General features: G+C 46.4%; 49 protein-coding genes. 18 read left to right on the top strand and 31 right to left on the bottom strand.

Annotation, left to right across the window (positions count from 1 at the left end):
- The coding region (locus tag Q369_RS27845) for a transposase (protein ID WP_035333703.1) at positions 1 to 255 on the bottom strand (255 nt) is incomplete at its 3' end.
- 364 nt (positions 256 to 619) lie between these two features.
- Here Q369_RS27845 and Q369_RS0119240 point away from each other — a divergent pair.
- Positions 620 to 1,015 carry a hypothetical protein gene (locus Q369_RS0119240; RefSeq protein WP_031529411.1) on the top strand — a complete coding sequence of 132 codons (396 nt, stop codon included), beginning with the start codon at positions 620 to 622 and terminating at the stop codon, positions 1,013 to 1,015.
- Positions 1,016 to 1,073: 58 nt separating this feature from the next.
- Here Q369_RS0119240 and Q369_RS0119245 read toward each other — a convergent pair whose 3' ends face one another.
- The 6 genes from Q369_RS0119245 to Q369_RS0119270 form a co-directional block, all read right to left on the bottom strand.
- Positions 1,074 to 1,910 (bottom strand): fumarylacetoacetate hydrolase family protein, encoded by an 837-nt coding sequence (locus Q369_RS0119245; RefSeq protein ID WP_031529412.1) that lies wholly within the window; start codon positions 1,908 to 1,910, stop codon positions 1,074 to 1,076.
- 99 nt (positions 1,911 to 2,009) lie between these two features.
- Positions 2,010 to 2,474, bottom strand: coding sequence for an RES family NAD+ phosphorylase (locus Q369_RS0119250; protein ID WP_031529413.1), 465 nt, complete (start codon positions 2,472 to 2,474; stop codon positions 2,010 to 2,012).
- Positions 2,475 to 2,484: 10 nt separating this feature from the next.
- Positions 2,485 to 2,916 carry an Xre family toxin-antitoxin system antitoxin gene (locus tag Q369_RS0119255; RefSeq protein ID WP_229206895.1) on the bottom strand — a complete coding sequence of 144 codons (432 nt, stop codon included), beginning with the start codon at positions 2,914 to 2,916 and terminating at the stop codon, positions 2,485 to 2,487.
- A gap of 53 nt (positions 2,917 to 2,969) precedes the next feature.
- On the bottom strand, positions 2,970 to 5,834 hold the full coding sequence (uvrA, locus tag Q369_RS0119260; RefSeq protein ID WP_031529415.1) for an excinuclease ABC subunit UvrA: 2,865 nt from the start codon (positions 5,832 to 5,834) through the stop codon (positions 2,970 to 2,972).
- 109 nt (positions 5,835 to 5,943) lie between these two features.
- Positions 5,944 to 6,732 (bottom strand): cysteine hydrolase family protein, encoded by a 789-nt coding sequence (locus Q369_RS0119265; protein ID WP_031529416.1) that lies wholly within the window; start codon positions 6,730 to 6,732, stop codon positions 5,944 to 5,946.
- Positions 6,733 to 6,753: 21 nt separating this feature from the next.
- Complete coding sequence (locus Q369_RS0119270; RefSeq protein WP_031529417.1) at positions 6,754 to 7,317, bottom strand: hypothetical protein; 564 nt, start codon at positions 7,315 to 7,317, stop codon at positions 6,754 to 6,756.
- 96 nt (positions 7,318 to 7,413) lie between these two features.
- On the opposite strand from Q369_RS0119270, the gene Q369_RS0119275 reads away from it, so the two are divergent.
- From Q369_RS0119275 to Q369_RS0119290, 4 genes are all read left to right on the top strand, one after another.
- Entirely contained in the window at positions 7,414 to 8,685 is a 1,272-nt protein-coding gene (locus Q369_RS0119275; protein WP_031529418.1) for a hypothetical protein, read from the top strand.
- A 99-nt stretch (positions 8,686 to 8,784) separates the two neighbouring features.
- Complete coding sequence (locus Q369_RS0119280) at positions 8,785 to 9,762, top strand: glycosyltransferase family 2 protein (protein ID WP_031529419.1); 978 nt, start codon at positions 8,785 to 8,787, stop codon at positions 9,760 to 9,762.
- 15 nt (positions 9,763 to 9,777) lie between these two features.
- On the top strand, positions 9,778 to 10,536 hold the full coding sequence (locus tag Q369_RS0119285; protein ID WP_031529420.1) for a DUF5672 family protein: 759 nt from the start codon (positions 9,778 to 9,780) through the stop codon (positions 10,534 to 10,536).
- An 81-nt stretch (positions 10,537 to 10,617) separates the two neighbouring features.
- Positions 10,618 to 11,847, top strand: coding sequence for an OmpA family protein (locus Q369_RS0119290; protein ID WP_031529421.1), 1,230 nt, complete (start codon positions 10,618 to 10,620; stop codon positions 11,845 to 11,847).
- Positions 11,848 to 12,065: 218 nt separating this feature from the next.
- Here the strand turns inward: Q369_RS0119290 and tpiA are convergent, their stop codons facing one another.
- A complete protein-coding gene (tpiA, locus tag Q369_RS0119295) occupies positions 12,066 to 12,827 on the bottom strand; it encodes a triose-phosphate isomerase (RefSeq protein WP_031529422.1) in 762 nt (253 codons plus the stop codon).
- A 297-nt stretch (positions 12,828 to 13,124) separates the two neighbouring features.
- Here tpiA and Q369_RS0119300 point away from each other — a divergent pair, with 297 nt between their 5' ends.
- The 5 genes from Q369_RS0119300 to Q369_RS0119320 all read left to right on the top strand — a co-directional run bounded on the left by Q369_RS0119300 (position 13,125) and on the right by Q369_RS0119320 (position 20,091).
- Complete coding sequence (locus Q369_RS0119300) at positions 13,125 to 14,393, top strand: aspartyl protease family protein (protein WP_031529423.1); 1,269 nt, start codon at positions 13,125 to 13,127, stop codon at positions 14,391 to 14,393.
- Positions 14,394 to 14,431: 38 nt separating this feature from the next.
- Positions 14,432 to 15,088, top strand: a complete 657-nt coding sequence (gene mnmC2, locus Q369_RS0119305; RefSeq protein WP_031529424.1) for a tRNA (5-methylaminomethyl-2-thiouridine)(34)-methyltransferase MnmC2 — start codon at positions 14,432 to 14,434, stop codon at positions 15,086 to 15,088.
- A 62-nt stretch (positions 15,089 to 15,150) separates the two neighbouring features.
- Complete coding sequence (gene lpcA, locus Q369_RS0119310) at positions 15,151 to 15,735, top strand: D-sedoheptulose 7-phosphate isomerase (protein WP_031529425.1); 585 nt, start codon at positions 15,151 to 15,153, stop codon at positions 15,733 to 15,735.
- A gap of 53 nt (positions 15,736 to 15,788) precedes the next feature.
- A complete protein-coding gene (locus Q369_RS0119315; protein WP_031529426.1) occupies positions 15,789 to 16,229 on the top strand; it encodes an NUDIX domain-containing protein in 441 nt (146 codons plus the stop codon).
- An 85-nt stretch (positions 16,230 to 16,314) separates the two neighbouring features.
- Positions 16,315 to 20,091 (top strand): SNF2-related protein, encoded by a 3,777-nt coding sequence (locus tag Q369_RS0119320; protein ID WP_031529427.1) that lies wholly within the window; start codon positions 16,315 to 16,317, stop codon positions 20,089 to 20,091.
- A gap of 5 nt (positions 20,092 to 20,096) precedes the next feature.
- On the opposite strand, the gene Q369_RS0119325 is transcribed toward Q369_RS0119320, so the two are convergent.
- The 5 genes from Q369_RS0119325 to Q369_RS0119345 all read right to left on the bottom strand — a co-directional run bounded on the left by Q369_RS0119325 (position 20,097) and on the right by Q369_RS0119345 (position 27,512).
- A complete protein-coding gene (locus Q369_RS0119325) occupies positions 20,097 to 20,411 on the bottom strand; it encodes a hypothetical protein (protein ID WP_031529428.1) in 315 nt (104 codons plus the stop codon).
- A gap of 145 nt (positions 20,412 to 20,556) precedes the next feature.
- Positions 20,557 to 22,713 carry a DNA helicase RecQ gene (recQ, locus tag Q369_RS0119330; protein WP_031529429.1) on the bottom strand — a complete coding sequence of 719 codons (2,157 nt, stop codon included), beginning with the start codon at positions 22,711 to 22,713 and terminating at the stop codon, positions 20,557 to 20,559.
- 26 nt (positions 22,714 to 22,739) lie between these two features.
- The gene (locus Q369_RS0119335) at positions 22,740 to 24,857 is read right to left on the bottom strand and encodes a ComEA family DNA-binding protein (protein ID WP_031529430.1); all 2,118 of its coding nucleotides are present in this window, start codon (positions 24,855 to 24,857) and stop codon (positions 22,740 to 22,742) included.
- Between the two features lie 24 nt (positions 24,858 to 24,881).
- Positions 24,882 to 25,745, bottom strand: a complete 864-nt coding sequence (gene nadC, locus Q369_RS0119340; RefSeq protein WP_031529431.1) for a carboxylating nicotinate-nucleotide diphosphorylase — start codon at positions 25,743 to 25,745, stop codon at positions 24,882 to 24,884.
- Positions 25,746 to 25,757: 12 nt separating this feature from the next.
- Positions 25,758 to 27,512 (bottom strand): capsule assembly Wzi family protein, encoded by a 1,755-nt coding sequence (locus Q369_RS0119345; RefSeq protein ID WP_031529432.1) that lies wholly within the window; start codon positions 27,510 to 27,512, stop codon positions 25,758 to 25,760.
- Positions 27,513 to 27,637: 125 nt separating this feature from the next.
- On the opposite strand from Q369_RS0119345, the gene upp reads away from it, so the two are divergent.
- Positions 27,638 to 28,282, top strand: a complete 645-nt coding sequence (upp, locus tag Q369_RS0119350; RefSeq protein ID WP_031529433.1) for a uracil phosphoribosyltransferase — start codon at positions 27,638 to 27,640, stop codon at positions 28,280 to 28,282.
- On the opposite strand, the gene Q369_RS0119355 is transcribed toward upp, so the two are convergent.
- On the bottom strand, positions 28,283 to 31,357 hold the full coding sequence (locus Q369_RS0119355; RefSeq protein ID WP_031529434.1) for a carboxypeptidase-like regulatory domain-containing protein: 3,075 nt from the start codon (positions 31,355 to 31,357) through the stop codon (positions 28,283 to 28,285).
- A 258-nt stretch (positions 31,358 to 31,615) separates the two neighbouring features.
- Between Q369_RS0119355 and Q369_RS0119360 the strand changes: the two genes are divergently transcribed.
- The 3 genes from Q369_RS0119360 to Q369_RS29915 all read left to right on the top strand — a co-directional run bounded on the left by Q369_RS0119360 (position 31,616) and on the right by Q369_RS29915 (position 33,287).
- Entirely contained in the window at positions 31,616 to 32,683 is a 1,068-nt protein-coding gene (locus Q369_RS0119360; RefSeq protein ID WP_031529435.1) for a mannose-1-phosphate guanylyltransferase, read from the top strand.
- 95 nt (positions 32,684 to 32,778) lie between these two features.
- Positions 32,779 to 33,060 (top strand): hypothetical protein, encoded by a 282-nt coding sequence (locus Q369_RS29065; RefSeq protein ID WP_031529436.1) that lies wholly within the window; start codon positions 32,779 to 32,781, stop codon positions 33,058 to 33,060.
- Complete coding sequence (locus Q369_RS29915) at positions 33,006 to 33,287, top strand: type II toxin-antitoxin system RelE/ParE family toxin (RefSeq protein ID WP_084165787.1); 282 nt, start codon at positions 33,006 to 33,008, stop codon at positions 33,285 to 33,287. The genes Q369_RS29065 and Q369_RS29915 overlap by 55 nt, the downstream gene beginning before the upstream one ends.
- On the opposite strand, the gene recF is transcribed toward Q369_RS29915, so the two are convergent.
- Positions 33,288 to 34,385, bottom strand: coding sequence for a DNA replication/repair protein RecF (recF, locus tag Q369_RS0119375; protein WP_031529437.1), 1,098 nt, complete (start codon positions 34,383 to 34,385; stop codon positions 33,288 to 33,290).
- A gap of 126 nt (positions 34,386 to 34,511) precedes the next feature.
- Here recF and pdhA point away from each other — a divergent pair, with 126 nt between their 5' ends.
- Both pdhA and tatC read left to right on the top strand, forming a co-directional pair.
- A complete protein-coding gene (gene pdhA / locus Q369_RS0119380) occupies positions 34,512 to 35,543 on the top strand; it encodes a pyruvate dehydrogenase (acetyl-transferring) E1 component subunit alpha (RefSeq protein ID WP_031529438.1) in 1,032 nt (343 codons plus the stop codon).
- Between the two features lie 139 nt (positions 35,544 to 35,682).
- The gene (gene tatC, locus Q369_RS0119385) at positions 35,683 to 36,552 is read left to right on the top strand and encodes a twin-arginine translocase subunit TatC (protein ID WP_031529439.1); all 870 of its coding nucleotides are present in this window, start codon (positions 35,683 to 35,685) and stop codon (positions 36,550 to 36,552) included.
- Here the strand turns inward: tatC and Q369_RS0119390 are convergent, their stop codons facing one another.
- The 5 genes from Q369_RS0119390 to Q369_RS0119415 form a co-directional block, all read right to left on the bottom strand.
- The gene (locus tag Q369_RS0119390; protein ID WP_031529440.1) at positions 36,553 to 37,650 is read right to left on the bottom strand and encodes a pyridoxal phosphate-dependent aminotransferase family protein; all 1,098 of its coding nucleotides are present in this window, start codon (positions 37,648 to 37,650) and stop codon (positions 36,553 to 36,555) included.
- Positions 37,651 to 37,653: 3 nt separating this feature from the next.
- Positions 37,654 to 38,676 carry a dipeptide epimerase gene (locus tag Q369_RS0119395; RefSeq protein WP_031529441.1) on the bottom strand — a complete coding sequence of 341 codons (1,023 nt, stop codon included), beginning with the start codon at positions 38,674 to 38,676 and terminating at the stop codon, positions 37,654 to 37,656.
- 11 nt (positions 38,677 to 38,687) lie between these two features.
- The gene (locus Q369_RS0119400) at positions 38,688 to 39,563 is read right to left on the bottom strand and encodes an NAD kinase (protein ID WP_031529442.1); all 876 of its coding nucleotides are present in this window, start codon (positions 39,561 to 39,563) and stop codon (positions 38,688 to 38,690) included.
- A gap of 92 nt (positions 39,564 to 39,655) precedes the next feature.
- Positions 39,656 to 40,327 carry a CBS domain-containing protein gene (locus Q369_RS0119410; RefSeq protein ID WP_031529443.1) on the bottom strand — a complete coding sequence of 224 codons (672 nt, stop codon included), beginning with the start codon at positions 40,325 to 40,327 and terminating at the stop codon, positions 39,656 to 39,658.
- 87 nt (positions 40,328 to 40,414) lie between these two features.
- Entirely contained in the window at positions 40,415 to 41,188 is a 774-nt protein-coding gene (locus Q369_RS0119415; RefSeq protein WP_031529444.1) for an alpha/beta fold hydrolase, read from the bottom strand.
- 426 nt (positions 41,189 to 41,614) lie between these two features.
- On the opposite strand from Q369_RS0119415, the gene Q369_RS0119420 reads away from it, so the two are divergent.
- On the top strand, positions 41,615 to 42,535 hold the full coding sequence (locus Q369_RS0119420; protein WP_031529445.1) for an alpha/beta hydrolase: 921 nt from the start codon (positions 41,615 to 41,617) through the stop codon (positions 42,533 to 42,535).
- On the opposite strand, the gene Q369_RS0119425 is transcribed toward Q369_RS0119420, so the two are convergent.
- The 7 genes from Q369_RS0119425 to glpK form a co-directional block, all read right to left on the bottom strand.
- Positions 42,526 to 43,677 carry a UDP-N-acetylglucosamine 4,6-dehydratase gene (locus tag Q369_RS0119425; protein WP_051664152.1) on the bottom strand — a complete coding sequence of 384 codons (1,152 nt, stop codon included), beginning with the start codon at positions 43,675 to 43,677 and terminating at the stop codon, positions 42,526 to 42,528. The two genes, Q369_RS0119420 and Q369_RS0119425, sit on opposite strands and share 10 nt — an antisense overlap.
- A 111-nt stretch (positions 43,678 to 43,788) precedes the next feature.
- A complete protein-coding gene (locus tag Q369_RS0119430; protein WP_031529447.1) occupies positions 43,789 to 45,186 on the bottom strand; it encodes an NADH-quinone oxidoreductase subunit N in 1,398 nt (465 codons plus the stop codon).
- 8 nt (positions 45,187 to 45,194) lie between these two features.
- On the bottom strand, positions 45,195 to 46,643 hold the full coding sequence (locus Q369_RS0119435; protein ID WP_031529448.1) for a complex I subunit 4 family protein: 1,449 nt from the start codon (positions 46,641 to 46,643) through the stop codon (positions 45,195 to 45,197).
- 50 nt (positions 46,644 to 46,693) lie between these two features.
- Positions 46,694 to 48,610 carry an NADH-quinone oxidoreductase subunit L gene (gene nuoL / locus Q369_RS0119440; RefSeq protein ID WP_031529449.1) on the bottom strand — a complete coding sequence of 639 codons (1,917 nt, stop codon included), beginning with the start codon at positions 48,608 to 48,610 and terminating at the stop codon, positions 46,694 to 46,696.
- 57 nt (positions 48,611 to 48,667) lie between these two features.
- On the bottom strand, positions 48,668 to 49,021 hold the full coding sequence (gene nuoK, locus Q369_RS0119445) for an NADH-quinone oxidoreductase subunit NuoK (protein ID WP_031529450.1): 354 nt from the start codon (positions 49,019 to 49,021) through the stop codon (positions 48,668 to 48,670).
- 81 nt (positions 49,022 to 49,102) lie between these two features.
- Positions 49,103 to 49,912, bottom strand: coding sequence for a 3'-5' exonuclease (locus tag Q369_RS0119450; protein WP_031529451.1), 810 nt, complete (start codon positions 49,910 to 49,912; stop codon positions 49,103 to 49,105).
- A gap of 128 nt (positions 49,913 to 50,040) precedes the next feature.
- The gene (glpK, locus tag Q369_RS0119455; protein ID WP_031529452.1) at positions 50,041 to 51,543 is read right to left on the bottom strand and encodes a glycerol kinase GlpK; all 1,503 of its coding nucleotides are present in this window, start codon (positions 51,541 to 51,543) and stop codon (positions 50,041 to 50,043) included.
- Between the two features lie 121 nt (positions 51,544 to 51,664).
- Between glpK and pbpC the strand changes: the two genes are divergently transcribed.
- On the top strand, positions 51,665 to 53,962 hold the full coding sequence (gene pbpC, locus Q369_RS0119460) for a penicillin-binding protein 1C (RefSeq protein WP_157488248.1): 2,298 nt from the start codon (positions 51,665 to 51,667) through the stop codon (positions 53,960 to 53,962).
- Positions 53,963 to 54,106: 144 nt separating this feature from the next.
- Here the strand turns inward: pbpC and Q369_RS0119465 are convergent, their stop codons facing one another.
- The 4 genes from Q369_RS0119465 to Q369_RS0119480 are packed head-to-tail and all read right to left on the bottom strand — an operon-like array spanning position 54,107 to position 57,558.
- A complete protein-coding gene (locus tag Q369_RS0119465; RefSeq protein WP_031529454.1) occupies positions 54,107 to 55,138 on the bottom strand; it encodes a M28 family peptidase in 1,032 nt (343 codons plus the stop codon).
- Positions 55,122 to 55,634 carry a DUF192 domain-containing protein gene (locus Q369_RS0119470; protein WP_031529455.1) on the bottom strand — a complete coding sequence of 171 codons (513 nt, stop codon included), beginning with the start codon at positions 55,632 to 55,634 and terminating at the stop codon, positions 55,122 to 55,124. Before Q369_RS0119470 ends, Q369_RS0119465 begins: the two co-directional genes overlap by 17 nt.
- A gap of 2 nt (positions 55,635 to 55,636) precedes the next feature.
- Positions 55,637 to 57,139 (bottom strand): cysteine--tRNA ligase, encoded by a 1,503-nt coding sequence (cysS, locus tag Q369_RS0119475; RefSeq protein ID WP_031529456.1) that lies wholly within the window; start codon positions 57,137 to 57,139, stop codon positions 55,637 to 55,639.
- Between the two features lie 32 nt (positions 57,140 to 57,171).
- A complete protein-coding gene (locus Q369_RS0119480) occupies positions 57,172 to 57,558 on the bottom strand; it encodes a DUF5618 family protein (protein WP_031529457.1) in 387 nt (128 codons plus the stop codon).
- Between the last annotated feature and the right edge of the window lie 113 nt (positions 57,559 to 57,671).

The following is a 57,671-nucleotide window of genomic DNA, read 5'->3' on the forward strand; positions in this document are numbered from 1 at the left end:
CGCTTCCAGCTTTCTACTTGAATAAATATTGCTCATATAGCCAAATACGAGCACTTTTAACAGCATCTGGGGATGGTAACTTGCCGGACCGGTCAGGTAGTAGGCGGCATTGAGCGGCTCTAAATTGATCTTATTGATCACATCGTTGACCACCCGGACAACGTGCCCTTTGGGGACAAGATCTTCTAAACTTGGAGGAAGCAGCATCAACTGATGCTGGTGATAAGGCTTGAAATTAGGCTGTCGGCGACCCATTTTTCTTTGGTTTGCTTATAACTAAAGATAATCAATCCAGAAAAATTACCCAAACCTCTAAAATGAAAAAAGACTGCCTCATTTGAGACAGCCTCTTCTGTTTTATCCGCTAGGCGCTACGGTTCAACCACTTAAATCTGCATTTCATCTTTTTTATCTAGGCTTGTGCAACCTTTCAAATTACCTTTACATCTGTTAAGCATCGCAGCTCATTTTTAGTGGTACCCAAAAATTTTTCAAAAAATTTGTTAAAAACAAGGTACTATGTATTGCAAGATACCTAATGAAACCTATATATTTGTAAGGTCAATTAGTTACAATGAATTCTGTTCGGATTTTTTGAATGACTGAAAACAAAAACGCCATGAAAACGATCAAATTACTGCTCATATTCTTAGTACTGTTCAGCTTCAGGGCCGGAGCTACGGGTTATGTACATAATATGTTTGTAGCCCATAAAAAGCTGCAGGCAGGAAAAGAGGTGGTAATTGAGAAAGCGGTCGTGAAAAAGCATAAATCCATTGCCAGAACTACAAAGCCGGCTGTTCAGGCAAAAAGCGCTGCATTGTTTAACACAAGTCTGGCTGGCAGCAATGCATCCGTAACATTAAACGAGCGGATTTTAGAAGAAGGCCCCAGTTCTTTCTTTAAAAATGAAAAGAGTGAAAACGCAGATGATTCAATTGTAACTAAAATAATCGGAGCTTTTCGGTGCATGGTTTATGCATTCGTAGGTTCTACTCCACTGGGAAATTCGTAGACAATCATACTTCTATCATTAATGCAGAAGAGCGACCATTTGGCCGCTCTTCGTTTTTTTATCCAACCACATTGGTCAATGTTCCAATCGGTTCAATGGTAATGTGTACCACGTCCTCTTTTTGAAGTGTGAAATCAGAAGGTGGAATAATGCCGGTACCGGTCATCAGGTAAGCGCCGTGCGGGAAAGACATTTCCAGGTAAAGATATTTCAGCAGCTCTTCCGGCTTCCGCTTCATTTGAGCCAAAGTAACTTCCCCATTGAAAACCTCCTCTCCATTCCTTACAATAGACAAATCAATTACCGTATCGTCAGTTAAAGGATACTCGGGTACATACAGGCAGGGGCCCAGTGCGGCGCTGCCTGTGTAAGACTTCGCCTGCGGAAGGTACAATGGGTTTTCACCCTCGATACTTCTTGAACTCATATCATTCCCGATCGTGTAACCCACGAGTGTACCCGAAGAGGAAGCAAAAAGTGTGAGTTCAGGCTCGGGAACATCCCAGGAGGAATCACGGCGAATGCGCACGGTCCCGTGATTTCCTATTACACGCCAGGCCGTTGATTTAAAGAAAAGCTCCGGCCTTTCAGCTTCATACACACGATCGTAAAAACTTCCGCCACCTGCTTTTTCCGACTCTTCCATGCGGGCTGTGCGACTTCTGAAATAAGTTACACCCGAAGCCCATACTTCCTGCGAGCCAATCGGCGCCAGCACTTCAGGCATCGGCAGATCGTCGGTGAATATGATCGGAATTAATTGCTCGGTTTGAATTTCAAGCCACTCGTACAGATCGTCGCGGTTAACAGCCAGATCCCAATCCGTTTCGTGCAAGCGATAAAATGTATCATCCTTTTCGAGAATAATGCCGTTTTGTGTTTTGTATAATTTCATCGGTTACAGCTGTTTTTTGGTTCAATAAGGCTTTCGGGTTTTTTCTATACTGTTAATTACACCTGTTGAAAAGGATCGGGCCATTCTCGAAATCATTAATCAGGCTTTCCAAAGCCGCCTGTCAATAGGTATCCTTTCCTGTGAAATGAGCGAAACTCCTTCGAAATCAGGATGCTGAGGATGAATGATAATGTTAAAAGAAAAGGGAACAATGACGGAAGGAAGCCCTACTGCCAGTATATCGGGACTGATTAACCAGTCTTTGAGCCAGTATTGTGTACGATCATAATTCCGGTCCTGCCAAAAACCCGGCATTTCATTTCTAGCGTAATACCTGATCTGATCTGGGATTTGAATGGAGGAGAGCCAGTACATCGGAAGATCTTCATAGCGAACTCCCGGTGCGTGGGCAAGGGTTTCTACCAAACCCAGCTCGGGCGTAGATGTTGTATATAAGACGCCGATTCCTTTAGGATTCCAGCGTGCTCCAAAGAGCCGGCTGCCCTCAGCTGAAAGTGCACTGTCTTTAAATTTTTCCCGAATAATCCTGTAAACAACAGCCATAAAACTGCGATCAGGCAGGTAGACCGTAATCCAGGCGCCCCAGGACATCGTCCACCAGCCCGAAGCCGGTAATTGTGTCCATCAATTGAAGCGGCGATTGGTCGTCTAATTCAGAAAGTGGTGTACGCAGCCAGTTCCTGACAGTACCCGCTTTACCTTCGAAAGTATCCAGCGCATGGAGCAGCACATTCCGCAGCAGCAGTAATCTTTCAGAAGCATCGGTACCGAGTCTCTTATCAGCCTGAATGCGGTGCAGGTTGCGCGGTGTCATTCCCAGCACAAATGCAATCTCGTTGTCTGTTAGCCCAACCAGATCAGCAACTTCGTCAGCTTCCGACCGCAATACTCCCTCCCGGGAAATGCGGATCAGGCTGAAATCAGAGGAATGCTTTGATCCGTAGGGAACAAAATCTTCCTGAAACATGCGAAGCGGCGCTGACATACTATCCTTTTAAGGTGACCTATGTCCTAAATATAAGTGACTTTTGTCGATTCTCAAAGTTTGTCTTTCAGAAAATCAGCAGTGTAGTTGCCTTCCAGCTTAATCATCTCCTCTGGGGTTCCTGTAAAAGTTAGCTGCCCGCCATCGTCGCCACCTTCCGGGCCGAGGTCGATAATCCAGTCTGCGCTTTTGATGATCTCCATATTATGCTCGATAATAATAACAGTATCCCCCTGCTCCACCAGCGCATTGATTGCTTTCAGTAATTTTTTAATATCATGAAAATGAAGTCCGGTAGTAGGTTCGTCAAAGATAAAAAGCATCTTACCCTTGTTGGAAGAGCCTTTTCCAAGGAACGAAGCCAGTTTGACGCGCTGCGCTTCTCCGCCCGATAATGTGTTAGAAGACTGTCCCAGACCCACGTAACCCAGCCCAACTTCCTGCAAAGGCATTAACCGCTCTACCAGCTTAGGTTCACTGCCGCGGAAGAATTCAATGGCCTCATCGACTGTCATATCCAGGATCTCTGATACATCTTTTTCATTGTACCTGACCTCCTGTATCTCCTGTTTAAACCGCTTTCCATTGCAGCCTTCGCAGGTCAGATAAATGTCGGCCATAAACTGCATTTCTACTTTCACCTGACCCTCGCCCTGGCAAATTTCGCACCGGCCGCCGTCGACATTAAATGAGAAATGGGAAGGTTTATAGCCTCTCGCTTTTGAAAGAGGTAAGTCCGCCATCATCTGGCGAATGTGATCGTAAGCTTTAATGTAAGTAACCGGGTTAGAGCGCGACGATTTTCCGATCGGATTCTGGTCGATCATTTCCACTGCATCAATGCGGTCAACACTACCGATCAGCTCGTCAAACCTTCCAACTTCTTCGCTGAATTCCCCTTTCAGGCGCATTAATGCAGGGTAAAGCAGCTTTCGGATCAGCGTGGATTTTCCCGAGCCACTTACGCCGGTAACTACTGTGAGCACATTGAGCGGGATTTTTACATCAAGTTCTTTGAGGTTATTCTCCCTTGCGCCTTTGATTTCGAGAAAATGCAATGCTTTTCTGCGTACGGAAGGTACCGGAATGGAATCGTGGCCGAGCAAGAAATCAATGGTATGTGACCTCGTTTCAGGATCGGTATTATATTCTTCGCCGCTCGCTTTCAATGCAGCGATATCTTCCTGGTTACCCTGGAAAACGACGTGACCACCGCCAGTACCCGCTTCCGGACCGATATCGATGATCTGATCTGCTGCGTGCATTACCTCTTCTTCATGCTCCACCACGATCAATGTATTTCCAAGGTCGCGCAACGATTCGAGTACTCCTACCAATCGCTGGGTATCTCTCGGGTGCAATCCGATACTAGGCTCATCGAGAATGTACATAGAGCCCACCAATGCACTTCCGAGCGAAGTGGCAAGCTTAATGCGCTGGAATTCACCGCCTGACAAGGTACTTGTAAGCCGGTTCAAGGTCAGGTAACCCAGTCCGACGCGGTTCATATAGTCCAGTCGCGTTTCGATCTCCGTCAATACGCGTTTCGCCACCTGGCGATCATGTTCACCAATTTCAAGATTTTGGAAAAAGACGGAAACATCTTTAATCGGCATTAAAACCAGATCGGTAATGGAAGCGCCGCCTACTTTTACAAACGATGCATCCTTTCTCAGGCGCGAGCCGCGACAGTCGGGGCAAGTAGTACGGCCCCGGAAACGCGAGAGCATTACGCGGTACTGGATCTTGTGCGTCTGCGATTCCAGATCCGCCACAAAATCATTGATACCCTGAAAATATTGATTACCGGTCCAAAGCAGGTCTTTCTGCTGCTGCGTCAAATCTTTGTAGGGCCGGTGAATGGGATAATCAAATTTGATTCCGTTGCGCACAAGCGGCACCAGCCACTCACTCATTTTTTCAGTGCGCCAGGGTGCAATCGCACCTTCGTATACGGACAGGTTTTTATCAGGAATAACCAGATCGGGATCTATTCCCAATACTTTACCAAAACCTTCACACCGCTTGCACGCCCCGAATGGATTATTAAAGCTGAAAAGATTGACACTCGGCTCTTCAAATGTCATTCCGTCCAATTCAAACTTATCCGAAAAAACCCGGCGTTCCCCATTGACTACCTGGGTAATGCAAACTCCTTCCCCTTCAAAAAAGGCAGTTTGGACCGAATCCGAAAGGCGGTACTGCGTGTCTTCATCGTCGGCTTTTACTGCAGCGCGGTCGATGAGGATAAAAATCTGGTTTCCGGCTTGGGGGAAATTGTCGGGGTTCTCTATAATATCTTCAATGGAAAGCACTTCCTCATTCAGTACAATCCTGTTGTAACCTTTGGAAAGCAGAATAGTCAGCTCTTCGGCCTGTGTGCGGCCTTCGCGTATCAGTAACGGCGCAAGTACCATTACCCGGGTACCTTCCGGATGTGCCAGCAAATAGTTGACTACATCAGTAACCGAATCTTTTTTCACCATTTCCCCTGAAATCGGAGAATAAGTGCGCCCAATGCGCGCGAAAAGCAGTTTCAGGTAATCGTAGATTTCAGTAGAAGTACCTACCGTGGAGCGCGGGTTGCGGGTATTTACTTTTTGTTCAATGGCGATCGCAGGCGAGATACCTTTAATGTACTCTACCTCGGGCTTTTCCATTCTTCCCAAAAACTGCCGCGCGTAGCTGCTCAGGCTTTCGACGTACATGCGCTGGCCCTCCGCAAAAAGCGTATCGAATGCAAGTGAAGATTTGCCTGAACCAGACAGGCCGGTGATTACGACCAGCTTATTGCGTGGAATTGCGACATCCACATTTTTTAAATTATTAACTCGTGCACCTTTGATCAGAATGTATTCTCTCGGGTCAAGTTCATCAAATTGGGAAGCTTCGATCCGAGCAAAAGGTAAATGCATCATAAAAGGATTTAATGGAATTCAGGTTCAAGTTTGTTAATGACGTATCTAAATGCAAACCAAAACCAGGCTTATTTAGTTTGGCTTGCAAAAGGGGAAAACAAGGGGTATATCAGAAAGATGCGGAGCCCGCCAATTGGAAAGACATTCCTTTTTGAGCAGCATCTTCGAAGATCGGATCCGCCAAATGCCCCCAGTTGGTCACGTCGGACATACAGTCTGACAGCACGGTTACTTTCGGGATCAATTCAGGCGCATAGCGGATGATCTGGGCAATGCTTGTAGCTACGCAATGCGACCTCGCTTCGCCGGCAATAAGGATTCGGTCAAATGCATTCAACTTGTCCAGAAATGCAGTGTCAAGCTCAGTTTCAGCGGCACCTGCAACAGGTACCTGCGCTTTAAAGACTCCAAAATGCTCGGTAAGCGGGTTGATACCTTTTTGAACTGCAACATAATCCCGCCCGGTACGGTGGGTCCACGCCAGAATAGCTTCCAGCAGCGCATCATCAAGCGCAGCACCTTTGGAGCCGATTAAACAATGCTCGGGCCAGATGAAATGCTTGAATTCTCCCTGCCGCTCCAAAGCTTCCAGGTACTCGGTTACATATTCCTGATGGTACCTGGGCGTCCATTTGCCAGCTTTCACAGCAGCCGGAGTAATCAATGTAAATGGCGCAACTGTATTTCCATTCTGGTCTTCCCAAAAAAGCGGGTGTGCAATATCCAGGACTTTGTGCGTATCGAGGGTTACGAAAATGCTGCCAATCTTGTCTCCTTCAAGGGCGATCAGTCTGGTCAGCCGCGCGATATCTTCCTGCGCGCCGGGCACGAAAAGTGTTCCCAGCGGATTACAAAAATCATATTGTGCATCTATAATCAGCAGCGCAGTCTTTTTCATGATAGCAGTTTGTAAAAGAAACTATTCGATCTGAGTGGGAAGTTCCAGCTGTCGCGCATACATTTTGGAACACAAATTATAAACCAGTTGCAGCATCCGGTTGGCATCTTTGAGGTAATCTACCCGGTAGTCTTCGTCCAGCTTGTTCAAACCATTTAATATCGTTTGGGCCTTTTTGGCTATGTACAATGCGCATGTATCTGCGCGCGACGAGTACGTTTTCAGGATAGACGGATAGGCTTCCAAAAAGGTATTCATCAGGAAAAGATTCAGTTCCAAACCGCCGATTTTGTCTTTGGTCACCTTCACGTGGTAAGCGATGTCGCCGCTCAGGTTCCGCATATCCATTAAAATCCAGCCGGGTGTATTCTGGTTGAATTTCGATGTACGTATATTCGATGTACGTATAATGGTAGCCATGATATCTTCCCGTCGTTCAGGTATGGTCGAGCTATCTTCAATCAGTTCAAAATGAAGCCTGTCGGAGAGTGTTTTATCTTTGGTAATGAGCCGGAGGAGCAGTTTATCCTTCTCCTTGGCAGGCATCTGGATAATTGCCTTTTTAAGCTGATCTGGTAATGCCATTCAAATGAGATTGATAACTTTATTTAGAATCCCGGATTCCTCCGCTTAACTTTATCCGCCATTAAAGCATGAGGTTTTTTGACAAAAATATCAGATATGTCTAAATATCTATCCATCTCTCTGAGCGGCGCTATCTTTTTAATCTTCCTTTTTACGCTCTTTGTAAATGCGATCAATGTACCTTCATTTGACGATTACGATACAACGCTGAACTTCATCCGGCGGTTTTTTTTTGACACCGATTCTTTCAGTATGCGGGCGGATATTCTGCTCAGCCGCCATAACGAACACCGCATTCTGTTTTCCAAATCCTGCGCGGCGATCTACTATTCTTTATTCGATCAGCTTAGTTTCCGTAACCTGGTTTTAATCCAGAATATTTTCTTGCTGGGCTTTTTTGCCTTGTTGCTCCGCATTGTCAGCTACAGCAAGCTGCTAAGTCCCGAATTGGTACTTATATCCTGCATTTTCCTTTTCAGTCTGGCTTTTTGGCAGGTTACATTCTACTACTGGGGAGGAATTCAGCATTATACCGTTTTTTTCTTCTCATTCCTCAGTTTGTACACAGTCAGCAAAGCGGATAAGCTGGTGAGCGGATACTTTTTTTTGAGTCTTATTGCTGCAACACTGTCCGTACTTTCGTTCGGAAACGGATTTATCGCATTGTTCCTGGGCGGCTTTATCTTGCTGATACAAAGGAAGTGGCCGCTGCTCGCGCTGTGGGCTGTACTTTCAATGGTCATGCTCACAGTTACATTCCTGCATTTGCCAACGATGAATGCGGGCAGCAAAGCGCCCTTTAATATTGAATGGATGGCGCGTTTGTTGTTTACATTCCTGGGAAGCTTTGTTTATCTCAATCCCAGTTCAGGGCAGGTGGCGAACATCGTGGTTTGTATGGGCGTAGGTTTAATCGTAATGCTGACGTGGCTGTGGCTTTTTTTTCGCGGATATGCATTTAAAAATCCATTGCTTTACAGCTTACTGTCGCTGCCTATTCTCACTGGTATTATTGTTGCTATTTCACGTTTCGACGCGAAGGCGGGTGGCGGAGTAGCGCCGAGATATATGTTTTTTACGGCAACTATCCCGATTATACTGGTGCTTATTTTGCTGGATTTAAGGATAATTAAGCCGGTTTTGTTAAAGTATATAGCCGGTATCGGCCTGGTGCTCTGGGTTTTTGGTTATTTCAACAACCTGCGCGAGCTCAAAAAAACAAACAACGAAGTGGTAACAACAATCGCGCAATGGCAGCACGATCATAGTACGCCATTGATCTATTACCGGGAAGCAAAAGCGTACTCTGAAATTATGTCGTGGGCCATCAACGAAAAAGTAATTAAGATCCCTCAAAATTCAAGATGATTTACGAATGACGATTAGCAAAAATGGCAAAGGAATTTGCGGGAAGGAGCCTCTAAGTATTAAATTGCGACATTTGTCGGTCAAATCTATATACACATTATGATATCAGTGGCAATGTGTACTTACAACGGCTCGAAATTCATTTCAGGGCAGTTAAAGAGTATTGCTGACCAGACTTTGTCCATTGACGAGTTGGTAGTGTGTGACGACGGTTCGAAGGACAATACAATTGAGATCATCAGGAATTTTGCAGAAACAAGCGGGTTTCCCGTCAGGATTTATGTAAATGAGCAGAACCTCGGTTCAACCAAAAACTTTGAGAAATGCCTCACGTTGTGTGAAGGAGAAATTATATTTCTCTGTGACCAGGACGATCTCTGGCGGGAAGACAAGGTTGAAAAACAGGTTGCTTACCTGAATCAGCACCCCGACATCGACGCGGTTTTCAGCGACGCGATCATGATTGATGGCGATTCAAAACCAATCGGCAGAAATATCTGGGAAGAAATTGAATTCAATGCGGGGGGGCAGTCTAAATGGAAAAAAGGGAAACCACACGAGATCCTGTTCCACGGATTTGTAGTGACAGGCGCTACCCTCACGATCCGCAAATCCTGCCTGCAGCGACTTACCCCATTCCCAACCCACGTACCCGACCTGATCCACGACGCCTGGATCGCCATGGTACTGAGCCTGGAAAACAAAATAGACTTTATCGCAGAGCCGCTGATCTCCTATCGGATCCATTCAAGTCAGCAGGTAGGTTTTGGTGGGAAAACCGAGAAAGTACACCTGAAAGACAGGTTTGTAAGAGATCGGAAGAAAAAACTGGGACCACTTGCAGAGAAAGCGAGCAAGCTGAACGAGATGTACCTGCTCCTCCGATCCCTGCCCTTTGTGCCGCGCGAGAAGCTGATCAAGCTATATTTGTCGCAACGTCACTTTTCGAGCCGGGCCTCATTGCCGGACAACCGTGTAAAAAGGGTGACGCCCATTATAAATCAGGTGCTAAGGGGATATTACCGGTTCAGCAGCAAAGATTGGTGGTTGCCCGCGATCGGGGATTTGTTGGAATAAATACTATTATCTAGAGTGAAATCAGATCAGGAAAAAGCCCCCGCAGCCGTTGTAATCCCAGTTTACCAAACCGGTTTGACTGACGGAGAGGCGATTTCCCTGAGGCAATGCGCGAAGGTACTGTCCGCATATCCGATCATTGTCGTAAAGCCGGAAAGTCTGGTCCTCGGCCCGGAGTTCGACGCAGTACCTTCTATTCAGCAGATTTCTTTTAACGACGAATGCTTCAATGGGATTGCTGCGTACAACCGCCTGCTCACTTCCATTGATTTTTACAAAAAATTTACTGCCTACCAGTACATCCTGATCTACCAGCTGGACGCTTTTGTGTTCCGGGATGAACTTTCGGCGTGGTGTGCCAAAGGTTACGATTACATTGGCGCGCCATCTTTGCACCAGCCTGCATTCGACTCGCTGGGTACGCAGCAGGCCCAGCAATTTGCTGATGCACTGACCCAGAATCGCATTGTTTTAAATGGCGGATTGTCACTCCGCAGGGTGGATACATTTATCCGCTATCTGAAAATATACAATACTTTTTATCCCGAATGGAAGGGAAATGAGGATATGCTGTTTTCCCAGGAAGCAACGCGGTTGATCCCCATGAAACTGTTTATGAAGCAGCCTTCGTGGCGAGAGGCTTTGGAGTTTGCATTCGAAAAGAGCCCGGCAGCGACTTATGAGCTCACAAACCACCGCCTGCCATTTGCATGTCACGCCTGGGAACGTTATGATCCGGCATTCTGGCATAGCTTTATTCCTGTAAATCAGTAAGTCAGCACTTTAACAATTTTTAACAAACTATCAGCTGCTTGCGGGCGTTGTTTCAGTTGTTTAATTTAATAGTTAAAAGTCATGAATTTCAGAACGTTTCTGGCATTTGCATTCGCCATTACACTTTCATTGAATGATAGCTTCGGACAAGTTACCGAAAACCCGAAAGTCGATGAACAGTCGGCTCAGTACGTCAAAATCAAGCGCGTAGAATTAACGGAGCAGTACACGATCATCCATCTGCAGTTTGTAGATAAGGTATCAGGCATCCCCAAGCAGCAACAACAGGTGATCCCTTTTCCATTCAATCCAAAACAAGGGATGGCATCCAGCCAGATCTGGCTCGATCCGGAGACGAGACTGTACAAGCCCGGGGAAACTGACAAAAAGTTTAAGTTTATCAAAGCCGAAAATATCCCTACTGCGGGTAAGAAGAACGTAACGCCGGGCGATACAGTCAACTTCGTTGCCTATTTCGAGCGGCTGAGCCCAGGTATTGAGGAATTTGATTTTTATGAAGGCCGGAGCTCGCAGGGAACGCAATCGTGGAATTTTTACGGAGTTCACATCAAAAATCCACTGAAAAAGCAGCCGCAGAAAAATGAGCAAGCCAGTGCGAAAGCAAAGGCACCTGCAAAAAAGCCTGCTGTTGAGCCAGCTGCACCTAAACCTGAATCCAAAGCAGAAGAACCTGCGAATGAAAGCGGAGTGGCTGTTTTCAGGGGAACGGTTTATAATGCAAAGACCAAGCAGCCCATTGCCGCCGAGATCAGGTATGTAGAAAATGGTGATTCCCTGCAAATCAAATCGTCTTCCGGTAAATACAAAATCGGTCTTGACCCTGCTGAAAAATACGATTTCCGGGTAACAGCGAAAGGCTTTTACGGTACAAGCTACAATGTAAGTCCGGCCGACTCAGCTGGGAAAGGCACATTCAGCCACGATTTCTACCTCAATCCGTTAGCAGTCGGCGAAACGATCACAATGCCGAATATCTATTTCGAAACTTCCAAATTCACATTGTTGCCGGAGTCTTACGGAGAGCTGGACAGACTAGTGGACATGATGAAGGAGAACAAAAGCATCAGGATCCGCATTGAAGGCCACACAGACAATGTAGGTGATTTTGACAAAAACCTGGAATTATCAAGAAAAAGGGCTGAGTCGGTACAGACTTACCTCGTCGAAAAAGGCATTGAGTCCAGCCGCATCGAAGCCAAAGGTTACGGAGCAACCCGCCCACTAAGCCAAGGCAGCGCCGAAGAACGCCGTAAGAACCGGAGAGTGGAATTTGTGATTACGGAAGCGTAAGAGGTATTTGTCATCCTGAGCGGAATCCTTTGTCACACTGAGCGCAGTCCCTTTGTCACACTGAGCGCAGTCGAAGTGGAGTGGCATAGTGCCTTTCCTTCGACTGCGCTCAGGATGACAAACAGTCTGCGCTCAGGATGACAAGCAGTCTGCGCTCAGGATGACAAGCAGTCTGCGCTCAGGATGACAAATTTGAACGCTTATGTATTTGCGAGGTGCTACCTAGCCTTAATAATATTCGTAAACTCCCGCGATTTCAGGGAAGCTCCTCCTACCAGGCCGCCGTCGATATCTGGCGATGCGAAAAGTTCTGGTGCGCTGGCTGCTGTTACGCTGCCTCCGTACAAAATCGAAATTTCTTCTGCAACTGACTCGCCGTATTTGGAAGCAATGTGCTGACGCAATGCAGCATGCATTTCCTGAGCTTGCAAGGCGCTGGCCGTCAGCCCCGTGCCTATTGCCCAGATTGGCTCATAAGCAATAACTACTTTCAGCAATTCAGCCTCTGTGAGGTGGAAAAGACTTTCTGTAAGCTGGTTTTTCACAAAGCTGATATAATCCTCATTTTGTCTTTGCTGCAAAGATTCGCCGCAGCAGAAGATCGGCGATACACCGTTTGCCAGCGCTACATTTACCTTCTCAGCAAGTACTGCATTGGATTCGTTGAAATACTGCCTGCGCTCGCTGTGCCCGATCAGCACATATTCCACACCGATAGACTGCAGCATCTGCGCAGAGATCTCGCCAGTGAATGCCCCCGAAACTTTATCTGAACAGTTTTGGGCCGCCAGTGAAAAGTTAGGTGCATTCTCAATATATTTTTTAATAGTGGTCAGATAAATGGCAGGCGGGCAAAGGATGATCTGCGCGTCATTCTGCACTTCATCATTGGCCATATTTACTAATTCGGAAGTAAGCGCAACTGCCTCATCCAGAACCTTGTTCATCTTCCAGTTACCGGCAACAATTTTTTTTCGCATGAGAAAATTTTAATTGTGAAAAACTTCATTTTACGCAACAAAATTATCATAATTCTGTCATTTACCCGATTAAACAGCATTGTTAAATAAAAACACAGAAAGTTTTTAAATACAAAGATTTTTTTGTGTTTAAATGAGATAAAATACCTTAATTTTACTTGCTTTAAATAGCCGTGGAGTTTGATACTTTGTGTACACAGAAGAGAATAAAAGACAGAGTTAAGCCATTTATGATCAGAGTGTTTTTAGCGCTAACAGAAGACTTAACAATCCAGATTTAAAAGAAAGGAGGCCACGATGAAAACGTCTAAGTGGTTATTACTGGCGATCATACTTTTTACTAGCACCGTTTCTCTTGCACATACCGAAGACGTTCCCCCCGTTTCAGAGGAAAAATATGGTTATTTCCTAGACAAAAACCATAAGTCAACGCGCATTCCGTTCGAGCTGCATTCCAACCTGATCCTGTTGTATGCGAAGATAAATGACCGTGATTCCCTGCGGTTTATCCTCGACACGGGAGTCAGCTCCATTATCATCACCGACCCTTACGTGCTCAAACCTGACAAGCTGCGTTTAACCCGGAAGGTTAACCTGACCGGCGCGGGTGAAGGTAAATCAATCTCGGCGCACGTGGCAATTGACAACCGTTTTGCAATGGGCCGGCTCAAAGCAAATCACCAGAACATAGTTGTCCTGGAAGAAGACTTTCTGCGCCTCTCGGAGTACGTAGGTGTGCCGGTTCATGGGATTTTCGGGTACGAGATCTTCAACAACTTCGTGGTCACCATTGATTTCTCGAAAAAAGAACTGGTACTGATGCGGCCCGATAAGTACAAGTATAAGTCGAGAAAAGGCGACAAACATCCCCTTATTATTGAAGATACCAAGCCTTTTACCGACGCAGTAACCCTGTTTGCCGACGGAAGAGAACATCCGATCCGGGTATTGATCGATACCGGCGCAGGTCACGCATTACTGTTAAACAACACACGCAAAGAAACTTTCAGATTGCCGGAGAAAGTGATTAGAGCACAGCTGGGTCGCGGGCTCAATGGAGTAATCAATGGAAATCTCGGCCGCATCGACAAGCTTCGGCTGGGCAGGTTTCAAATGGACAATATCGTTGCCTCATTTCCTGACAGCATAGCTTTCGGGGCCAAATTGAAAGCAGGTACCGAGCGGCAGGGAAATATCGGTTGCGAATTATTGCGCCGGTTTAAAGTGACTATGAACTACCAGCAGCAGTACATGGTATTGAAGCCGGTCAGAAGCCGCATGCGTGAGAAGTTCGAACACGATATGAGCGGAATGGAGATCCGCGCCGAAGGAACAGACCTCCGCTCTTACATAGTAAACCATGTAGTCGATGATTCTCCCGCTTCGAAAGCAGGCTTAATGGAAGGAGACCAGCTGCTCTTTATCGACGATCACGCCGCTACTGATTTAAATGTTAGTGAAATATATAAGCTGATGCAGAGAGGAGACGGCAAGAATATAGACCTGCTCGTCAAGCGGAAAGGGGACATTTTCTTCACCCAGATTACCCTGAAAAGGATGATTTGAGTATTTTTAAGCCAAAACAAACCAAACTCCCGGCTTAATTGGAACGCCTATTAGTCACCGAAGACGGTTCACATTCATTATACAGTTCTCAGTTCGGCCAGCAATACCATTCCCTGCAGGGAGCTCTGAACGAATCCCGGCACATTTACATCAACCTCGGCTTGCAGCCGGTTTTAAGCCAGTCTGAAAATCCTGTTCAAGTTTTTGAAATGGGTTTTGGCACTGGCTTAAATGCATTTCTGGCATGGAAGCTCGCGGACGAGCTAAAAAAGCGGGTAATCTATACAACTGTTGAAGCTTATCCAGTGAAACCTGAGGAGGCAGCATTGCTGAACTATGAAAGCGAGAGCGGCGGATCCGGCTTTATGAAATTGCATGAAGCAACCTGGGGCGAGCCGACGCAGCTTTCGGAATTCTTTACATTCAGGAAAGAGCAGCTCCATTTACAGGATTTTAAGTCCACCGAAATTTTCGACGTTGTTTTTTACGACGCATTCGATCCTCGCGCGCAGCCGGAGCTTTGGTCGGCAGAAATATTTTCCCAGGTAGCAGCCCAAACTGCGCCGGGCAGCGTATTAGTTACATATTCATCCAAAGGGATTGTCAAACGTGCATTGGCCGTGGCCGGTTTCAAAGTAGAGCGGCACAAAGGTCCGGGAAGGAAAACGCATGTTTTGAAAGCGATCCGCATCTGATTAGGTGAATTTGACGGATATTAGCACCGTTTTTACAATCTGAATTCAAAGCCTGAAAAAATATGAACTACCAGAATCTGATAAGCGCAGAGTTGAAAGAAGCGCAAACCGTGTTGGATAGCTTTCTTAGCGACCCGGATCAGATAGAAAAAATTGAGCGTGCAGCCGGTTTAATGGCGGACGCAATCATTCACAATGGAAAAATAATTTCTTGCGGAAACGGCGGCTCGCATTGCGACGCCATGCATTTTGCCGAAGAGCTCACGGGAAGATACCGCGACAACCGCCGCGCATTACCCGCAATTGCGATTTCGGATGTAAGTCACATCAGCTGCGTGAGTAACGATTTTGGTTACGAATTTGTGTTTTCAAGATACCTGGAAGCATTGGGCCAGCCCGGTGACGTTTTGCTGGGACTAAGTACCAGCGGTAACTCGGCCAATATCCTGCGCGCAGCAGAAGCAGCCAGGGCAAAAGGAATGAAAGTGATCATTATGTCGGGTAAAGACGGCGGTAAACTGGCCGGTTTGGCCGATGTAGAAATCAGAGTACCTCACTTTGGTTACGCCGACAGGATCCAGGAAATCCATATTAAGGTGATCCATATTTTCATGTTATTGATTGAAAAAATGGTTTTGCGGGAGTAAAAAACCCGGGAAATACTATATTGGGCTAAATCTCATCAGACACCACTGTTTTCATGAATGTACGCCCATCTGCCATTATCCTGCGCGATAATTCAATCCTGACACTTTGTTATTGTTACAGCGGAACAGACGTTTTCGCCTTACCCGGCGGAAATCCCGATCCTGGTGAAAACCTGTCCCAGGCGCTTGCCCGCGAGTTGGAAGAAGAATTAGGCATTCATGCAGAAGTGAAAGAAATGGTCTGCTGCGGCGAAGTGATCTGGCCGGAAGTGCAGAAAGAAACGCTTCATATTGTTTTCCAGGCTGATATTGGGGATCAGAATCCGGTATTGAACCCTGAACAGACAACTGCATTGAAAATGGTCTGGCTGCCGCTGGAAGAGCTTCCTGAAAAGCGGCTTTATCCCAACATTGGTAAGCAAGTCGCCGACTTCCTCAAAGGAAATATGATCAATGCACATATCGGCGTAATCGACCAGCCTTACATCAGCTAGTTTAAATTACGGGTATATCTCCGCTACTGATTTCTATAAAACCCAAACATCCCGTACTTTTGCGTTTTCAAAAGGTAGCGGGTAAATGGAAAACGAAAAGAAGGAGAAATTATCTAACTTCTTGTTGAGACGAACAGAGAAGGACGTATTATCAAGAGGGCGTTCCATTTATAGCAGTGGCGGCTTAAAAGTATTAAAGCTGGATTACAACGGGCCCGGGAATGCGGAGTTTAAGGTTAAGAGTGACTACTCCATTCATTTTTATCAGATCAACATCCGGGATTTTCTTACTCCTCAGATCATTACCGAATGCTCCTGCCCCGACAAAGCGGGTTTGTGCAAGCACAGGGTAGCAGCAATTTTATACATTCTGGACAAAATGCCTACGATCAAGCAGGTTGTCCACGAAATGGAGGATACTGTTGTAGAACTCGGTGAAATTCGGGATTTCCAGCTGCGCAGCCTTGTTTTGGACGAAGCGTGGAGAAACAAAGAGGCAGTTCAGGACGTGGAGATCACTTCTGCAAAGGAAGGAGAGGCGGAGTGCCTGGTTGTAGATCAGGGGCAATCTTATACTGTTAAATTAGAGCGGGTTGCAAATACCCGGCAAATACATACTTCTTGTACCTGCGGACAAAAGCTCTGGGCGCCACTTTGTGCGCACAAGCTGGCTGCTTTGCTGAAACTGCGCGAAGAGCTCGGTGAAAAGGCATTCGAAGTAATGCGCGACCTTACTGCCGAGAAAAACAGCTTGCTAGCCGAATACGGTTATTCCCTGCAGGATAATTTCAAAGACAAATTTGACTTTCGCCTCGACGAAGCAGGCGGCTTACAATTAATAAAACTCGATCCTGCGCTTCAAAAAGTCGGTAACTACCAGAACTGGGATGAGCTCAAAGAACGGATACTGCCGCAGCAGAGCGTTACATTCGCAGTTACCAATGCAGATAACGGGCAGGACGACGAAGACAGGGTTTCTATTTTCGTGTTTTGGCCAAAAGGTAAAAACCACCTGCTCGACATTGGATTCGGTGTTTTTTCTGTCAAACATAGTACCAAATCCGAGAAAATCACCAATATCCGCAATATAGCCGGCGGATCCAGCCACTATTACTCGGCAGACGAGATCCCTGTGCTCACAGAAGCTGACGCGCGCCTCGTGCGGCTGGCGAAGCATTGGGAAGAAGGATTGCAAAAATTCATCCGGAAACAAGGCTGGGCTTATAATGCATATCTGCATTTTGACGACGTAAGCAGTCAACAGCGGCTCGAAGCCCGTAGTTATGTCGGGAAGCAGATCAGCAAGGTTTTTACCGACCTGGATCCCGAGCGGCTATACCTTGCCGACAGTGATTATGTAACAAGCAACAACCAGCTCACACAGCTGGAACTGCACCGTGAACCGGTAAAGCTGTTTTTTGTAGTCACAGAAGACAAGGAGTTTATTACCCTCAATCCATACCTGGAATTAAAACCCGGCGCTCCGATCGAGCTGCAAAAAGTAATGTCGCTGGATAGTTTCTGGCTGGGAATTCATAATGAGAAAACCCTCTTTCGCTGGGCGGGCGTAAGCGAAGCCGAAATGGTCGCCTACCTGAGCCAGAATGGCTTTAAGATCCGGGTGAAAAAGGAATTTGGTGACAGCTTTTTGAATGACTGGATTATTCCGCTTACGGAGCAGTTTGACGTCATCTTCCAAACCCGGCACGAGGTACAATCCACACCGCTGAAATTTGAAAAGCCGCTTCTTTACCTGCGTGAAGACGAAGCCAACCTGCTGATTGTTCCTTCCTATGTATATGCTGACGAGCAGGGAACAACCGAGTTTTTGCACGACCAACGGCGAGCCAAAACCAGCTTCAAGGATGGACAGATTTCCATGCTGGAAAGGGATATGAATGCTGAGAATGCAGTTTGGCAGTGGCTGAAAAGTCTGCACCCAAGCTTCGGTAATCAGGCTGGACAGCCTTTCTTTCATGTTCCTTTTGATCAGGTAATGAAAGACGGCTGGCTGTTTACGTTTGTGGAAGCCGCCAAGAAGAAGCATTATGATGTTTTAGGTTTTAATAACCTGAAAAAAATGCGGTTCAATCCCAATCGCGGCTCGGTGAAGGTACAAGCTTCATCCGGCATTGACTGGTTTGATATGAAGATTGAGATTACCTTCGGAGATCAGGTTGTTCCGCTATCAGAGGTTAAAAAGGCTTTTCTCAAAAAGCAGAACTATGTACAGCTGAGCGACGGCTCCCTGGGAATGCTGCCGGAAGAGTGGATTAGCAAACTCGAACCGATCATGCAGTTTGGCAGGGTAGATGCGGATCAGATCCATTTATCCAAAATCCATTTCTCGCTGATAGATGAGCTGATTTCGGAAGTGGATAATGAAGATGTTTTTCGTGAATTGCAGGAGAAAAAAGAGAAGCTGCTCAACTTCAAAGAAATCCCGAATGTACCGCTGCCAGGAAATGTAAAAGCAACGTTGCGGCAGTATCAGGAGGAAGGATACAAATGGATTCATTTTCTGGATGAATTTGGATGGGGAGGCTGTTTAGCCGACGATATGGGTCTGGGAAAAACCTTGCAAATGCTTACGTTTCTGCAGCAGCAGAAGAACCTTAATCCAAGCAATACGAATCTTGTCGTAGTTCCTACTACATTGATTTTCAACTGGCAGGCAGAAGCGGAAAAATTTACACCGGACCTGAAGTTGTATGTGCACCGTGGTATGGCGCGGAAAAAGGAGATCGACTTCTTTACAGAATACGATGTCATTTTGACAACCTATGGAACTATGCGCAGCGATGTCGAACTGTTGCGGCGCTTTGATTTTAACTACATTATCCTGGATGAAGCGCAGGCGATCAAAAACCCGGATTCGCTTACTTCAAAGGCTTCGCGGTTACTGCGGGCGAAAAACCGGCTTACCATGACAGGTACGCCTGTCGAGAACAATACATTTGACCTATACTCTCAATTTGAATTCCTGAATCCCGGTATGCTGGGTCACGCGGACTTCTTCAGGACCGAGTACGCGACGCCGATCGACAAGTATCAGGATAAGGAAAAAGCGGCTGAGCTTCGCAAGCTGGTTTATCCATTTATGCTGAAAAGAACCAAAGAAGAGGTTGCGACGGACCTTCCGGACAAGACTGAAACTATTCTTTTCTGCGAAATGGGGCAAAAGCAGCGTAAAGTTTACGAGACTTTCCGGGAAAGATATCGTGAAGAAATTGCGGAGAAGCTTGCTACTGAGGGATTAAATAAGAGCAGTTTCCTGATTTTGGAAGCATTATTGAAGCTGCGCCAGATCTGCGATTCGCCTTCGATATTGTCGGGAGAAGAGGATTTTGGAAATGAATCGGCTAAGCTGGAAGAAATTACCCGCGAGATTGAAGAGAATGCATCTAATCACAAAATTCTGATTTTTAGTCAGTTTTTGGGTATGCTCGACCTGATCCGCCAGCATTTGGAAAAAGTGAATATCCCTTATGAGTACCTCGACGGGCAGACCGTCGACAGAGCAGGGCGGGTGAACCGTTTCCAGAATGATCAGACTTGCCGCGTGTTCCTGATGAGCTTGAAAGCCGGTGGGGTAGGACTTAACCTGACCGAGGCTGACTACGTGTACCTGATTGATCCATGGTGGAATCCGGCAGTAGAGCGGCAGGCAATCGACCGAACGCACCGGATCGGACAAACCCGGAAAGTGTTTGCCTATAAAATGATTTGTAAGGATACGATAGAAGAAAAAATCCTCCTGTTACAGCAAAGAAAACAAGATCTTGCTGAGGACTTGGTAGGAGGCGAATCGGGCTTTATTAAAAAGCTCAGCCAGGAAGATATTATGGGATTGTTCAGCTAAGAATTTTAATATTTCAGCAGCTTGTTATCTGCTGTTATATTAAGCACATTCCTGCCACTGAACTTGACAGAACTTGCTTCAAGTGTGCTATCGGCGGAAGCAAATTCAAAAATATCTGCAGGATCGTACAATCTTTTGTCACCACTTGAAACTTCTACACGCTCCTGATCAAATATTGGGGTGTTGACCCCATTTCTTGCAGGTGCATTGTACATTTTTTCCACACTAGCACTTCTTAGTGCTTTATAACGAGCTTGTTTTTCGAAAACACAAAGAACAAGTAAAATAGAGGCTATTAAGAGGATACGCTGATTTTTCATATTAAATGCAATGTCTGGAATCTAATAAAGAAAGCCATGTACAGCATTAAGAGCAATTTTCAGGCCAGAAGGTTGTAACTGCCAGAAAATTTAAATCAAAAACGTATAGGTATTTCGGGCAACAATTTTTCCTCTAAACGAATATTTATAAAGTACTATTTTTCTCTTCCCGGATTGCGAGTGCCAGGCGAATTTGTCCGTAATCAAATCTTTCTTCTAGCAGTTCGAAAAGTGGTTTGAGTGGATCGTTTTTCCCCACTTGAATCTCCTCTGCTGCTTTTACGATAATTTGATAGGCAGATTTATCGATTAATGCTTCCAGATCGATCTGCTGGCCTTCTTCTTTCAGCTTAATTAAATGAGAAATAATGGTCGTGGCGCTGAGATTTCTTTTTTCTGCGATTTCCCTGACAGAAAGTCCTGACTTAAACAGGTCCCAGGTTTCAATGAATGTCATGCCGGCAATGGAACGGGTACCCGGCTTGAAATTGTCACGCGCGAAATCCAGGATTTCATTGATGAAAGTCTCGCCGTATCGTCTGAACTTCTCGGCCCCGACACCTGAAATAGATTTCATCTGCATTTCGGAAACAGGTTTCTTCTGCGCCATTTCCGACAATGTAGCGTCACTGAAAACCACATAAGGCGGCACGCCCAATGCATCTGCCAATTGTTTGCGAAGTATCCGCAGCCTGTCAAACAATGCATCCTTAATTACCTCGCGCTTCGGCTTCTCCTTCGGCAGCAGTTCTTCTTCTTTCGCCTTCCGCTCCGACAGCGGAATGAATTTGACGAGCTCCACCTTGCGTTCTCCTTTCAGGATCTGCCGGCTTAATGTGTTTAGCTTGAATGCATGAGCTTCGTCGTAAGCAATATCCATTGCACCTGAGTTGAGCAGCTGGCTGATGTACTCAGCCCATTCATCGCTTTTCAGCTCACTTCCGACGCCGAAAGTAGGGAGGCGCTCATACCCGTGCTGAATTACATTCCGGTTTTTGCTGCCTCTCAGAATGTCCACCAGTAAACCCATTGCCACTTTCTGGTCTGTGCGTGCAATGCCTGATAGTGCCTTTTGGGCGATAATAGTAGCGTCGAAACGAGTACGCGGATTTTTGCAAACATCACAATTGCCACAATCCCGGTCAAAAGAATCATTGAAGTAATTGAGCAATACGCGCCGCCGGCAAATGTCAGCCTCGGCATACTGCTTCATCCTGTTCAGCTTCGCGTGCAGCAGTTCCTTCTGTTCATCGGATTGTTCCGAATTATTGATCATATCCTGCCGGGTAATAATGTCCATGTAGCTGTAAAAGAGTACAGTATCCGAAGGCAGACCGTCGCGTCCGGCTCGGCCGATTTCCTGATAAAAGCTCTCCACATTGGACGGAAGATTATAATGGATAACCCAACGAACATTCGATTTGTCAATCCCCATTCCGAATGCAATCGTCGCTACAATCACCTGCAAATCATCGCGCAGGAAAGCTTCCTGCACCTTCGAGCGTTTGTCGCCTGGTAGTCCGGCGTGGTAAAATTCTGCTTTGACACCCGCATTTTTAAGACTTGCTGCTACTGTTTCGGTCCCTTTTCTACTTAAACAATAGATAATCCCCGGCTGAGCAGGCCGTTTTGTTATAAATTCCTGTATTTGCTGGATGCGTTTTCTGCCAGGCAACACCGTAAGGCTGAGATTGGGACGGTCGAAGCTGGTGATAAAGGTTTCGGCATTCTCAATTCGCAATTGTTTCAGGATATCCCGCCTGGTAACTCTGTCGGCAGTTGCGGTCAGTGCGATTACCGGGACATTTGGAAAGCGCAGTTTCAGTGAGTTCAGCGACCGGTACTCCGGCCGGAAATCGTGGCCCCAGGAAGAGATACAATGCGACTCGTCAATTGCAAACAATCCCACATTCCATTCTCTCAGCAAATCGAAAGTATTACCTGAGAAAAGTCGCTCCGGCGCAATGTAGAGTAGTTTCAGCTCGCCTAATTTGGCGCGCCACATTACACTATCCTGCTCAGAAGATGATAGTGTGGAGTTAAGGAATGCGGCAGAAACTCCATTTCCGTGAAGCGCTTCCACCTGGTCTTTCATCAATGCGATTAAAGGAGAGATCACCACGGTTAATCCTTCCCGCAAAATAGCGGGGATTTGAAAGCAGATCGATTTTCCGCCGCCAGTTGGCATTAACACGAAGCAGTCTTTCCCCTCCATCACCGAGTCGATTATCTCTGCCTGGTGTGTACGAAAAGAGTCGTAGCCAAAATATTTCTTAAGTGCTTCCTGTTTGTCGATGGCCATTTTAGGGTCAGAATATTGTTTTTAAATCAATTTAGCTCATACATGAGCTGCATTTTCAACTCACTTCGCTTGTGCCCCTGAATTTCGTTCAGGCCCGAGCTGATGGTTTCAAGATCTCTGTAATTAGTTTGTGACCAGCGGGCCCAGACCTTCATTTTCTTCGAAATGCCATAACGGAGCATAAGATAATGTCGCGTCCCCAGGTCGGAATAGGCCGGAATAGAGAATGCGTAGAGCATATCTTTTTCGTAGGCATATTGCCGGCTCTCATAATCGTCGGTATTGAACCAGGCAATGCGGCCGCTGAGCTCCACCCGTGAAAAACGCCAGGTAAGGTCCTGAATGACAAGGATCCCTTTCGACTTCTGTTTGTTTTTGGGTCCGGAATCACCTAGCTGGCATCTCGTTCGCAGAGAAAAAAGCATCGGTACTTCGTACTCAAAATTAATCATGGCAGTCCGGCGAACCGACATAATCAGGCTTGCTGCCGACGCTTTATTTTCAGGCGCATTGCGCTGCTTGTGCTTTTCGTGCAGTAATGCGTACACATTCAGCCGCTTACCAGGTTTGTAAAGACAATGCAAATAATAGTCAAATCCGTGAGAAGGTGCATCAACCTGGAATTTTAGCCAGGGAAACCAAAACCGGTCGATATAGCCGCTGAATTGCCAGCGTCGGGAGGGCATGAAGCGTAAACCGCCGTAAACGCCGTTCTCATTGATTGGCCGGGTGTTTTCACTGATCGGATTTCCGTAAAATGTATGAAAACTACGTCCATAATGCCGCCCCAGGAAAGTAGCATCCCACTTTTTACCCAAACTCACGATACTTCCGGTAAGTAATCCGGTGCCTCTGGACAACGAGAAAGCGCCTTCACCAAAGAAGTGGAAATTGCGCCAGCGGTAATCACCATGAACGCCGGAAATCAGGTTTTGCTTTCCTGCAAACTCAAATTGGTTATACGGCAGATTACGTTTTCGGATTGTGGTACGATAGAAAGTATGCAGCGCAGTTATGCCGATCTGGCCATTTTGTGTGAAATGGTGGAGCAAATGCGCACCGATATTCTGCTCCGGGAGGATATTATGCTTTTCTATCTCGCTGCTGGTACGATGGTATCCGTTAATCGGAAGTGAAGTTACTACCGGCTTCTCACCTGTACTTTCCTGTATAGTCGCGTCCCTTTTTGTTTTTGAGTAAAAAAGCGAAATGTCGGTGTGCTTGCTGACAGCATAGGTACCTGCTGCGCCTCGGAAAAAAAGAGCCTCGCCGGACGAAGTGTACGGTTTGAAGCCCAGGGTACTGCGGTACCCGGTTTTGATCACTTCTGATCCTTTTCCCAAAGAAAAACCAGCCCCAAGTACCATCCCTTGGCCAGCCTGCATCTGATAGTCGCCGAGCACCAGATTCTTCCATCTTCCCCGGTTCATAACTTGTGCATGGAAGGATGTAAAGTCCGCGCCGAAAATATGGCGACTGCTTTTCCAGGTCCAGAGTTCCTCACCTGCATCCTTGTCCATTGTAAACCCAAAGCTGTAAGAGCCGGTCCGCGCATTGCGGTAGCGCAGGTAGGCATTGTAAGGATTTCCTGCATATCTCGCCGCCGATTTCGAAGATGAATCCTGCGCCGAGAATCCTTTCTGCATTTCAAGTATTCTTCCGGTGCGAAACATCAGAAAATGCTGCCCGGGACTTTTTAATGCATCACGGATCGAAACGGGTTTAGGATTCAAGGTAATGAATGGAAGTAATCTGTTGATTGTGAAAAGATCGTAACCCGGAACCGCTTGTAGTTCGTAGAGAGACAGGAATGGACCGACTTGCTCACGGTAGCTGAGCAGTGCTCTTACTTGCTGGTCGGTAAGTACCAATGTGCCTGAAAGGTCGTCGGCAGTAACCGAATTAATGTCGGGCGGATTGGTGTAAAGATGCAAAAGCGATTCGAAGAGTTCCGAATAATCAGTATCCTCGGATGGGACCGGGAACAGCTCTGCTACGAATTGATTGATATCAATGTCCCTTCTGGGAGGCTCTTGCCCGCAGGTTGTATTCGGAAAAAAGAGGGCTGCGACAAAATACAGGAGTACGAGGCCAATGCGGCCTTTTTTGTAATAAGCGTATGCGATAAGTCCTGTATGCTGCATACGCGTCTGGTATGTTGATAGAGGTTAAAAGGCTTTTAAACTTAAATCCAGGCTCCGCGCCTGGTGCGTTAATGCGCCGCTTGATATTCCGTCTACTCCGGTTTCGGCGACTGCCCGGAGGGTTTTTTCTGTAATATTTCCCGAAGCTTCTGTTTCAAACCGGCCGTCGATCTTTTTCACCGCAGTGCGCAAGTCATCGAGCGAAAAGTTGTCGAGCATAATAATGTCGACCTGTCCTACCCGCAAAACTTCATCTACCTCAGCCAGGCTCCTGGTTTCAATTTCAATTTTAAGGTCTCTTCCCGTCTCCGTCAGGTACTTGCGTGCTCCTGTAATAGCTGATTCAATTCCGCCCGCATAATCCACATGATTATCTTTCAGCATAATCATGTCGTAAAGCCCCATTCTGTGATTAACTGCGCCGCCAATCTTTACTGCCAGTTTCTCGAACAAGCGGAAATTGGGTGTGGTTTTACGGGTATCCAGCAATTTCACTGGCAGGTCTGCAACAATCGAAGACATTTGTCTGGAATAGGTCGCAATCCCGCTCATTCGCTGCATGATATTCAGTACCAGCCGCTCAGCTTTCAGGATCAATCGCGCACTACCTTCCACTATGAAAACAATGTCACCTATTTTGACGTCGGCTCCGTCAAAAAGTAACACATCAATTTTCAATGGAGGATCATTATAAAAGGTAGCGGTCTCGTCGAAGATAATCCGGGCAACTTCTACACCTGCCAGGATACCGTCCTGCTTGACAAGTAACTTGGCACGTTTCACCGCATTTTCAGGTACGCTGGACAGAGAAGAATGATCGCCGTCGCCAATATCTTCCAGTAATGCGAGCCGGATCAGGCTACGAATTTCATGTGGGTCAGTTTCCATAATGGTTGTATTTCAATAGGTTTGCTGGCGGTAAGCCATATTGTAGCGCAGCGCGATAGTCCAAATGTTGGACTTGCTTGCAACATCAGCATCAGCTGACTTGATGTTGCGGAGGAGGTAGCGCCCGTCTACAAAAAAATTGTGCGCGAGCGAATAGGAGAGCCGTAAGTCAGTAAATGCAGTGGAAGCTTTAATGCCCTGACCGATTTTCTGGTTCAGTTCTCCGTCGCGATTGAAGCTTCTGCCCTCGTAACTTTTGGAAATATCCCCTCCATAATTCATCATCGTATTACTGCTTGGATCTTTTCCTTGGGTGGCAAGCATCACAGTACCATAGGCTGAGAGGCGGGAAGTAAGCTTGTAGCGCAGAATGGCGAGATATTCACGGAAATTGGCGCCTAGCGGATGTGCGAGCGACTGTCCATAATGCATATAATTCCGTCCCCCATCTTTATGAGAGTAAGTATAGGGGCGTACCAAATTATATTCTGCCTGCAAGTCCAGGTTAGGTACGCCGAATGCATCCACATACTTAGCGCCCAGTTGCAGACTGTATTTATTAGTCCACGATTTGCTGCCGTTGAAAAGGTATTTTGTCAAAAATTCATCGAGCACAAACTGACCGTAAACAGAAGCTTTGTTAGCCACCAGCCAGCGAAAATCAAAACCCAGCAATGCATTGTCCTCGCTACCTATATACGATTCCACATATCTGTAAAAAATGATCGGGTTCAGGTAATTGAGATCGTAGCCGCCGCCGACTGAGTCGCGGTTGAAAATCTCCGCTTCAAACACACCGATGTGAATCTTGTCTGTCAGGTTCACGCCCAAATGGTGAATAGCAGCAAATTTTTTCTTCCGCAGAAAGCCCGTGAAAGATTGGTCGATCATGCTGGTCCAAAGGTTGGTATAATGGAACCGGCCGAGCTGGGTATCCAGCCGCAAGAAGAGGTATGGGCTGCTGTTGTCAGAAAGAATCAGCGAACGGTAACCGCTGCCGAACGTATTATGGTCGTGGCCAAAGCGGAGGTTAATGCTTTTTAACGGCCGAAATGTAATGTAGCCCCGCGCACTCAGAAAATCTTTTCCATTCCTGGTCGACTTGGCCAACCCTTCTCCGGGAAAGCTTCCGTGCTCTGACAGGTTGTTGATATTGTTGACGTAGGTTGGGAACCGTCCTTGATTATCAGCAACGTAAGTATAAAAGCCCAACTTTTCATTGATCATACCGCGTATCTCGACGCCCCGTGCTGTAAACCACATCGTAGAATCAGTAGTGATACCACGATCCCGACCTATGAAGTTAGTCGTGGTGAAATTGAAGTGCAGGTCAAAGTCCTTATTATGAATGCTGTAAAGGTCAGCCGGGTGATGAAAGAACTTTCTTTTCTGTCCCTTAGGTGGTACTTTGAACCAATGCAGCCGGGAAAGCTGGTCGTATTTAAGTGAATCTGTAGCGACCATTCCGTTGGTCCATTCCCAGCTGTCTTCCCGCAGGTAATCGATCGTCTCCCAGTCGCGCTCGGTGAAGTTCACGGTTCCCTCTTTAAGAATAGAATCGGTGAGTGCAACTACTGCCTTTCTCTCAAAAGGTTTGGTATTATAATGAAAGCCTTCCGAAAGTTTGCCCCGCTTGATTTCCAGACGGTCTATCAGATGGTAGTAGTCGTCGTTGAATGGTATAAATGAACTTTGTGCGTGTCCGTATGACAGGGATACCAGTATGATCAACAATGTTTTAAAATACCGGCTTATTCCTTGAACCATAGGCAAGCAAAATCTACTGTTCACACAAATCAAACTTTTGCGAAGAATTTTTAGAATTATACATCCAAATTACGTCAATGAATTTGTATTATCTTGCATGGAGTAGCTTAAAAACTGTCGATTATATGTTTTTACTAACCCAAAAACCCTCCATTGCCGATCACTATCTGGCCGAATTGCGTGATGTAAATTTTCAAAGAGACCGGATGAAATTTCGTCGGAATATGGAGAGGCTGGGGGAGCTGCTGGCTTATGAACTTTCGAAAACATTGACCTTCAAAATGTCAAAAGTGGAGACGCCACTCGGCGAAGCTCCCTCACGTTCATTGCTCCAACCCATCGTACTCGCGACCATTCTACGCGCCGGACTGCCGCTGCACCAGGGTTTTCTGAATATTTTCGACCATGCAGACAATGCATTTATCGGCGCTTACCGCGGGCATCATATCAACGATGAGGATGAGTTTGAGGTTGAAATGGACTACATTACAAGCCCCGATCTTACCGGCAAAATCCTTGTACTGATTGATCCAATGCTGGCTACCGGCCGGTCAATGGAAAAAGTGTATCATGCCTTGCTGCGCTTTGGTATCCCGGCGCAAACCCACATTGCCTCCGTGATAGCCAGTCCCGAAGGCGTTGAGTTTTTGCAGCAACGCATTCCGCAATGCAGGCTGTGGCTTGGGGCAATCGACCAGAAACTGAATGAGCAATATTACATTGTTCCGGGCCTGGGCGATGCGGGCGACCTTGCATACGGAGAAAAATAGTTAGTTCAGCAATTCATCAAATGTGATACTTACATAATATGTCGAGCCCACGTTAGGGCTGGCGTAGGATTGAATATAAGACTTACCCAAAAGGTTGGTTCCGCCAATTTTTATAATGGATTTGATCGGCGAAACCTTCAAGCTTACCTGTGCATCAAGATTGTGAATAGCCGGCACTTCCGTGTTTGAGAAAACAGGGATCCCCGTGCTTGTAGGTACTACAAAACTTGACTGCCACAAAAACGCCTGCTGATAGCGGTAGACTACATTGAAACCCAGTGAATTGCTGCTGGTTATTCTTTTGCCAAAATTTACATTGTACCGGTACTTCGGTGTATTGAATGCAGAATACTGCACTTCCGGAGACGGGGTGAAATTGCGGAGTTCATTATTTGCGACATTTCCGCCAGCATTGAACCCGCGGGGTAAGACATAGTTCAACCCGATTGCAAAACCGGTGGTTGTGATGACCTTCGTCGTATTTACAGCCCTTGAAAAGCCATTGAAATTGCCCACGCCGATACCAGATTCAATCGGCAGCCCGGGAGCCGCCGCCGCTGTGGGAACCACAATAACTGATCCGCCAATCAGATTCTTGTATTGGCTTACATAATAGTAGGCGTCGATAAAAAGCTTTTTCGCAATAACCCCTTTATAACCGATTTCATAAGATGCAATGCGTTCTGGTTGTAGTCGGCGTGCCCTGTACTTAGGTAGCTTTTCCAAAGCATAAGCTTGGGCCAGAGTTGGCACCAGGCCCGGGACCTGCGCTGCCAGAATACCGGGAAGCTGTGATGATAGTGCGCCTGGCAGGTTCTGGCTCACTCCGGTGGCAATCGCGCTTTGGATCGCAGCCGGATCATTGGGGATAGCACCTGCCGCAACCGCCTGGTTCACTGCCGAGGTAACCTGAGCGGTAACAGCCTGCGTAATAGCTGCAGTAGCTTGTTGCGTTACCACTACTGTGGCATAATTGGTGGCGCTCGCTACGATGCTTGGATCGCTGTTAATCACTTGCGCAATGGCATCCGGGGAAAGATTGTTCCGCAATATCCCGTTTGACAGGTTGTACCGCGCATCGAATTCAGGCAGGCCGCCGATCAGTGTTCCCGCAGGTGTTCTTAGGTCTATATACTGGTTTTGGGTTGTGGGAATGCGGAAACCGGTTTGATACGAAAGCCGGATATTGTGTTCGCCGAAAGTAGTTACGGCAGAAATTCTCGGCGTAAACTGTCCTTTGAAGTTCTCATTCTTGTCATACCTGATTGATCCTGTGAGTTTCAAATGGTCAGACAACAGCGATTTTCCTGCCTGCAGAAACGTGCCCCATTCATTGATCGGGATTGTTCCCGAGCGGCCCTCTTTGGTATCGGCGAACAAAGTACCTGCCGAACGCAGTTGATACTGACGGAAATTAGCCCCGGCAAGTACCTCTGCTACTTTGATCTGGTTTTTGAAATTATAAAATCCCTCGGTGTGATAAAGGTTCGTTTTATCCGCAAACCCGCCTCCGCCATCTACAATCGGCATATCCCGGTACTTATCTAAAAGCTGGTCGAAAGCGGGAGTTCCGGGCATTGGTCTATTTGCATCCGCAGTTTGCCTGGCAAGCAAATGCGCTTGTGCCTCGTCGCTGCCCGCTGCCCTCGCCGAGGCGTATGCTCCGGTATACTGACCAAACCAGACATTGTTTGGTTTGAAGTCAGTGAGCATTGAAACTGCTGTCAGTCCCGACAGGTATGATTTGCCCGATCGTTCCTGCGTTGTGTAAGCGCGTACTGTAAAGTTGTCCCCACGTAATTCCAGTTTCGCCTGGGTCAGGTTGAAATTGCGCAATGCATACCTGCCTGTCCCGGTGTAAACGGTTGTTCCATATCCATAGTTAACCTGCGCTACGGCTTCCAATTTTTCATTGATCCTGTAATGCAAAGCTGCATTCGCTTTAAAGCTCTTCGTGTTATAATCTACGAGATCTTTTTCAAGGTAGCCGGTGCGGCTCACAAAAGTATTTGGCACCAATCCCACTGCTGCCTGCGGGATCTGTCCTGCATTAGCCAGGGATTGTGCTACTGCATTGATGTTGGTCTGGATCTCATCTCCGTAAACATTCGCGCCGTCGTAATCCAGCGCGGTACCAAGCCCGCGGCCCGGATCAGCATTCCCGCCGAGGTTTAAATTGGTATAATTGGTTGCTTCCCAGTCTGTTGCCCGTATCATTGAGATATTGGCCTTGAATGCAATTTTGTTATTAAATGCCTTTGCATACCGGATTGTCGCATCTACGAATGGTGTCGTAGGTTTGCTCCGGCGTGATTCGTGCATCATTCCGCCTTTCAAGCTTGCGCTCAGTCCCTGGTACAGGAAAGGACTTTTGCTGTTCATCAGGATCAATCCATTCACTGCATTAGGTCCATAAAGCGCCGAGGCTGCGCCGGGAAGTACCTCCACGCTTTCCACGTCCAGTTCCGGAATACCAATGATGTTGTCGAGGGGGAAATTCAAGCCGGGCGCCTGATTATCCATTCCGTCGATCATCTGCACGGTCCGCGGGTTACCTGTGCTACCAAACCCACGCATGTTCACCGACTTGAACAGGAAACCCTGGGTGGTCATATCAATGCCTTTCAGGTTGTTCAGCGCGTCGTAAAAGCTAGCGGAGGGAGTGTCGCGCATATCGCGCAGGGTCATTTTTTCAATGGCAACCGGGGATTTCATCACTGATTCTTCCACCCTGGAAGCTGAAACTACAACTTCTTCGCCCAGGGTAATTTGTTCAACCAGCTTGATGCTGAGGTTTGATTGGCCGGAGGTAACCGCTACTTCCTGCGTTTGAAAGCCGACGGAAGAAATAACAAGCGTAAAGGGCGGGACAGATGTGGTATTAAGGCTGAAAGCCCCTTTGTTGTCGGTGATGGTACCTGCGACTTTTCCTTTTATCTGGATACTGATACCTGCCAGCGGCTCGCCCGTGGCCGATTCTGTTACTTTACCTTGGAGACTGATCTGACAAAATGCGGCAGTAGAGAGCAAAAGCAGCAAGATCAGAAGACGGATTTTAGTATAGATTGCTTGCATTGATTTTAAGTTTTTGATGTAGATTATTCAAAAGTAACGTACAAAATTTTCTTTAAATTTTTACAGAATTATCCTGTCAAATATTTGTTGAAAACTGTACAGTTATGGATTTATTCAAATTGATTTTCATCGATTCTGAAAGCCAGCGGCCATTTTATGGTAATTTAACTTGCCTTTTTGACTGTTTGAGCCGGCATAATGATGCTTTATCACTAGTTTTGAAGACCTTTCAATCACGCTTATAACAAAATACTCGTAATGCAGGATACTTATGTGATTATCATGGCAGGCGGAGTGGGCACCAGGTTCTGGCCATTCAGTCGGACCGATTTCCCGAAGCAGTTTCACGATGTACTCGGTACCGGACAGACGCTTTTGCAACAAACTGTTGAAAGATTTGAAGGAGTTTGTCCCATTGAAAATGTTTATATCGTCACCAGTCAGGAGTACAAGGAACTTGTAAAAGAGCAGATTCCGGCTTTATCTGATGATCAGATCCTGCTGGAACCGAACCGCAGGAACACCGCGCCCTGCATTGCTTATGCTTGTTACAAGATCGCGGCACGCAATCCCAATGCGAATGTAGTTGTTGCACCTGCCGATCATATCATATTGAAAGCAGATGTTTTCAGAGATACCATCAAGGTGGCGCTGGGTGCTACGCGAAATGAGGATATCCTGGTGACACTGGGTATTCAGCCCACCAGGCCGGATACCGGTTACGGATATATCCAGTACATACCCGACAAGCTGACTGTCAAAAAGGTTAAATCATTCACCGAAAAACCGCACCTGGAACTTGCATTGCAGTTTTTGGATAGCGGTGACTTTGTATGGAATGCAGGAATTTTCGTGTGGAATATCAATGCATTTAAAAAGGCATTGAATGAATTCCAGCCTGAGATCGCGGAAATTTTCAGCGGAGGCGACAACCATTATTATGTTGAAACGGAAGACTCATTTGTTCAGCGCGCCTATGCGCATTGCGGCAGTATTTCCATTGACAATGCAATCATGGAAAAAGCGGACAATGTTCATGTGGTTTTGAGCAATTTCGGCTGGTCAGACCTGGGTACCTGGAAGTCACTTTATGAAGTTTCGGAAAAAGATTCGAATCTGAATGTAACAGACGGCAATCTGATCCTGCATAATACAACGAACTCAATTATTAAAACTCCGTCAGATAAGCTGGTTGTTATCAATGGCTTGGATGGATATATCGTTGCAGAATACGATGGAGTTCTCCTAATCTGCAAGAAAGAGGAAGAGCAGAAAGTGAAGGAGTTCGTAGCGCAGGCGAAGGAGTTGAATCCGAAGTATGTGTAGTCTGTAAGAAGATACCGTTAAAAAAATGCCAGGCTTCAAGTCTGGCATTTTTGTTTTTATCCGGTAACTTTATAATACACTGTCAAAGCTAGAATATGTCAGCATCAGAACTTAGGGCGGAAGCGATTCGGATCGTTAAAGAAATTGACGACGACAGAATGGAAGATCTGTTGAAAATGCTCAATTGTTTAGTAGAACAGCAAAATGCGGAATCGATCGAAATAGATCCTGCCGAACTCAACCGGCTCTTAACAGAATCTTTAAAACAAGCTCAACAAGGAAATTTAATCCCGAATGAACAAGTACTTAAAGAAGGCAAAGAGTGGCTTACGAAATTAAATGGACGGCGGATGCAAGGAGAGACTATACCGAAGTAATCTCCTATTTATATGATCAATGGGGCTTCGAATCAGCGGATCTATTTACTGACAAACTCAAATTTCAGCTGGATTTGCTGAGAGAATACCCATTCATGGGTAAAAAACATCGAACGATTGGTTCTCTTCATGAATTCGTTCTGGGAAAGCATCAAACGCTGTACTATACAGTTTTTGACAATACAGTTCTCGTGATGGATATCCGCGATAATAGGCGCTCAAAGTAATTAGCTAGCCTGCACCTTCTCAATCTTAAAAAACCGTACATCGGCTTTTACATTTTCGAGAATTTTTTGAGAGCGTTCGGGGCGGGCGTCGGTAATGAAAACCTGGCCGAGAAAGCCGGTATCGACCAGCTCGATCAGTTTCTGAATGCGACGGTCGTCGAGTTTATCAAAAATATCGTCCAGCAACAGGATCGGCGTTTTCCCTTTTTCTTCTTTCAATAACTCAAATTGGGCCAGCTTCAATGCGATCAGGAAAGACTTCTGTTGCCCCTGAGAACCAAATTTTTTGAGGGTAACTTCACCAATTTCAAATATGTACTCGTCTTTGTGAATGCCTTTTCCCGTGCGTTGTGCGTACAGATCGCGGCTACGGTTCTTCCTGAACTCTGCCGGGAAATCGGAACTGGACACTTCACTTTCATAAATCACATCAACCTGTTCTTTCCCGCTGCTCAGAAACGCATAGTATTTTTGAAACAATGGTAAAAACCTGTTCATGAACTGACTACGATGATTGTAGAGCCTTTGAGAAAGTACGATCAGCGGTTCATTGTATGTTTCGAGTAAGTCTTCGTCGAGGTAGTTCCGTTCGGCAAACAGCTTCAACAATCCATTCCTGTTGTTCAGGATCTTGTTGTATTGCAGGAAATCTTCCAGGTACCCGGCAGTCGCCTGCGCCAGTACACCATCAAAAAACCGCCTGCGCTCCTCGCTCCCTTCCCGGATCACGTCAGTATCGTCCGGCGCAATCAGTACGAGCGGGAAAAGCCCGATATGGTCGCTGAGCCGCTCATAGTTCTTCTTGTCGGACATAAATACCTTCCGCTGCCCGCGCTGAAAACTGCAGGTAATCTGCGTGTGGCGTGACTTATCAGCAAACACACCATCAATGACAAAGAAATCAAATCCGTGTTTAATGCCTAATGCATCCTGATTGTGAAAGGCGCTTTTAGTGAGGGTCAGAAAATAAATGGCATCGAGGAGATTGGTCTTGCCGCTGCCATTCTCGCCAACCAGGCAGTTGACATGTTCACCGAAGGTCAGGGCTTTCTCCTCATAACTTTTAAAGTATGTAAGGTGGAGCTTTTCTAGCCACATGAACTTCTTTGTTATTTAGTTTATGCTTATTTTCGCAAATCATTGCGTGAGTACGGCAAAAAACAGACTCTGTTCAAACCACTAACTTTAAGACAAAGTTCTGTCTTTATAAACGAGAACCAAATAATGGCCACCGTTACTGAAAAAAAGAAATCATCTGCCCCAAAGAAATTACAGCATTCAAAAGAGCGGTATCTGTTCTGGTTCGAGAACATGCTTTTACAGCGTCGTTTTGAAGAAAAAGCGGGCCAGCTTTACGGCCAGCAGAAGATCCGGGGTTTTTGCCATTTGTATATCGGTCAGGAAGCTTGTTCTTCGGGTGCTGTAACCGCGCTCAAAGAAGGCGATAAATATATTACTGCTTACCGCGACCATGGTATCCCGCTTGCATTAGGCACCTCGCCGAATGCAATTATGGCAGAGCTTTACGGAAAGAAAACAGGAACAACCAAAGGAAAAGGCGGTTCCATGCACATTTTTGATAAAGAGAAAAACTTCGTAGGCGGTCACGGGATCGTTGGTGCACAAATTCCATTGGGTGCCGGGATTGCATTTGCCGAGAAATACAACAAGACAGACAACCTTTGTATCTGCTACTTCGGTGACGGTGCAATCCGTCAGGGTGCATTCCACGAAGCGTTGAACATGGCGATGAGCTGGAAGCTGCCTGTGATCTTTGTAGTTGAAAACAATGGATATGCAATGGGTACCTCGGTAGCCAGAACGTCCAATGTAACTGAGCTTTATACGCTTGGCGAGGCTTACGACATTCCTTCTGAGCCTGTTGACGGAATGAGCGTGGAGGCAATTCACGAATCGGTATCCCGCGCTGCTGAGCGGGCACGTAAAGGAGAAGGACCCACTTTCCTTGAATTCCGGACTTACCGCTACCGTGGTCACTCGATGTCAGATCCTCAGAAATACCGCTCAAAAGAAGAGGTAGAAGAGTACAAGCACAGAGACCCGATCGAGCAAATCCGTGCTGTGATCCTCGAAAACAACTTTGCGACGGAAGAAGATCTTGAAAATATTGATAAGAAAATCAAAGACATCGTAGCAGAATCTGTTCAGTTTGCCGAAGAATCGGAATTCCCGGATCCAAAAGAAGCTTACACAGATGTTTATGTAGAGTCTGATTACCCATTTATCATGGACTAATCTGACGAATAGAGTGAGCTAAAAAAACCCGCCGGAATACTTCGACGGGTTTTTTAGGTAAATTCGGCTTTTACAGAAATGCCTGTGATCCTGTTTTTGCTTTTTTACGTAAATAGAAATTTAGTAATAGTTTAAAAATATGCCCTTAGATCAGGAATTTGATAGCGAAGAAGAAGAAGGTAAAGAGATGTCGTTTATCGGGCATCTTGAAGAATTAAGGTGGCACGTAATCCGCGCGGCTGCATCAATCCTGGTTTTCGCGATCATCGCATTTATCTACATTCAGGAAATTTACCACTACGTTATCATTGCACCGTCACAGCCGGATTTCTGGACTTACAGAATGTTGTGCAAGCTGGCAGATGTAGTTGGTTATGATGAGCTCTGCGTAAAGGCGCTGAACTTTAAGCTGCAGGTAATCGGGATGGGCGATGCATTCACAATGAGTATGACCTCTTCTGTGATTGCCGGTTTGATTTTCGCGTTTCCTTACGCTTTTTGGGAAATATGGCGGTTTATAAAACCGGGCTTAAAACCATCAGAACGCCGGTCGGCGCGGGGAGCTGTTTTCTATGTGACGTTCCTTTTCTTTACCGGGGTGTTGTTTGGTTATTACGTAGTTAGTCCGCTCGCGATCAACTTTTTAGCAAACTATACGCTGGACGAATCCATTATCAACGAATTTAGTCTCGCTTCTTATATTTCTCTGGTAGCTACTTTAACACTCGCCTGCGGCATTGCTTTTCAGCTGCCGATTGTAGTTTTTGTACTCGCGAAAGTCGGTGTACTAACTCCTTCTTTCATGCGGGAATACCGGAAGCACTCTTTTATTGTAATCCTGATTGTGGCAGCGATTATCACGCCTTCACCTGACATTTACAGCCAGGTATTGGTAGCAATTCCTTTGTTCTTGCTTTACGAGATCAGTATTGTTGTATCCGCGAATGTGGAACGGGAGAAGCTGCGTGAGGAAAAGCGACTTGCTAATCTGGGTAACACTCCGGAATAATCAGGAGATAAATTGCTTGCAGACCTCGGCCAACCGGTCGAGGTCTTTTTGTTGGTGCGCCGCGCTGATTACAATGCGGGTTACCGGCTCGGAGGAAGGCAGCGGGTAAGAAAAACAGGAAGCCATAATGCCGTTTTCCAGGAGGAAATCAGATAAACGGACGTTGTTGCTGCAAAATACCGGGTAATGTGCAATGGATTCGAACAGAGTTCCTGAATCCCTAAATAAGTTGCTGAAATGATTGATATTTTGGGTTAGAACCTGGTGCATCTGATTATATATTCCATTTTGCATAAGCTTGTTAAATGCAAATGCATAAGAAGGAGCTGGCGGCGATGCGCCTGCAAACCAGGGCGATTTGCTGAGGAAATCAATGTCCTGCTGTTCGCCCCAAACAATTCCGGCCGGTATCCCGAGCGCCTTGTTCAAAGAAGAGATAAACAAAGTCCTGGCTTTTAAAGCTGTATTCAAATACGCATTTACACCCGATCCCGCAGTGCCGCACACGCCAAGCGAATGTGACTGATCAATAATGAGCCGGCAGTTTTCCGGAGCTGAAATGTGGTTGAAAATGGAGAGGTCAAGGTATTCAGCGAAAGGAGAACCAATTGCGTCAGTACAGATGATATGGAAAGTATCACCTGCGCCTGCATTGATAAGTGATACAGTTTGATGCGCCCAGGTATTCCATTCTGCATTATTGCGTTCGTATTTGTTACCCCAAAGTGCAGGGTGAACACGCGGCGCGTAATGGTAGGTTATGGTGTCGGCCTGATCAATTGCATAAACTAAGTTTTCAATTTCCCGCATTAGAATCTGCCCAGCCAGCATTCCTGAGGATATCAGCAATGCTGCCGGCACTTCTTGCCACGCTGCAAAACGTGCCTCTGCCTCACGGAAAATACCCAGCTGCAGACTGTTATTTCTTGAACTGCCGAAGTGTGTCCCGTACCTGCTGATACCTTCGTTCAAAAATGTTTGAAAGTCGGGATTATGTCCCATTCCAAGGTAATCTGTTCCGCTAAACCACAGGTATTCTTTTCCCTTATCAGTTTTGACGGTCCGCCCGGGCAGGTGATTTGTCAGGTATAATGCCACGATCTACACGGTTGGAAATTTCAGGAGGGCGCCGCTTCCATTCCGTTGTGGAAAAACAATGCGGCCGAAATCAAATCCAACTCCGTCAGCCGGATCATTGGTGATCAGTAAAGATCCGTCCATATCAACATAGTCGAGCAGCGGCAGCAGGTGCGCAATGGAGGATATACCCACACTGGTTTCGGTCATGCAGCCTACCATTGTTTTCATACCAAGTGATTTTGCTTCGGCAATCATCCTTTTGGCAGCGGTAGGGCCGCCGCACTTGGTGAGTTTTACATTGATTCCATGAAAAAGGCCCGAACAGTCTTTCACGTCACTTTCCAGAATGCAGCTTTCATCGGCTATCACTGGCAGTGCGCATTCGGCGAATACCCTTTTCATTCCGTCGGTATCCTGGGCGGGAAGCGGCTGTTCAATGAACTCCACGCCCAGCGCTTTCAATTTTGGCGCAAATGCAATGGTCTGATCTGCTGTCCAGGCGCAATTTGCATCTACTCGGAAGATTGCATCCGTATGTCGTCGCAGTTCCTGCACGATCCGCAAATCGTCAGCCGTTCCTAACTTGATCTTGTAGATCGGCCAGGGGAGCTCCTGCATTTTGAAAACCATTTTTTCGACCGAATCAATGCCGATCGTGAAGTTGGTAAGTGGGATATTTTCGAGGGATAAGCCCCAGTTTTCATAAAGTTTTTTACCCGCCTTTTTGGCAAAAAAATCGTGTGCAGCTTCGTCCAATGCGCACTGCGCGAATGAATTTTCTTTCAGGGCCGGATGGACCAGCGCCCAGAGTTCCTCCGCAGATTGATAGTTACCCGCCTCCACGATAGCTCTCGCTTGTTCCAGGGCATCCATCATGTTATCGATCGTTACGCCGTAGTAAGGATTGGCAGTAGCTTCTCCAAGCCCGCTCGAAGTTTCATCGGCAAGCTCCACAATCAGTGTTTGCTGCACATCGCGCGAATCGTGGGCGATCGTGAAAGTATGTCTTAAATCAAGGTCGAAAGTGTGGTATATCAGCTTCATGGAGGTGAAATTTAATTGCGCATATCAAGTCCCCACGACAGTTTGTTTCTTAGTGTATTCAGAAAGCTGTCGTCTTTCATCTTGATCAGCTTGGCGGTAAAATCGGCTTTTTTGACTGTCAGCAGTGTGTTTTCATCAACAATCCTGGATCTGGCATCCAGGGAAACGAGGAAATTGTTGCTCCGGCTCTTTACTTCCAGCCTGATCAATGCGGTATCTTCTACAATTAGCGGGCGTACATTGAGGTTGTGCGGGCTGATCGGGGTTATAATAAAGTTTTGTGAATGCGGCATCAGCACCGGTCCGCCGCAGCTGAGCGAGTATCCCGTAGAGCCCGTAGGCGTTGATACAATCAGACCATCTGCCCAGTAGGAATTCAGAAATTCCTGGTTCAGATAGGTATGAACCGTGATCATTGAAGAAGTATCGGTTTTGGTGATTGTAAAATCATTGAGACCAAAATTCAACCCATCAAAAAGATCCAGGTTAGATTCAATGGCGACCAATGTCCTTTCGTCAATGCGGAATTGGCTTGTTTCCAATGCATTTACCATATCCGTAATCCGCTCGGGAGGTACTGTGGCGAGAAACCCGAGCCGGCCTGTATTGATCCCCACAGCGGGGATGAGGCGCCTTCCAACGTGCGAGACCGTTTCCAGCAAGGTACCGTCTCCGCCCATACTCACGATCAGATGCGCGTCGTACAGTTCTTGGGGCTTTTCGTAAACCAGCTCCGAGTAATGGGCTATACCCACCTGGTCTAAAAAAGCTCGGAACGTTTTTGAGAGCTGTATTTCAATTTTCCTGCGGTTCAGTTCATTGAACATGTTTTCAATAAACGGTCGGGCGGACTCATTAAAATTGCGTCCATGAATGGCTATTTTCATGAAGAAAAGTGATAATACAGATGGTTCCTTCCGAAAGATAAGCGACAAATATGCCGTTTCAAAAGTCGGCGGGAATTTGAAAGGGAAAAGAACTAGGTAGCGAGGTATCTCAAAAGCATGTCCAGACGCTCCTGGTCGAAGCTTTCGATCGGATCGTTGGCGTGTGCTTCAACGATGTCGTAACCGAAACGTTCCAGGGTTGCAATAATGGGGGTAATGCTGGTGCGGTTGAGTTTTAAAGTCAGCTGAGCTTCGTTTGTCGGGTTGTAAACCTCTCCCGAAGAATAGTAGCTGCTTAGTATTTTGGTTCCGTTGGATTCTATCAGGCGGCTGATCTCTGATAATGAATAGCTTCTTTCAGCCACTTTAAGCACGATAACCGCGCCTTTTTCCTGAACTCCAAGCTCATTGACAAAATGTTCGATCAGATCGCTCACCAGAATGCTGCCGGCGAAGCTGCGGTCTTCATGCAAAACGGGGATAATCCTCAACCCGAATTGATTTACTAATCGCAACAATTCATAAGGATGCTGGTCTTCTGAGGCGAAAATATCCTTGTGCTGAATGATGATTTTGGAAAGAACTTCGGAGCTGTCGACAATATCAAATAGGATATCCTCTGAAACGATTCCCTGATAAGCGCCAAGATCCGCGACGATCAGCTGCTTGACACCAAATTCATCCATCCAATCCAATGCCGTAGCCACCGAGTCGGTTGGTTTAAGCACAGGAATCATCGGATTTATAAGGGAAATTGCAAGCATTTTCGGAACGTCTTTTTTCGAAGCTATAAAAAAACTATATATGTATCAACTTTCGTCAAAAAAGAAATTTCCCTGAAGCTGCCTGACTTACACCATCGGCACTGAAACAGTCTTTTCTAGGAAACTCTCTAAAATCACATTGAATTCTTCGGGATGCTCCATCATAGGCGCGTGACAGCACTTATCAATGAAGTAAAGCTCCGAGTTGGCAATCAGCCTGTTGAACTCATAACCGACGTGAGGCGGTGTAATGGTATCATTCAAGCCCCAAACCAGCAGTGTAGGAACGTTGATTTCGTGTAAATCTTTTGCCAGGTTGTGTCTTTGTGCAGATTTAGCAATTCCAACGATGCTCATGCACTTCGGAATGCTGGAAGTAGTTTCAAAAACTTCATCGATCAGATCCTTGGTAGCGACCTGCGGATCATAGAAAGTATAAGCAACTCGCTCTTTGATGTAATCGTAACTGCCACGTTTAGGGAAGGAGCCTCCCATTGAATTTTCGAACAATCCGGAGCTTCCTGTCAACACGAGCTTATTAACGTTGCTTTGATTTTTCAATGTATAGAGCAAGCCGATATGTCCGCCGAGCGAATTCCCGATCACAGTGACATTTGAAAGCGCCTTAAAAGCAACGAAATCTTCCAGAAATGCGAGCAATGCTTCCAGTCCGGCTTCTCTCGGAGGCAGTTCGTAGATCGGCAAAAGCGGGATAACTACCCGGTAACGGTCAGAGAAATGGTCGATAATACCATCCCAGTTACTCAGCGCACCGAAAAGGCCATGCAAAAGCAGCAATGTTTCGCCCTTCCCTTCGTCGATAAACTGAAACCTGCCTTCTGCATGTACTGGATATTTCATGCGCTTATTGTGGATTTGGATTATGAAAAGGTATTATAAATCTGAGCTTAGAACCGATTATAACTTAAGAAAGAAACAACTGAATGATTCGGTTACTCTACAAAACTAGTTATTTTTTCAATTCGTTCAGCGTGTAAAGCAACTTCGGCAAAATCATTTTCTTGTAAATATTATATTAATATGACAGGAACTAAGTGTTTGCCATTGAATGGTGCAATTTCGTTCCGTGGTTGCTTAGGACGGGCCGCTTTTCTGACGGTAAATCCAGGGAAGTAGCGCCTTCCTTCTACAATTCTTACAAGGTAAGCGGAAGCCGTAACAAATCTTTATAAAAAACATACTGCACCTGCCGAAAGTTAGAGAGAAAATACTTTTAAGCGCATTAGAAAAAAATTAGAAAACAATTATTTCGGCGGGCTGTCACATATGGGTAAATTCTGCAAAATCGTAAGTTTTAGCTGGCTGTTGGGGTTTGTGCTGGCAGTACGTTTCAGCGCTTTTGCGCAGGAAGAAATGGTGCTTTATCCCAATGCGGTACCGAATTCAATTGCTGGTCCCGACAAGGAAACTAACAAGGATTTCATAATAAGGAATGTTTCCAAGCCCACATTAAAGGTGTTTTTACCCGATCCTGCGCTTGCAAACGGAACTGCGGTGATCGTTTGTCCGGGAGGCGGATATGGTGTTTTGGTGATCGATCGGGAGGGTTACCAGGTTGCCAAAGAATTGAACAAAATCGGGATTGCTGCATTTGTACTCAAATACAGGCTGCCTTCGGAGGAGATTATGAAAGATAAGTCCGTGGGCCCATTGCAGGACGCGCAGCAGGCAATTGCGCTGGTTCGGGAACGGGCAGCGCAATGGAAAGTTGACCCAAACAAAATAGGGATAATGGGTTTCTCAGCTGGCGGACATCTGGCTGCAACGGCAGGTACCCACTACGACAGCAGTTTTATCGCAAACCCGAAGAAGACCAGCTTGCGACCTGATTTTATGATTCTTGTGTATCCGGTCATCAGCTTTACAGACAAAATTGGGCATAAGGGATCTTCGGCAAATCTGTTGGGCCAAAATCCATCTATGGAAAAGGTGAAATACTTTTCCAACGAGCAGCAGGTGACCAAATCTACGCCTCCCGCCTACATCACGCATGCGGGTGACGACACGGTTGTTCCCGTATCAAACAGTATCCGGTTTTACGAAGCATTGAATGCAAAGGGAGTCTCCGCCGACCTGCATATCTATTCCGAAGGCGAGCACGGGTATCTTAAAGAACCTTCATTTGACGAGTGGTTTGGGAGGTGCAAGCGCTGGATGCACGTAAACGGATTGCTATCTCAGAAATGAAATCCTGCATTTGCCTTTGACAAAACTCGATCGGCAATACTGCCATATTCCGGTAAGATCTGTTTCAATGCTGCGATAATTTCGTTGGGACTGCCTGATTTCAATGCAGTGCTGAGATTCGCAAATATAATTTCAAAATTCAGGGAGCAGACTTCGTCGGAGACTGCAATGCGCATTCCTGGATGTGAAGCGGGTATTTCTGTCTCATCATCATTAAGCAGATCTTCGTGCAGCTTCTCACCGGGTCGCAGGCCGGTATAGCAGATACAGATATCCACGTGCGGTGTCAGCTTTTTCAAAGTGATCATTTGTTCTGCAACTGTGCGCACGGACACCGGTTCACCCATGTCGAAGAAAAGCAGCTTACCGTAATAGTCTGGCGAAGTCGCCTGAAGAACCAATTGACAAGCTTCATTTGGCGTCATTAAATAGCGGGTTGCCTTGGGGTGCGTAACCGTAACCGGCCCGCCGGCTTCAATCTGTCTTTGAAAGACAATAATAAATGAGCCGCTGGATCCCAGCACATTTCCGAACCGGGTGATCGTGAATTTCGTCTTTGATCTTTCCCCGGTTTGCCTGATATATAGTTCAGCCAGTCGCTTGGTGGCGCCCATTACACTGGCGGGGATAACTGCCTTGTCGGTTGATATGAAAATGAATTGGCTAACTCCATACCGAACAGCGAGATCTGCGAGGAGTTTTGTGCCAAAAACATTGGTCCGAACAGCTTCGTAGGGATGTTTCTCCATAACGGGCACGTGCTTGTATGCGGCTGCGTGAAAAAGAATTTTAGGGCGCGTCAGCTTGAAAACATGTTCCATTCTCGCCGGATCGGTGATGTCAGCGATGAAGGTAGCAAGCTTGATATGCGGAAAACGGATTTGTAAAGAAGCTTCAACTTCGGTCAGCAGCGTTTCAGACTGGTCCACGAGGATCAGGCACCTTGGGTTGAATTGACACACCTGCATCGCCAGCTCGCTTCCAATGGACCCCGCAGCGCCTGTAATCAGGATATCAGCATCACTGATCTGCTGGCGGATTGACTCATGATCTGTTTGGATTGGCTTACGGGAGAGCAGATGTTCGAGGTTGAATGCGCTTTGGTTTTCCTGAACCTGTTTGCAGGGAAGAGTTCGTGTCATTTTAATATCTGTAAGTGCCGTAGATATCCTTTTGACGTGCGGTTCGGGAAAGGGTAACAAAAAAGAGCTGCAAATTTGCAGCTCTTTTTACAAACCGGTTATTACAAAGTCTTAGATCAGGTTCTCGAATAGACCCGGAGCCAACCCAAACAAGATCGTCAGGAAAGTCGCCAGCACGAGAATAGCCTGATAGAATGGTGCAACGCGGATTTTAATAAGATCGCCTTCTTTCAAGTAAGAAGAGATGATCACACGGAAGTAGTAGTAAATACCGACAGTTGACATTAAAACTGCAATCACTGTTATCCAAATAATACCTCGCTCTGCTGCACTTGTGAAGATGAAAAATTTGCCCCAGAAGCCGGCTGTCAACGGAATACCTGCCAGCGAGAGCATGGAGACGGTAAGCACAAATGCCAATAATGGATTTTGCTTTGCCAATCCGTTGAATGCATCGTAGTATTCGTTCGGCTGACCTTCAATCGTCTTCTCTTTGGACACCAGCATCAGTACACCGAATGCACAGATTGTAGAGAGCGAGTAAGCCAGCGAATAGAAAATGATAGCGTTTTGTGATGGTTTCGACAACGCGGTTAGTGCGATCAGCAGGTAACCCGCGTGCGATATACCCGAGTAGGCCAGCATTCTTTTAAAGCTGTTCTGGCTTGTAGCGCCGATGTTACCAACCAGCAGCGTAAGTACCGCGATCGCTGCGACAACGATCCACCAGAATCCGTAAATACCCGTGAAAGAGCCGCTCAGTAAACGGTACAAGGCAGCAAATCCAGCAGTCTTTACAACTGTCGACATGAAAGTCGTGAAAATCGTCGGTGCACCTTCGTATACATCGGGAGTCCAGAAGTGAAAAGGCGCGGCAGATACCTTGAAAAGCATCCCAATCAGCAGCAGTAGCAGACCTGCATAAAGTATGTAGGACTGTGAGCCGACAGGCATATTAGATGCAAATCCTTGTATATGTTCCAATTTGAAAGAACCCGTGGCGCCGTACAGCAAAGTCATTCCGAAAAGCATAAAGCCGGTAGCAAATGCGCCCATCAGAAAGTACTTAAGGGCCGCTTCGTTGGAGCGTAGGTTACGCTTGTTGCTTCCCGTAAGCACGTACATAGCGACAGACAGGATTTCAACACCGATAAACAGCATGATTAGATGCTGAAAACCCACCATCATGAATGCACCGACAAGGGAAAATAACATTAGTCCGTAGTACTCAGCCGGTTCGGAATCTGCATTATCCTGAAAGCCGCCTGAAATTGCCACGATCATAAACGCAGAGAGCAATATGATGCCATTGAATGCCAAGGTCACATTGTCAACCCGCAGCATATCGTAGAAATAAAGTATCGGCCCTTTGTTCCACTCGGCGAAGTTGCCAGCCAGCGCTATCAACAGAAAAAATAAGGTTGCAGGCAAAAGGATATTTTTTGATTTCGAGAAACCCAGAAAGAGGGTCACGACTCCAAAAAATGACAACAGAATAATGGGGTACATATTTATACTTAGTTATTTACCAGTTGTAAAAGTTGGCTTACAGCAGGTTCGGTTAGTTTCAGAAATGTATTTGGATAAATGCCGATCCAGAAAACCATGATCACAAGCGGCAGAAGCACTGCGCGTTCACTTGCAGTAAGGTCCTGAAATCCTTCCGCCCACTTCGATTTGGGTCCAAACATTGACTTTTGGAACATGCGGAGCATATATACCGAACCAAGGATGATCGTAAGTCCGGCAATTGCACCGAGGATACCGTCGTAGTGGAAAACGCTGGATAGCAGCAGGAATTCGCCTACAAACCCATTCGTCAGCGGCAGGGCTACGCTGCCAAGCAGCAGTACCATAAAATACACGCTCAGGTGGGGAGTACTCTGCGTAATGCCGCCCAGCTGGTCGAGGTACCTTGTTTTTGTTCTTGAATAAATGATGTCAACAATGAAGAACAGACCGATTACATTTATACCGTGCGCCAGCATTTGAATTAATGCACCTTGTAGTCCATTGACAGAAGAGGAGAAAACACCTGCTGCCATTAAGCCTACGTGGGCGAAAGAAGAATAGGCGATCAAACGCTTCATATCGCTTTGCTGGATCGCGATGATAGATCCGTAGATAATTCCGATCACTGAAAGGATCATTGCTAAAAGGCCCCAGCTTTCCATTCCGGCAGGGACGATCGGCAGCAAAAAGCGGATCAAACCGTAAACACCCATTTTCAACATAATACCTGACAAAAGCATTGTTGCAGGAGTCGGGGATTCGGTATAGGTATCTGGCTGCCAGGTATGGAATGGGAAAAGCGGCATTTTGATCGCAAATGCAATGAAGAACGCCCAGAATATAAACCCTTGTACAGCCGGCGCTAATTGAAGCTGGTAAAATGCATTGATTTCAGAGGAATGCGTTCCTGGTGTTTGGTAGTAAAGATATACCAGCGCCACAAGCATGAACAAACTTCCGAAAATCGTATAAATGAAGAATTTGAAGGTCACTTTCAAACGATTTTCTCCACCCCAAACTGCAGCGAGGAAATAAACCGGGATCAATGCTGCTTCAAAGAACAGGTAGAACAAGAATGCGTCAGTCGCAGTGAATACGCCAATCAACGCGGCTTCCATAAACAGGATCAGCGAGTAAAATGTCGCAGCGTTTTTGTAAGAGTGGTTGAATGCGGAAAGGATAATCAGCGGGGTAAGAAACGTGGTGAGTAGCACCAGTACCAAACTGATCCCGTCAATGCCCGCCGCGAAAGAGATGCCTGCGTTGGTCAACCAGGCGTATTTGAAACCAAACTGGGTTCCTGCGGCAGGGTCAAATTGAAGCCAGACTGCAACCGCCAGTCCCAGCGACGCGAGTCCGCCTACCAATGCAACCTGTTTGGCAAGGCGCTCACCGGACAATAAGGTGAGAATTCCAGCCGCAATCGGTAAAAGTATTAAAAGAAGAGTAAGCATATTTCAGGTCAACGGTCAGCAGTAAATGGTGAACGGATTTAAGAGTAATATCAAAGTAAAAGCTTCCAGAACAGGATCACGACAATGCCCAGTACCATCGCAAAAACGTACTCTCCTGTTGAGCCAGTTTGTGTCTTTCTCAGGAGCCCGGCAAGAAAGCTTGTCAGCCGAACAGTTGCATTTACAAAAAGATCAATGAAGAACTCGCCGAAGCTGTACAGGATATTTGATAGTGTTTTGACAGGTTTTACGAAAACTGAGTCGTACAGTTCGTCGACATAGTATTTATTGTAAATAACGCGCTGCAATGCTGGTTTTTCGGCGGAATCCGGAGCAGGTACCGCGCCTTTTTGAACATACATTACAAAGGCAGCAATTCCAGCGATCAGGGCCGCGGCTACTGAAATGCCCATTAACATATATTCTTCCGAGTGGGAGAGTGTTGTTGCTTCAAATGCGGCAGGGTTAACTTGTCTGGCTGTATCATAAAGCGGGCTCATGAATTCGGCCAGGTGGTGTGTCCCGTGCAACGCTTCTGGTACCCCGATAAATCCGCCGACTGCCGAAAGTACAGCAAGTACGATCAACGGGATCGTCATGGAAGCGGGTGATTCGTGCAAATGATGCTCCTGCTCGTGTGTTCCCCGGAAGGTACCGAAGAATGTCAGGAAGAGCAGACGGAACATATAAAAGGATGTCATCACCGAGCCAAGCACACCCACTACCCAAAGTGCCTTGTTATGTTCAAAAACATGCGCCAGGATTTCGTCTTTCGAGAAGAAACCCGAGAATGGCGGAAGACCTGAAATCGCCCAGGTGGCAACGAAGAATGTAATGAAGGTAACAGGCAATTTCTTTCTTAAACCGCCCATTGACCGGATATCCTGCTCGTCTGACATCGCGTGGATCACACTACCGGCACCGAGGAAAAGCAATGCTTTAAAGAATGCATGCGTGATCACATGGAACATCGAAGCCGAATAAGCCATGGCGCCAAGTCCCATGAACATGTATCCCAGCTGACTTACCGTAGAGTAGGCCAGTACCTTTTTGATGTCATTTTGTAACAAACCAATGGAAGCTGCGAATAATGCAGTAGCTCCGCCGATAATACCTACGATTTCCAGTGTGGAAGGCGCCAGCGAGTAGAGGACGTTGGAACGAATCACCATGTAAATTCCCGCTGTTACCATCGTTGCGGCGTGGATCAATGCAGAAACCGGGGTAGGTCCGGCCATCGCGTCGGGCAGCCAGGTGTACAATGGAATTTGGGCCGACTTACCCATTGCTCCGATAAACAGGAATAATGTAATGGCTACAATAGCAGGATCTTCGAGTGAGAAGCTGGCTGCTTTGCTGAAAACTTCGGTGTACTCAACTGAACCAAACGTGGCAATAATGGTAAATATCCCAAGCAAGAAGCCGAGGTCACCTACACGGTTCATGATAAATGCCTTGCGGGCTGCATTGTTGTAGTTGGTGTTCTTATTCCAAAAGCCGATCAGCAGGTAAGAGCAAAGCCCAACACCTTCCCAGCCTATGAACATGATCACGTAATTCGAGCCGAGAACAAGCAGCAGCATGAAAAACAAAAACAGGTTGAGGTAAGCGAAAAACTTGCCAAATCCCTCATCATGGTGCATGTACCCGATTGAATAAACGTGGATCAGCGAACCAACGCCGGTAATGATCATCAGCATCAGCAATGAAAGCTGATCAACCTGAAAGGAGAATGGAATGCGCAGCTCGCCTACTGTAATCCAGTCAAAAAGAGGGACTACCAGCGGCTGACTTCCCGAGGCCAGGAATGCATTGAAGGTCATTACGGAAATTGCAAAGCTGGCCACCACAGCAAGGGTACCAATAATTCCAACCGCTCCTTTTGGTATTGTTTTGAATCCGAGCCCATTGATCAGAAAGCCAACAAGCGGCAATAACGGGATCAGGATAAGTAATGATGCAGACATATTTAAAATGGACTTTGATCTCTGGTTCTGAAAATGAAAATGGTTATAATCAACAGCTTACCATTTCAATTTGTTAAGAAAACCAATATCTGTATTTCTGGTATTTCGATAAATCATTACGATAATGGCTAGGCCCACAGCTACTTCGGCAGCTGCAACTGCCATGATAAAGAACACGAAAACCTGCCCGGACGGATCAGATCTGTAAGAAGAGAAAGCGATCAGCAGGAGGTTGGCAGCATTGAGCATTAATTCAACAGACATGAAAATAATGATCGCATTTCTCCGGGTCAAAACCCCGATAATGCCAATCACAAACAGTAAGGTGCTGAGAATTAAGTAGTGTTGAAGAGGAATATTCTGAATAACCGATGGTATAGTAACCTCTGGAATAGTAGGGTTTGGAATCATATCAGATTTACCTTATAGGATATTCGGTTAAAATAGTATCAAAAACAGATTTGTGGCAAAAATAGGTATAAATACGATATATCAGCGTTGGGTCAATGCCCGTAATTTGATTTCCGTCAATTTTCGTTTGGTATCCAGTGGGAATTCGCCTTTCATCATCCAATCGAAGAATGAAGGTTCATTTTTAAGGATATCGGTGACCTTTTTACCATTGTGTTTACCAAAATTAAAGACCTCTTCGCCCTTTTCGTTGAAGACCATCCTTCCTGCAAAATCAATGATCTTTGATGCCGTCAGATCGTGCAGTGCGCCTACGTCGTTTTTAATGGGTTCAGTCTCCTTACCGTGAGTGTCGGTAATCTTCATGCCCTCGTATTTGGCAATCTGGCCTTGCAACACTTCAAATGTTGCGATCGTATCGGCCTCGGCGCTATGGGCATTTTCAAGCGTCTTACCGCAATAGAATTTATAGGCAGCGGCCAGGTTGCGCGGTTCCATCATGTGATAAATGCGCTGCGCATCCACCATTTTTCGGTTTTTTACGTCAAAATCAACACCTACCCGTAAAAACTCTTCCACCAGCATCGGGATATCAAACCGGTTGCTGTTGAAACCGGCCAGGTCACATCCTTCGAGGAAAGACGCCAGGTTTCTGGCTATGCTTTTGAATGTAGGCGCGTCCTTCACGTCCTCGTCGTAAATGCCGTGTATCAGGCTGCTTTCCAACGGAATCGGCATTTCAGGATTGATCCTCCGGGTCCGGATTTCGGTTTCTCCATTCACCAGAGCCTTGACCACCGATATTTCTACAATCCGGTCACGACAAATATTGACTCCGGTGGTTTCAAGATCGAAAAAAGCAAGCGGCTTTTTCAGACGGAGGGTATGCATAAGGCTACTCTAATTTGATTCAGCGACCCGAAGTTACGTCGAAAGCCCAGACAGCGCAAGAAAGGCAGTTGTTTGGAAAGATTATAAAAAGTCGAACTGGGCTGGTGTGATTAGACCAAAATTAACAACTAATCCTCCATCCAGCCAAACGACTTGCTCACCGCTTTTTTCCAGCCTAAATGATATTTCTCGCGGGTAGCTGCGTCCATATCCGGGTTCCAGGTGTGTGCGATTGCCCAGTTCTTTTTAAGCTCTTCGGTGTTTTGCCAGTAACCTACCGCTAGTCCGGCTGCATAAGCTGCACCTAATGCGGTAGTTTCTGCAACTGCCGGAGCTACAACCTGCGTATTCAGAATGTCCGACTGGAATTGCATCAGCAGCTGGTTTGCCACCATTCCGCCATCAACCCTTAAAGACGCGAGCTTAATGCCTGAATCCTGCTCCATAGAACGCACTACGTCCACAGTCTGGTAGGCAGTAGCTTCCAAAACGGCCCTCGCAATGTGCCCTTTATTCACATATCTGGTTAATCCTGCAATTACGCCTCGGGCGTCGTTCCGCCAGTAGGGCGCATACAATCCGGAGAATGCAGGTACGAAGTAAGCGCCTCCATTGTCGGCTACTGTTCTCGCGAGCGTTTCGATATCGCTGCTGTTCTGGATCAAACCCAGGTTATCACGAACCCATTGCACCAGCGCGCCGGTCACCGCTACGCTGCCCTCCAATGCATATTGAACCGGCTGGTTTCCGAATTGGTACGAGATGGTCGTCAGTAGTCCGTGTTCAGATGTTTTCAGTTCGCTGCCTGTATTCATTACCAAAAAACAACCGGTACCGTATGTATTTTTCGCCATTCCCGGTTCAAAACACGTTTGTCCCACCAGCGCTGCATGCTGGTCGCCCAGGTCGCCTGCCACTGGCACGCCGGGCAGGATCTCATTGGTCACGTGGCCGTAAACTTCGCTGCTGCTTTTGATTTCAGGAAGCATTTTTTCGGGGATGTTATACGCTTCGAGCATGCTGGCATCCCACTGCAAAGTACGCAGGTTCATCAGCTGGGTGCGGCTTGCATTTGAAACGTCGGTCACGTGAATGCCGCTTTGGGTAGAGCCTGTCAGATGCCAGATCAGGAAGGTGTCTATGTTCCCGAACAGCGCCTCGCCTTTTTCTGCATCTTCGCGCAGCCCGTCCACATTATCCAGCAGCCATTTTAATTTCAATCCGCTGAAATAAGTTGAAACTGGCAAGCCGGTGATATCCCTAAACTGATTGAGCCCGCCTTCTCTTTCGTATTTAGCAACAAGTTCGGTTGTCCGGGTATCCTGCCAGACCAATGCATTATAGTAAGGTTTGCCTGTCCTTTTGTTCCAAACTACCGTGGTTTCGCGCTGATTGGTAATGCCGATCGCTGCAATATCCGCTGCTGTGGCCGACGCATTGATCCTCGCAATTGCGATTACTTCCAAAGTATTCTTCCAGATCTCAACAGGATTGTGTTCCACCCAGCCCGGTTGCGGATATATCTGCTCGTGTTCTTTTTGCCCCACGGAAACAATATTCCCGCTATGGTTAAAAAGAATGCAGCGCGTGCTGGTTGTTCCCTGATCGATTGCAGCGATATATTTGGACATAATGGTATTTTGATTGGCTTAAATTGAAGTAAAGTCAGTAAGTAGTGAAAATTAACTGATCAGGACAAAACAGAATCTAATTTTATCTTTGTCAAAGAACCCTCTTTACACACCAGTCAACATGAAAAAAGTAAAGGTCAGAAAAGCTTTTTGGGCAATTTTGTCTGTATTGCTGCTGCTACTGCTCCTTGATCTTGCATTCCCATTCAAACCCAAAATCAGCTACGCCACTCAGGTTACCGACAGGAAAGGGAAAGTGATCCACGCGTTTTTGAGTGATGATGAAAAATGGCGGCTTTACACGGCATTGCCGGAGATTACCCCATTGCTTAGCAAAACGCTGATTTATAAGGAAGACCAATATTTCTATTACCATTTTGGTGTCAATCCGTTTGCGGTTGCACGCGCTGCGTTCAGGAATGTTTTTTCGGGTAAAAGGACGTCCGGCGCATCCACGATCACTATGCAGGTAGTGAGGCTGATGCAACCGCGCGAGCGTACTTATTCCAATAAACTGATAGAAATGGCGCGGGCAGTGCAACTGGAAGCGCATTATTCTAAAAAAGAGATCCTGCAATTCTACGTCAACCTGATTCCTTACGGTGGGAATATCGAAGGGATTAAATCAGCAGCACTGCTGTATTTTGGTAAATCGCCCCAGCTACTGAGCCTGGCGGAAATCACAGCATTGACAATCGTCCCGAACCGACCGTCCAGCTTACGTCCGGGCGCCAAAAATGATGCATTGCGACTGGCCAGAAATAGCTGGTTACAAAGATTTGAACAGGAGGGTTTATTTGAAAAAAATCTGATTGAAGATGCTTTACAGGAACCTTTGCAGGTGAGGAGACTGCACGCACCACGTCACGCGCCGCACTTATCTCTTAGGCTCAAAAAGCAGTTTTCTGGTCAGCCTATTATCGCAACTACCGTCAATTTTCAATCACAAAAGCAGATTGAAGAGCAGGTTTATAATTTTATCAACCGCCGTAAGCTGATGAATATTCACAATGCGGCTGTGCTCGTCGTGAATAACGAAACGTTGGAAGTAGAAGCTTACGTCGGTTCGGCGGACTTCAATAATCCCTTCGACGGCGGACAGGTGGACGGGATCAGGGCAGTGCGCTCGCCGGGTAGCACTTTGAAGCCGCTTTTGTATGCCACAGCATTTGATAAAGGGATAATTACTCCCAAAAGTGTACTGAATGACGTACCGGGAAATTTTAGCGGATACGAGCCTGAGAACTTTGACCAGCGGTTTAATGGTCCGGTTACCACGGAATTTGCATTGGCCAACTCACTGAATATTCCTGCGGTCCGGGTTTTGAAGGAAATCAGTACCCCCGCATTGATCGGCAAACTCCGAAAAGCAGGTTTTAAAACAGTAGACAGGCAGGCCAAAGATCTGGGATTATCGCTGATCCTGGGGGGCTGCGGCGTAACATTGGAAGAATTAACACGCCTTTTTGCCGCATTTGCAAATAGAGGAGAACTCCGGCCGCTGAGGTATGTAAAGCAATCAGATCGGGTCAAGGGAGAAAACATCGTATCTGCGGAAGCGGCCTTTCTGGTAACGGGCATTCTGACCAAAATTACCCGCCCCGACTTACCTACCAATTTTGACAATACTTATCATTTACCAAAGATTGCCTGGAAAACAGGTACCTCTTACGGAAAGCGTGACGCTTGGAGCATTGGTTATAATAAAAGGTACACGGTTGGGGTTTGGGTTGGCAACTTTTCGGGTGAGGGAGTACCGGAGCTGAGCGGGGCCAAAACCGCGACGCCGCTCCTGTTTTCTATTTTCAATGCATTGGACTACAACTCACCAAGGGGCTGGTACCAGTCTCCGGCAGATATTTCTACCAGGCTGGTCTGCCCGGCAACAGGCGACATTCCTTCGGAGTTTTGCACGCACTCAGTACCAGGCGAGTACATTGTAGGTGTATCCAATTTCCGGAAATGCCAGCATTTGCGCTGGGTTTTTACAGATTCTGCGGGCAAGATTTCTTATTGTACTTATTGTCTTCCTGAGAATGGATTTGAAAAACAAGCGTATCCTAACCTCGCGCCTGAATTGATCACATTTAATGAAATGCAGAAAATACCCTATCAAAAAATTCCGCCGCATAATCCAAAGTGTGAGCGGGTTTTTCACGATGGTGCTCCATTAATTGTGAGTCCAAATGAGGGAAGTGAATATTACATCCGGAAAGATGAGCCGCAGCAGTTACAGCTGGCTTGTCAGGCGGCGAATGATGTGGAGGAAGTTTTCTGGTATATCAATAATAAAATGACCCGAAAGGCAAAACCGCATGAGGCCGTTTTCATCAGTCCGCCGCCAGGTAGGGTAAAGATCTCTTGCAGCGACGATAAGGGAAGGAATTCTGATGTGTGGATTACAGTGAAGCGGATGTAAAAAGTGATTAATTTTTGTCATTAATTGGCACTGGTGGTTATTTGCAGTTATTAGTTGTCTTATAGGTCAGATCTGAAAAAAATTCCGATCTACACCAAACAACCAATGACTACAAATGACAATAAATAACTATAAACGCCACCCTTACAATGCTTCTCCCGCTGCTTCCTGGTAGAGCACCTGCACCAATGTTTGTCCGACTGCTTTCAACGTGTTTGGATCAATATTCTCCATGTCATCGTGGGCTGTGTGCCAATCCGGGAAGAATGTAAGCAGCGTGGAATTGCGGTTTGTGTGGATAATGTCGATCATCGGAATGCGGGCGATTTCGTTTACAGGTACGTGATCATCGGTCACTGATGAGCCGCGTTCATCTATGAAATAGTTGTTGTAACCCAGTCTGCTTGCTGTTGTCCAAACCTGGCGAACCACATCTTCTGCAAATTTCATGGAAAGGCCTTCTTTCGAGAAAGTAGCTCCTTTGGCACCCACCATATCCAGTAATACTCCAAAATATGCTGTGTAATTAGGTACGTGCCTGTTGGTAGCCCAGTGCTTGGACCCCAGACAAAAACCGCTGTAATCCATGTCTGTCTGCGTTTCCGTACTTCCCCAATCTTCCGCATCAAAAAAGATGATATCCACGCCAATATCCGGTTTGCTCGGCTGTGCTGCCAGTAAGCGGGCGATTTCCAGCAATACGCCCACGCCGCTTGCACCATCGTTTGCGGCGAGCACGGGTTTGTTTTTAACAAGAGAATCCTGGTCTGAGAATGGGCGCGAGTCCCAGTGGGAAGTAAGCAAAATGCGCTTGGATGCAGTCGGATTGAAACTTCCGATAATGTTGCGTGCATTCAGTTTGGTACCGTCATAAGTAGTCGCAGTAAATGGTTGCTCCATTACCTGCAAACCGTATTTCTTTAATGTAGCTACGAGGTAATCGCCGCATAGCTGGTGAGGTTTTGAATTGGGTACCCGGGCGCCAAAGTCAACCTGCTTCTGGATAAATGCGTAGGCAGAATCTGCGTTGAACGCAGGACTCGCGACGAGCTTGGGAGCAGCAGCTTCGGTAGTTTGTTCCGAGCTGGTGTTGCTCTTACAGCCTGCAATTAAGATAGAAAAGCAAAAAAGGTAACTGAATGATTTGAAAACCAGGTTCTTAGAAAGAAATAGCATCTCCGATTTTGATATTGTTGCGTTCACTGAAACCTGCATTTACTTCTACTACATATTGAGCACTTCCATTGGAAGGAATGCCCTCGTCGGAGTAGGGTTTGGTGTTGGCAGCGATAGATATGATTTTTTTATTCTCATCCACGTAGATGATATCCAGTGGAATACTGGTGTTGTGCATCCAAAAGCTTTGCGGCTCCGACTGCTCAAAAATGAATAGCATGCCCACAGAATCCGGGATGTAGGGCCGGTACATCAAACCCTTCGCGCGTTCATTTTCGTTTTCGGCAATTTCTACATCAATCTTTTTATACTTCTGTCCATTTTTCCAGAATGTGACCTCGCCTTCTTTGACAAATGTCGGTGCATTATCAGCGGGCGCGACATTCGTTTCCTCTACTTTCGGTTTGTTCAAATACGGAGCAAGCAGGTAGGCCGCGCCGCCTAATAAGAACACGCCGAGTAAAATGTAAGCGAATATCGATTGCCGGTTTCTCATGATTATTCCTCGTAAGCCCAGTCAACCCTTACTTTGGTGTCGCGGATCACAAGGCCCTGATTTTTAAAATAAGAACGGATTTCGTCAACCTTTTCGTAGTTCTGCAGCATTTTAAATTCCCGGTACAATTTCAGCATACCGTCCAGAATTGCGTACCCTTCTGCAAGCTCTTCTTTCAGGCCCAGCACATCTTCGAAAAATCTTACGAAATTATCTTTCAGGCTGTTGAAGGATTCTTCGCCGATAGCTGCCGGCTTCAACTGCCCCATATTGAGCATGTTGATGTATTTGAGCATATTAAAAAGGTTGGCGAATGCTACTGCGGTATTCAGGTCGTCATTCATAGCCGCGTAAAACCCGTCGATTGCCTTTTGGATATCAGCTTGTTTGTTCTCGTCTACGGCAACTCCTTCCTCATGCGAATAAGTCAGCAGTTTGGCATTGCGCAATCCGTTTGCAAGTCTTTTATAGCCTTTGTGCGCAGCTTTCAGGGCCTCATTCGAAAAATCAAGCGTGCTCCTGTATTGGCTTTGCAGCATGAAAAAGCGAACTGTCATAGGGCTGTAAGCCTGATCGAGCAACTCGTGGCTGCCAGAGAAAAGCTCCGAGGGCAGGAAAGAGTTATTGAGCGACTTGGACATTTTTTGTCCGTTTACTGTCAGCATATTGGTGTGCATCCAGTAACGCACCGGCTCTTCGCCCGTCAGCGATTTGCCTTGCGCAATTTCGCATTCGTGGTGAGGGAATTTCAGGTCCATTCCGCCGCCGTGGATATCAAACTGCTTTCCTAAGTACTTCTTGCTCATGCAGGTACATTCGAGGTGCCAGCCGGGGAAGCCCATTCCCCAGGGTGAATCCCATTGCATGATGTGTTCCGGACTTGCTTTTTTCCACAATGCAAAATCGAGCGGGTTGCGCTTTTCAGCTTGTCCGTCGAGCTCGCGGGTTTCATTCAGCAGGTCTTCTATAATGCGACCAGAAAGCTTACCATATTCATTTCCGCCAGCCTGGTATTTATTAATGTCAAAATAAACAGATCCATTCGATTCGTAAGCGGCGCCCTTTTCTATCAGTGCCTGTACTGCTTCGATCTGCTCGATCAAATGGCCGGTTGCGGTAGGTTCAATACTCGGAGGCAAAAGATTGAAAATGGCCGAAACATCGTGAAAATCGTTGGTATAGCGCTGCACGATTTCCATTGGTTCGAGCTTTTGGAGTTTTGCCATTTTCCCGATTTTGTCTTCCCCTTCGTCACCGTCGCCCACCAAATGGCCTACGTCGGTTATGTTGCGGACGTATCTTACTTTATAGCCGATGTGGGTCAGATATCTGTAAAGGATATCGAAAGACAGGAAAGTGCGGATATTTCCCAAATGCACATTATTATAAACAGTCGGACCGCAGACGTACATACCTACATACGGAGGAGCAATGGGCGCGAACACGTCTTTTTTTCGTGTAAGCGTATTAAATAATCTAAGCGGCTGGAAAGTTTGTGCGGTCATTTATATGGGTACTTACTAATAAGGATTCGAAATTAACGCTGGGTTTTGGCGAGCCGTGTTTCCACCCAGTCGATTATCTTTTCTGCTTCTGAAAGTCCAACGGAGGCAATCTTTGCACTTTTGCTTCCCTGATAACCCATATTAATATGCAGTATTTCGTAAGCAGTGGTAAATTTTGCTAGCAAGCTTTTGTCAACGCGACTCAGTTCATATTGATACCATTCGGCGCTTTTCGGCGTCTTCTTATTTTTCTCACCAAGAAATTCGTTCAGAGCCAACAAAATACCTGTATATGCCGTATGGCCTGCAATCTTGACATACTTCTTGTCCTGGTAGAGGCCATCCTGTTTTTTGGCATTATTACTAAGAAAATCTTTGGCATTATCAATGTGTCTGCGTGCTTCTGAAATCGCTTCCATAGATCAGTATGTGTTTATAGTGAAGAGGTAAAATGGATAAGAAACAAAAATAAGAAATTACAAATGATTGATTGGCAATCACTGAGATATTGAAGTTCGCCAAAAGATGCTAT

The organism is Dyadobacter crusticola DSM 16708 (assembly GCF_000701505.1).
Lineage (GTDB): Bacteria > Bacteroidota > Bacteroidia > Cytophagales > Spirosomataceae > Dyadobacter > Dyadobacter crusticola.

Excerpts from the sequence above, each read along its gene's own strand:
- Q369_RS0119430 (WP_031529447.1), bottom strand. The coding sequence starts at position 45,186 with ATGTACCCCATTATTCTGTTGTCATTTTTTGGAGTCGTGACCCTCTTT.
- tatC (WP_031529439.1), top strand. The coding sequence starts at position 35,683 with ATGCCCTTAGATCAGGAATTTGATAGCGAAGAAGAAGAAGGTAAAGAG.
- Q369_RS0119245 (WP_031529412.1), bottom strand. The coding sequence starts at position 1,910 with ATGAAATTATACAAAACACAAAACGGCATTATTCTCGAAAAGGATGAT.
- pbpC (WP_157488248.1), top strand. The coding sequence starts at position 51,665 with ATGAAAAAAGTAAAGGTCAGAAAAGCTTTTTGGGCAATTTTGTCTGTA.
- Q369_RS0119270 (WP_031529417.1), bottom strand. The coding sequence starts at position 7,317 with ATGGCATTACCAGATCAGCTTAAAAAGGCAATTATCCAGATGCCTGCC.
- Q369_RS0119450 (WP_031529451.1), bottom strand. The coding sequence starts at position 49,912 with ATGCATACCCTCCGTCTGAAAAAGCCGCTTGCTTTTTTCGATCTTGAA.
- Q369_RS0119395 (WP_031529441.1), bottom strand. The coding sequence starts at position 38,676 with ATGAAGCTGATATACCACACTTTCGACCTTGATTTAAGACATACTTTC.
- recQ (WP_031529429.1), bottom strand. The coding sequence starts at position 22,713 with ATGGCCATCGACAAACAGGAAGCACTTAAGAAATATTTTGGCTACGAC.
- nuoL (WP_031529449.1), bottom strand. The coding sequence starts at position 48,610 with ATGTCTGCATCATTACTTATCCTGATCCCGTTATTGCCGCTTGTTGGC.
- lpcA (WP_031529425.1), top strand. The coding sequence starts at position 15,151 with ATGAACTACCAGAATCTGATAAGCGCAGAGTTGAAAGAAGCGCAAACC.
- Q369_RS0119265 (WP_031529416.1), bottom strand. The coding sequence starts at position 6,732 with ATGAAAAAGACTGCGCTGCTGATTATAGATGCACAATATGATTTTTGT.
- Q369_RS0119250 (WP_031529413.1), bottom strand. The coding sequence starts at position 2,474 with ATGGCTGTTGTTTACAGGATTATTCGGGAAAAATTTAAAGACAGTGCA.
- Q369_RS0119255 (WP_229206895.1), bottom strand. The coding sequence starts at position 2,916 with ATGTCAGCGCCGCTTCGCATGTTTCAGGAAGATTTTGTTCCCTACGGA.
- upp (WP_031529433.1), top strand. The coding sequence starts at position 27,638 with ATGTTTTTACTAACCCAAAAACCCTCCATTGCCGATCACTATCTGGCC.
- Q369_RS0119415 (WP_031529444.1), bottom strand. The coding sequence starts at position 41,188 with ATGAAATATCCAGTACATGCAGAAGGCAGGTTTCAGTTTATCGACGAA.
- nadC (WP_031529431.1), bottom strand. The coding sequence starts at position 25,745 with ATGGAAACTGACCCACATGAAATTCGTAGCCTGATCCGGCTCGCATTA.
- Q369_RS0119275 (WP_031529418.1), top strand. The coding sequence starts at position 7,414 with ATGTCTAAATATCTATCCATCTCTCTGAGCGGCGCTATCTTTTTAATC.
- uvrA (WP_031529415.1), bottom strand. The coding sequence starts at position 5,834 with ATGATGCATTTACCTTTTGCTCGGATCGAAGCTTCCCAATTTGATGAA.
- Q369_RS0119420 (WP_031529445.1), top strand. The coding sequence starts at position 41,615 with ATGGGTAAATTCTGCAAAATCGTAAGTTTTAGCTGGCTGTTGGGGTTT.
- Q369_RS0119425 (WP_051664152.1), bottom strand. The coding sequence starts at position 43,677 with ATGACACGAACTCTTCCCTGCAAACAGGTTCAGGAAAACCAAAGCGCA.
- Q369_RS0119280 (WP_031529419.1), top strand. The coding sequence starts at position 8,785 with ATGATATCAGTGGCAATGTGTACTTACAACGGCTCGAAATTCATTTCA.
- tpiA (WP_031529422.1), bottom strand. The coding sequence starts at position 12,827 with ATGCGAAAAAAAATTGTTGCCGGTAACTGGAAGATGAACAAGGTTCTG.
- Q369_RS0119335 (WP_031529430.1), bottom strand. The coding sequence starts at position 24,857 with ATGCAGCATACAGGACTTATCGCATACGCTTATTACAAAAAAGGCCGC.
- glpK (WP_031529452.1), bottom strand. The coding sequence starts at position 51,543 with ATGTCCAAATATATCGCTGCAATCGATCAGGGAACAACCAGCACGCGC.
- Q369_RS0119360 (WP_031529435.1), top strand. The coding sequence starts at position 31,616 with ATGCAGGATACTTATGTGATTATCATGGCAGGCGGAGTGGGCACCAGG.
- Q369_RS29065 (WP_031529436.1), top strand. The coding sequence starts at position 32,779 with ATGTCAGCATCAGAACTTAGGGCGGAAGCGATTCGGATCGTTAAAGAA.
- Q369_RS0119470 (WP_031529455.1), bottom strand. The coding sequence starts at position 55,634 with ATGAGAAACCGGCAATCGATATTCGCTTACATTTTACTCGGCGTGTTC.
- nuoK (WP_031529450.1), bottom strand. The coding sequence starts at position 49,021 with ATGATTCCAAACCCTACTATTCCAGAGGTTACTATACCATCGGTTATT.
- Q369_RS0119325 (WP_031529428.1), bottom strand. The coding sequence starts at position 20,411 with ATGAAAAATCAGCGTATCCTCTTAATAGCCTCTATTTTACTTGTTCTT.
- Q369_RS0119465 (WP_031529454.1), bottom strand. The coding sequence starts at position 55,138 with ATGCTATTTCTTTCTAAGAACCTGGTTTTCAAATCATTCAGTTACCTT.
- Q369_RS0119435 (WP_031529448.1), bottom strand. The coding sequence starts at position 46,643 with ATGCTTACTCTTCTTTTAATACTTTTACCGATTGCGGCTGGAATTCTC.
- Q369_RS0119480 (WP_031529457.1), bottom strand. The coding sequence starts at position 57,558 with ATGGAAGCGATTTCAGAAGCACGCAGACACATTGATAATGCCAAAGAT.
- Q369_RS0119290 (WP_031529421.1), top strand. The coding sequence starts at position 10,618 with ATGAATTTCAGAACGTTTCTGGCATTTGCATTCGCCATTACACTTTCA.
- Q369_RS0119400 (WP_031529442.1), bottom strand. The coding sequence starts at position 39,563 with ATGAAAATAGCCATTCATGGACGCAATTTTAATGAGTCCGCCCGACCG.
- Q369_RS0119410 (WP_031529443.1), bottom strand. The coding sequence starts at position 40,327 with ATGCTTGCAATTTCCCTTATAAATCCGATGATTCCTGTGCTTAAACCA.
- pdhA (WP_031529438.1), top strand. The coding sequence starts at position 34,512 with ATGGCCACCGTTACTGAAAAAAAGAAATCATCTGCCCCAAAGAAATTA.
- cysS (WP_031529456.1), bottom strand. The coding sequence starts at position 57,139 with ATGACCGCACAAACTTTCCAGCCGCTTAGATTATTTAATACGCTTACA.
- Q369_RS0119300 (WP_031529423.1), top strand. The coding sequence starts at position 13,125 with ATGAAAACGTCTAAGTGGTTATTACTGGCGATCATACTTTTTACTAGC.
- Q369_RS0119240 (WP_031529411.1), top strand. The coding sequence starts at position 620 with ATGAAAACGATCAAATTACTGCTCATATTCTTAGTACTGTTCAGCTTC.
- Q369_RS0119315 (WP_031529426.1), top strand. The coding sequence starts at position 15,789 with ATGAATGTACGCCCATCTGCCATTATCCTGCGCGATAATTCAATCCTG.
- Q369_RS0119355 (WP_031529434.1), bottom strand. The coding sequence starts at position 31,357 with ATGCAAGCAATCTATACTAAAATCCGTCTTCTGATCTTGCTGCTTTTG.
- recF (WP_031529437.1), bottom strand. The coding sequence starts at position 34,385 with ATGTGGCTAGAAAAGCTCCACCTTACATACTTTAAAAGTTATGAGGAG.
- Q369_RS0119320 (WP_031529427.1), top strand. The coding sequence starts at position 16,315 with ATGGAAAACGAAAAGAAGGAGAAATTATCTAACTTCTTGTTGAGACGA.
- Q369_RS0119345 (WP_031529432.1), bottom strand. The coding sequence starts at position 27,512 with ATGGTTCAAGGAATAAGCCGGTATTTTAAAACATTGTTGATCATACTG.